Raw genomic sequence first — 56223 nt, 5'->3', positions numbered from 1 at the left:
CTTGGCCGGGTCCGGTTTGCCGGTGGCCGGTACTGGCGCGCTTGCCAGCACCTGCTCATAGAACCCCTGTGGCGTGCTGACCGCGAGTACCGGCGGGTTGTTCATGCCGGTGCGCCACACCTGGCCATCGTCGGTGCTCAGCTGAATCGCCAGGCTGCGTACCGGTATGCCGGTGTCCGGGGCGAACGGGTTGGCGCCACCGATGGCGAAACGGCCGATAACCGGCACCTGTTGCTGGCTGAAAACACGCGCCGTGGACAGGCTGGCGGCCTGGCCGCTGGGTTGGAAGTAGCCGCTGACGCACAGCCCCTTGGCATGGTTCTTACGGTAGCCTGGGTAGTGCCCGGCCTGGGCTTCGAAGGTATCGATGATGCGTTGTGGTGTCAGCTGCGGTTGGCCGAGCCAGCCTGCGGCATAGGCAAAGCCTGCACCAGCCGCCAGCATCACGGCGCCGATAGCGGCCAGGCGCAAGGCCTTGGCTGGGCCGTGCAAGGGAGAGTTCATGGTGGTGTCCCGTTCAGTGAAGGTGCCAGTACGACGCAGCAGGGAAAAACTTATTCCCTCACCGGGAATAGAATATGTTCACAGGCGTCTGCCCATTACACTGACAACCCCAGAGGCCGGGACCTAGCCATGCATGACCTGGACGACCACCAGTGGCGCGAGCTGCTTGCGCGCCTGCGCCGCTTTGCCGTGTGGCTGACGCGCGAGCCGGGTAGCGCCGACGACCTGGTGCAGGCTACGGTGGAGCGGGCGCTGAGCCGGCGCGACCAGCAACGTGACGCCGACGCGCTGCGCGCCTGGTTGTTCACCATCCTTTATCGGTTGTTCCTCGACGGTAAGCGCCGAGATCGCCTGCATGCGCGTTGGCTGTCCTGGTTCGGCCGGGCCGAGCGTGACGACGAGCCGATCGGTGACAACCTCGAAGCCATCGTTCTCGCTCAGGCAGACTTGCAGGCGTTTGCCCGGCTGACCGCCGAGCAGCGTGCCTTGCTGCTGCTGGTCAGCATCGAAGGCTTGAGCTACAAGGAGGCGGCCCAGGCCATGGGCATCCCCATCGGCACTGTGATGTCGCGCTTGTCGCGCGCGCGCAATGCCTTGCGTGAACTGACCGAGGGCACCCCCCAGCCACCGGCCTTGCGGAGACTGAAATGACGCGCCTGATCCCCAGCGAAGATGAATTGCACGCTTACGTCGACGAGCGCCTGCAGCCTGAGCGCCGTGCCGAAGTACAGGCCTGGCTGGCGGCCAATCCGCAGGCAGCGGCCCGGGTCGAGGGCTGGCGTGCCGATGCGCGGCGTTTGCGTGCGGCACTGGCCGGGTTTGGCGAAATGCCCGGCGCCGCGCGGCTGGAACTGGGCCAGTTGCGCCGGCAACTGCGCCAGCGGCGGCAGCGACGCTGGGCCGCCGCGGCAGCTGTGGTGCTGGCGCTGGGCGTGGGAGGCTTGGGCGGCTGGCAAGTGCGTGACGCAACCTTGGCGCGTGTCGACCTGCCCATGGCCGATGCCGTGCAGGCGCACCGCCTGTTTGCTGCCAGCCAGGCGCTGGATATCCAGGCCAGCGACCCAGGGCAGTTACGCGACTGGCTGGGCCGACACTTCAACCGCGTCGGCCAGTTACCGGACTTGGGCGGCTATGGCTTCAAACCAGTGGGGGCACGCCTGCTCAGCAACGAGCAAGGGCCGGCGGCGTTGCTGGTATTTGAAGATGGCAAGGGCCAGCGCATCAGCCTGTTCCTGCGCACACCGAGTGAGCAGTACCAGCGCATGCCGAACGGGCAGCGGGTCGATGGCCAGCTGGAGGCGCGTTACTGGTCGCATGGGGCGTACAACTTTGCCCTGGTCAGCGCGGCGGACGATGTGCGTGGGGCCGGGGTGGGGGAGGCGTTGCGGTTGGGCTTGTGAGTGGGGGCCCAAGGCGTGCACCGTGGGCCCTGTCGATCAGCTCAATTCCAGCCAGATTGGCGCATGGTCCGAAGGCTTTTCCATGCCACGCAGTTCATAGTCAACACCTGCGGCCTTGATCCGCGGCACCAGGTGCTGCGAGGCCATGATCAGGTCGATGCGCAGGCCGCGCTTGGGTTCGTCTTCGAAGCCACGGCTGCGGTAGTCGAACCAGCTGAAGCGGTCGGTCACGTCCGGGTACAGGTGACGGAAGCTGTCCACCAGGCCCCAACCTTTCAAACGCTCCATCCACTCACGTTCTTCCGGCAGGAAACTGCACTTGCCGGTTTTCAGCCAGCGCTTGGCATTGTCCGGGCCGATGCCGATGTCGCAATCCTGGGGCGAGATATTCATGTCCCCCATCACCAGCACGGGCTGGTCTTTGTGAAACTCGCCCTCGAGCAGTGCCTGCAGGTCTCCGTAGAAACGCTGCTTGGCCGGGAACTTGGTCGGGTGATCGCGGCTTTCGCCCTGGGGGAAATAGCCGTTCATGATGGTGATCGGGTTACCAGCGGCGTCGGCGAACGTGCCCCAGATGAAGCGGCGCTGAGCGTCTTCTTCATCACTGGCAAACCCCTTGTGCAGGCTCAGCGGCGCCTGGCGCGAGAGCAGGGCCACACCGTAATGCCCCTTCTGGCCGTGGTAGTGCACGTGGTAACCCAGTGCCTGCACGTCTGCCAGCGGGAACTGATCGTCGCTGACCTTGGTTTCCTGAAGGCCGATCACGTCTGGCTGGTGCTTGTCGATCAGCGCCGCCAACTGGTGCGGGCGAGCGCGCAGGCCGTTGATGTTGAAACAGACGATCTTCATGGAAAGATGATCCCGGTAAAAGGCGCGATGCTAGCCGACATCGCCCTTCATCACCAGCATGGCGGGTTTGCGAGCCTGCTGCTAACGTGCTGTGGGAGGTGAACGAAGCGCGGTGGGTAACCTCCAAGGCTCAGTACGCCCATTCCAGGAGGTCTGCCCGCAATGCCCGAAACCACAGCCGCCCCGGCCCGTGTTTGCCTGCTTGATGACGGTTACAGCCGTGAGGCGCGTTCGCTGCTGTACAATGCCTACCGCCATGAGCCCACCTTCGCCTACATCTTCGAGGCCCAGCGCCCCGGCTATGAGCGGCGCTTGCGAGTGATGGTGCGGGAATGGGTACGGCAACATTTCTACCTGCAATTACCCGCCATCGGCTTGCTGGTCGACGACCGCCTGATCGCCCTGGCCTTGATCGTGCCGCCCATGCGTCGGCTCGGTGTGGCTGACAGCTGGGCCTGGCGCCTGCGCATGATCCTCGGTACCGGGTTGCGCTGCACGCGGCGCTACATGGACTACCAGGCCGCCCTGGCCACCTGCCTGCCCAATGACCAGGTGCATGTGCTGCCGTTGCTGGGGGTGCACCCGCAATTCCAAGGCAAACACTACGGCGAGCAATTGTTACAAGCCGTGCACGACTGGTGTGCGGACGACCCAGGCACCCAAGGTGTGGTGCTGGACACTGGCAATGAGCACTATCTGGCCTTTTACCAGCGCCAGGGCTATGAGGAAATTGGCGAAGTTGCTGTAGGGCCTATCCGGGAAAGGGTGTTCTTCCATCCCAATCCGGTCTCTTCAAATTCCGCTTTTGCCTGAACAGGCCGCCAGACGGCTCCCTTGAGCGTCTGGCTCTGGTAGCATTCGCCGCATGACGTATTCAGGAAGATTGACCTGGGGCCTGGTTTTCTGGGCCGCCAGTTTCGCAGCATGGGGTCAGAGCGAGTTGCTGGTGAAGGTAAAACCGGCCAACAAGGCGCTCAAGGCCAATGTCGAAGGCTATATAGGCACGCTGGGCGACCGTGATGAAGAAGCACTTTTGCGCTTCAGCCGCGGGGCAGAGGAGCAGGCGCGCAAAGCCGCGCAGGCACTTGGCTACTATCTGGCGCAGATCGATGCCGAGGTCAAACCCGGCAGCGATGCCGACCATCCCCCCCAACTGATCATCACCATCAACCCCGGCGAGCCGATTCGCCTGCGCAATGTGACGGTGCGCATAGAAGGCCCGGCCAGCGAGATGAAGGCCTTTCGCGTGCCCGACAGCAAGGCGCTGCGTGCAGGCGAACAACTCAACCACGGGCATTACGAAGATGCCAAGCGGCTGATCCAGAACCAGGCCTCGCGCTACGGTTTCTTCAGCGGCCGCTTCAGTCGCCAGCGCCTGGCGGTGGACCCGCAGGCCGGTGTGGCTGATATCGAACTGGTCTACCAGAGCGGCCCGCGCTATCGCCTGGGGGCGGTCACCTTCGGTGGCGACACGCCGCTGGACGACGACCTGCTGCAACGCATGGTGTCGTTCAAACCGGGTACCCCTTATGACTCGGAGCTGATCGCCGAACTGAACAATGACCTGCAGTCGAGTGGCTACTTCGACGGGGTGCGCGTGGATGCCGCGCCAACCGCCGCCGTTGGCGAAGACGTCCCCGTAGCTGTCCGACTGGAAACCCGCAAACCCCGCACGATGGGCTTGGGCCTGGGCTACTCGACCGACGTCGGGCCGCGCGGCAAGGCCAACTGGACCCGCCACTGGGTCAACCCGCAGGGTCACAGTTACGGCTGGGAAACCGAGTTGTCGGCGCCGCGGCAGAACGTTGGCCTGTGGTACGACATCCCCCTGGACCCGCCACTGACCGACAAACTGCGCTTTGCCGGCGGCTACCAGAACGAGGAAATTGCCGGCACCGATACCCTCAGTAAACTGCTGACGGTTGGCCCCGAATGGCACAGCAAACTGCCGAGCGGCTGGCAGCGGGTGATTTCGCTCAAGTACCAGCGCGAGGAGTATCGCGTGGGCGATGATTCTGGCTTGAGCAACCTACTGATGCCCGGTGTGAGCTATGCCTTCCTGCGCAGCGACAACCGTATCGACCCGCACAATGGCTACCGCTTGCAGTTCGATGCCCAGGTGGCCAAGGAAGGTCTGGTTTCCGACACCAACCTGTTGCACGGCAACGTACTGCTCAAGGGCCTGACCACGGTTGGCCACAACCACCGCTTGCTCGGTCGCATACAGTTTGGGGGCAGCGCGACCAATGGCTTCAAGAACAACATCCCACCATCGCTGCGTTTCTTCGCCGGGGGCGACCAGAGCGTTCGCGGTTACGACTACCAGACGCTGTCACCGAAGAACAGCGACGGCGACCGCATTGGTGGCCGTTACCTGGTGGCTGGCAGTGTCGAGTACCAGTATTCGCTGACCGAAAAGTGGCGGATCGCAACCTTCGTCGACCAGGGCAACTCGTTCAACAACCTGGAACTGCCTAGCCTCAAGACCGGTGTCGGTTTCGGTGTGCGCTGGGTGTCGCCGGTAGGGCCGCTGCGCCTGGACCTGGCCAAGGCGCTGGATGACGAAGGGGGCATTCGCCTGCACTTTTCCATGGGGCCTGAGCTGTGAAACGCGTGATCAAATACATTCTGCTTGGCCTGCTGGGGGCAATTGCTGGCCTGGGCCTGGGACTTGGCCTGCTGCTGGGGACCGAAGCCGGCGGCCGCTGGGTACTGGCCAAGGTACCCGGGCTTGAGGTAACCGGCTTTCAGGGCCGACTGGCCGGCAGTTGGCAAGCCCGCCGGCTGAGCTGGGTCGACGCGGGCAGCAAGGTAGAGGTGCAAGCACCGCACCTGGCCTGGTCGCCGGCCTGCCTGCTGCGTGCCACGTTGTGCATCGATCAGCTGCGGGCGCAGCGGATCGACATGGCCTTTGCGACGAGCACCGAACCTGCCGACAGCGGCCCGTTGCAACTGCCGGCGTTGCGCTTGCCGCTGGCGATCGAGCTGGGTGAGGTGAAGGTTGGCCAGTTGCGCCTGGATGGCAGCGACCTGCTGGGAGACGTGCAATTGACGGCGCATTGGGCCCGCAATGGGATGCGGATCGACAGCCTGCATGTGCAGCGCGACGACCTGCAACTGAACCTGCAAGGCGATGTTCAGCCCGAAGGAGACTGGCCGGTAAAGCTCCAGGCGCAGCTGCAACTGCCTGCGGTAGAGGGCAAACCCTGGCAACTGGCCTTGACTGCCGACGGCGAATTGCAAAAGACCCTGAAGCTCGCAGGTACTAGCAGCGGTTATCTCGATGCCACGTTGACCGGGCAGTTGCAGGCATTGGCGGAGCACCTGCCAGCGACCTTGCAGGTTCGCTCCGAAGCATTCAAACCGGCGGGTGCGTTGCCTGATACCTTGCAGTTGAACCAGCTCACGCTCGATGCCACTGGCGATCTGCTCAAGGGCTATCAGCTGTCGGGGGCCGCCAGCCTGCCGGCTGAACAGTCACCAATCGCCCTGGCCTTGTCCGGGGTGGTCGACAGCAAAGGCGCCAGGCTCGACGCGTTGGACCTGACAGCCAGCGACAGCCAGCGGGTCAAGCTGCAGGCTACGGCTGACTGGCAGCAAGGCCTGGTTGCCGATGCACAATTGGACTGGCAGGACTTTCCGTGGCTGCGCCTGTACCCTCTGGAAACGCCGCCCGAGGTCACCCTCAAGCGTTTCAGAACCGAGGTGCACTATCGCGATGGCAATTACCGGGGCACCTTCGACGGTGATTTCGACGGCCCGGCGGGGGCTTTCAGCCTGGCCAGCCCGTTCGAAGGTGACCTGAGCCAGGTCAAGCTGCCGCAGTTGGCGCTGACCGCCGGTCAAGGCAAGGCCGCGGGCAGTGTTGCAGTCCGTTTTGCCGACACCCTGGCCTGGGATGTCGACCTGCAACTTTCCGCACTTGACCCGGCCTATTGGCTGGCCGAGCTGCCGGGTACCTTGGCTGGGCCGCTGCGTAGCAAGGGCGAGCTGAAGGACGAGCAGCTCACGCTGGATGCCCAGCTAGACCTCAAAGGCCGACTGCGCGGTCAGCCCGCGGTGCTCAAGGCCGAGGCCCAGGGCGCAGGGCAGAACTGGACCCTGGGCGCACTGGCGATCCAGCTGGGTGACAACCGCATCACCGGCAGTGGCAGTTTGCAACAGCGTCTGGCGGGGCGCATCGACCTCGACCTGCCACGCCTGGGCCAGCTGTGGCCAAGGCTGCAAGGCCAGGTCAAGGGCCGGCTGGATGTCGCCGGCACCGTGCAGGCCCCGCAAGGCACCCTGACCCTGCAGGGCCAGCGCCTGGCACAGGCCGAAAACCGCCTGCAGCAGCTGGACCTGGACGCCCGCCTGGACAACGCCCAGCGCGGCGTGATTGACCTCAAGGCGAGCGGGATCCGGCTGGGCGACACGGCATTGGGCACTTTGCAGGCCAACGGCAAGGGTGACATTCGCCAGCAGGGCCTGACCCTGGCGCTGGACGGTCCGCAACTCAAACTCGACCTCGGCCTGGATGGCCAGTTGAACAAAGGAGACTGGCGCGGGCGCCTGGCGAGCGGGCGCATCCAGGCCGGCGGCCAGGATTGGCAGTTGCAGGCGCCGGCGCGGCTGCAGCGCTTGGCCAGCGGGCAACTGGATTTCGGTGCCCATTGCTGGCGGTCCGGTCAAGCCAGCCTGTGTGGCGATGAGCAGCGTCTTGCGCCCGAGCCGCGGCTGCGTTACCACCTCAAGCAATTCCCGCTGGAAAGCCTGGCCCAATGGCTGCCGAAGGACTTTGCCTGGCAAGGCCTGCTCAATGCCGACATCAACCTGGACATCCCGGCCAGCGGCCCCAAGGGTACCGTCGTGATCGATGCCAGTGGCGGTACCCTGCGTGTACGCGACAAAGGTCGCTGGATCGATTTCCCGTACCAGGCCCTGCGCGTGGACAGCACCCTGGCGCCACGCCGTATCGACACTCGCCTGGCGTTCCGTGGTGAGCGGCTGGGTGAGCTGAGTGTCAATACCCGGCTCGACCCGCTAGGCAAGAACAAGCCGTTGTCGGGTGATTTTCGCCTGGCCGGGCTGGACCTGTCGGTGGCACGGCCGTTCGTACCGATGGTCGAGCGCCTGGTTGGGCAGCTCAACGGCAGCGGCCAGTTGTCCGGCAGCTTGCTCGCACCGCAGGTCAACGGCAACCTGCGGCTGAGCGGCGGTGAAGTCAGCGGTGCCGAGCTGCCGGCCAGCCTCGAGGACTTGTCGTTGCAGGCGCAGATTGCCGGCGAGCAGGTGCAACTTGACGGTAACTGGCGCAGTGGCGAGGCAGGGCGTGGGCAGTTGAGCGGCAACCTTACCTGGGGCCAGGCGCTGGGCATGAACGTGCGCCTGCAAGGCCAGCAACTTCCCGTCACAGTCGAACCCTATGCCACCCTGGAAGTTGCTCCGGACCTGACCTTGCGCCTGATCGACGACAAGCTGGCCGTCACCGGCAAGGTGCAGGTGCCCAAAGGCAAGATCACCGTGCGCGAACTGCCGCCGTCCACCGTCAAGGTGTCGGATGACACAGTGATCGTCGGCCACCAGACCGAAGAGGGCAAACCGCCCATGGCGATGGCCATGGATATCGACGTCGAAGTGGGCCGCGACAAGCTGTCGTTCAGTGGCTTTGGCCTCACCGCCAACTTGCTGGGCCATGTGCATATCGGTGATAACCTCGACACCCGCGGCGAGTTGAGCCTGGCTGACGGCCGCTACCGTGCCTACGGCCAGCGCCTGACCATCCGCCGGGCGCGGCTGCTGTTCGCCGGGCCGATCGACCAGCCCTACCTGGACATCGAAGCAATCCGCAAGGTTGACGATGTAATTGCCGGTATCCGCCTGAGCGGCAGCGCCGAGCAGCCAACCAGCACAGTGTTCTCGGAGCCGGCGATGAGCCAGGAGCAGGCGTTGTCTTACCTGGTACTGGGTCGTCCTCTGGGCACTTCCGGCGAAGATAACAACATGCTTGCCGAGGCAGCCTTGGGCCTGGGGCTGGCGGGGAGTGCCGGTATTACCGGCAGCCTGGCATCCAGCCTGGGTATCGACGACTTCCAGCTGGATACCGAGGGCTCGGGCAACACCACCAGCGTGGTCGCCAGCGGTAACCTCACCGAGAAGCTGAGCCTGCGTTACGGGGTAGGGGTATTCGAACCGGCCAACACCATTGCGCTGCGTTACAAGCTGAGCAAAAAGGTCTATCTGGAGGCAGCCAGCGGGCTGGCCAGCTCGCTGGACATCTTCTACGAGCGCGACTTCTAGGCCGCTGGCGAGGCTGCCGTCAACGCACCATGGCCGCCTCGATGAACTCATTGGTATCCGGTGAGGGCGTTGCGCCTGGGGCACGCACCGGGGTGATCAGATTGGTGTACTCCTCGATCAGCCGATTCAGGGCTTCGGGGGGGTCACTGGCCTGGAATTGCATACGGATCTGTACCTCGTCAGGGTCACGGCTATCACCCTGGCGACCGTGGCCACCGATGGTGACCTTGAAGCTGGCGGCCTTGCTCTCGCTTGCGCTGATCAGTGCCTGCTGTGCTTCGGTGCCTTTGACCCGCACCGACAGGTCCACCTGCATGCGCTCCAGGGCCAGGCCCTTGGGCGATACCAGGGCGAACAGCGGCACGCGCATGATGTGTTGGCCGTCCATGGCCACCTCGACCATCTTGGCTTTCATGGGCGCGCCCAGCGCTTGGGTGTCGCACTCGAAGAACTGGTCGAACAGGTTGATGTATTGCTGCGCGATCAGGCTGTTGGTGGCGCTGGCAGCTTCTTGCAGTCCGCGGGTGATCTCACGCAGGTCGATGGAGGTCATCGGGGCGGGGGACTTGTCCATGGATTCGATTCCTCAGGCCGGAAGGGCCCCCTGTCGTTGGACAGAGGGGCTGTTTCGGGAAGGCATAGCACCTCAAGCAGCGGGTGGAGTTATTCCGGCGTCAGGGCCTTTCAAGGTGTCTTTCTGGGATATTTCGTCCGGGCTCTCGAGTGTCGCAGTGTTGACGACAGTAGGCTTTGTTGCGGCGTCGGTCAGGAACTCGATTACCCGCATGATCGCTTCAGGTGGTTCCTGGCGGCGCAAGGTTGTATTGAAAGCATAACGGGCGCGGGTGTCGGTCTTACGGGTTTGCGTGGACTTGTGGCTGACACTGCCTTTCACGTTCAGCCGGAACGGACCCCAGCCCAGCGAGCCAGTCGCTTCTGCGTTCATGTCCTTGCTGGAGACATCTTCGGACATCTGGTTGATGACCAGCTCGAACTCGACGTTGCCTTCGTCGATCGAAATGTTCGGGTGGGTGATCGCTGCCAGCAGCGGCACTTTCATGGTCTTGCTGACCACGCCTTTGTATTCGCCCTGTTCGTCGACGATGGTTTCGTCATAGTCGAACTGGATGGCCACTGCCTTGCCGTCCTGTACGCAGACCTGCATCAGGAAGTCGGCATACGACTTACTGGCGGTGACCTGCGCCTGGACCATGGCCTGCAGCGGACCGGCGATCATCCGGTCCATCGGCAGGGCATTGATGACCGATCCAATGAGGCTGTTGTCTATCGACATGTTAGGTTGCTCTCTCTAGTGGGGAATTAGGCCGCCTGTGGCGGCCGAGTTGCCGGCGGGTCAGCGAGCGCACGGCTCCTGGCGCCGGATGTTGCCGATCTGACGCAGGCTCAGGCCGTACTTGTTGGCCAGCAGGCTGCGGGACAAGCCGTCGGCGCTTTCTTTCTGAATCTGTTGGTTACGCAGTTGACGCAGGAAGTGGTCCGCCTTGGGAATCTCCAGCGCGACCCCGGCAAAGCGCTTGATCAGTGCGTCGAGCGCTTCGGCCGGGAGCACGTCGGCGAGCCTGGTGCGCTCGCGGTACTTGGGGATGTACTTGGGCCTACCGCCGTAGGCACAGGTCAGTTGGTAAGCGTTTTCGATGCCGATACAGTCGATCAGGGCCTGCAATGAGTGAGGCAGCTGGCTGATATCTATCTGGCTCAAGTCTGGCAATTGCATATGGCGCTCCTTCGGGATGGGTGGAATGTGCGACCCGATCACCCGCGGCGTTATGTCGAAGGTGTGAGCTGATTCTGTGGGACAGCCGCCGCGCGTCGCTAGGCGGCATATGGCGCGGGGGTTGTAGCTTCGGTGAACAGGTTTTGCAGGCAGCGATATCCGGGTTTGTAGGAAATAGCGTTGGCACACCCTGCTAGCTGCCGGTTTCCCATTTGGTCATACCCGTTGATTACCAGTTGGGTGCTGCAACCCTCAGTCGCATGGATAGCTGGTCAGCAAGCTGGCGCTACTCAGGTAGGCCTGGGGCGTGGCGCGCATGCTCTGGGGTAAGGTGCGCCAATCAACCAGCAGGCACAGCGTATGCAGCGGTTGGCCGTCGCGCTGCCCGATGACCTGCCCGGCAAAGCTGCGCCGGTACAGGGCGTGGGTATGCTGCAACGCCTGTACCTGGTCGGCCTGGGCCAGGGTCTGGCGGGCCAGCTCCGGTAGCCTGGCGGTGGGCACGCTGAAATGCAGCGGCGCCCCGTCTGCCTGCAGGTAACCGGCCTGGCGTACGCGCTGCCACATTTGCTGCCACTGGCTGGCACCCGCATGGGCCGCCAGCTCGCGGCCAAGTTCGCGCAAGTCTTCGGCGGGTGTGTGCCGAGTGTCCAGGGCATGGAGGGAAAAGGGGGCGAGGAACAGCGTTGCGAACAGCAGGGGTTTGTACATGGTGCCTCCGGCATGGGTGCTTTGGGAGCCTCATGCTTTCAGGCTGAAGCCGCCCCACCCAGCAGGAAATCCAGCGCCGGGGGCGAGGGCCGTTGTATCATTGCCGCGGCTCGTTGCGAGCCATTTGCCCCTGATGTTGCAAGGAACCTTCGATGACACACGTGCAGCGCCTCAAATATTCCCTTTTGATCATCCTGGTGGTACTGGGCCTGATGCTGGGCCTGTCCCACCTGCAGAAGCAGGGCACGATCAGTGAGCAGACCTTCCAGATGCTGGCTATCGCCATCGCCGTAGTGGTCGTGGTGATCAACGGCATCCTGCGGCGCAAGGTCAAGCCCTGATCTGTGCGGGCCGGCCTGCATGGCCGGCCTAGGTGGTCAAATAACAGCCAGCATGCAATAGACCTTGCGCACCGGCACTTCACTGGTCCAGGCATTGGTCGCGCCAGCTGGCACCACGAGGGTCTCGCCAGCCGCAACGGTGTGCACGGAGCCATTGTTTTCAGTCAGCTCAAGCCGGCCTTCGATGATGTGCATCAATTCGCTGTACTTGGGTTGCACCTGCCGTCGTTCATAGGGCTCGCATTCCCAGACCCCGATGCGCAGTGCGCCCTGTTCAAAGCCTGCCCGGCTCCAGGCCAGCGGCGTGGGGCTTAGCAGCACCTCTGCCGCTGGCGGGTTGCAGGGCTGTAACGGCCCCTGCAGGTCGAGCTTGAACGGCTGGTGATGGCTGGCATCACCTTGAAGCCCCGGAAAACGCATGAATACGTAGCGCAGTGTGCCTTTGGGGAGCCAGCTCAAGGCCACGCCTTTGGGCACCACGAAAACATCGCCCGGCACCAGGTGCACCTCGAAGCCGTCGCCGCTCAAGTTGAGTTCACCCGCTTCAAGCACCCCCAGTAGCAGCGCATCGAATGCGTCGAATCGGCAGGCTTGGCCACCTTCGCCGCAGCCGACTTCATACCCTGGCCCATCCGAGACAGCCAAGGCTTCACCTTGGCGGTAATGTAAGACGTGCGCCATGAAACCTCCCGGTCAACGGCCAATGGCATCGAGAAACTGCTGCCAACCGGCGGCCAGGCGCACGCCAGGCGCCCGGAAGGCATGCAGTGGAATAGGGTTCAGACGCTCACCGGCCAACAGCCGCAAATCCAGCGGGCGACCTGCGGTCAGGTCGGCCAGGCGGGCACCCATGTAAGTCGACATGGCCACGCCGCCGCCGTTGTAGCCAATGGCGTAGAAGCGCCGCGGGTCCAGTTGCCCTGCGTGGGGCAGGCCGTCCAGGGTCATGTCCACCAGGCCCGACCAGCGATAGGCGATGGCCTGGTCACGCAGTTGTGGGAAGACTTCCGCCATGTTCGCCCGCAGGGCTTGGTAGGCGGCGTCGTTGCCATCATTGCCGAATGCCCCGCGACCGCCAAAGATCAGCCGGTCACCGATGACGCGGAACCAACGCAACATGCGCTTGGTATCGCCGCAGACTTGGCCGCCTGGCAGCAGGCTGGCCAGCAGCGCTGGGGGCAGGGGCTCGGTGGCGATGATCGCACTGCAAAAGGGTACGATACGCCGGTGCATGGGGGCGCTGACAGGCGTGATGTCTGAGTAGGCGTTGGTGGCATACACCAGCTGTTTGGCATGGATGCGTCCTTGGGGGGTGTCCACCACGATGCCGCCGGGGCTGCTTTGCACACGCTGGGCCGGGCTGTTGACGAACACCGTCACGCCCCGCTCAGCCAGGTGTCGTGCCATGCCTCGGGCAAAGTTGAGGGGGTGCAGGCCACCCGCTTTCGCAGTCAACATGCCGCCGGTGAAGCGTTGTGATCCGGTCATGTGTGCCACTTCCTCGGCACTGAGCATCACCGAACTACGGCCGCCCGTTTCGTGTTCAATCCACGCTGCTGTCGCTCGCAGGTTGTCCAGGGCCTTGTCGTTGTGGGCCGCTGCCAGGTGGCCATTGAGCGTTAGCCGCGCTTCGCTCAAGCCCAGGGATTCGACGGTTTCGATTACGCTGTCTACCGCCGCGTAACCCGTGCGATAAAGGTGTAGGGCGGTGTCGCGGTCATACCGCTGCATTACGCTCTGGAAGCTGACGCGGAATTTGGGCGACACCACGCCGCCGTTGCGCCCGCTGGCACCCGAGGCCAGGCTGTTGGCCTCCAGCACCAGCGGTTCACGGCCACTGTCGGCGATATGGCGGGCGGCGCTGAGGCCAGTGTAGCCGCCACCGATAATCACCACATCGCATTGCCGTTCGCCTTGCAGCGAGGGGAATGGCACGGCGGGTTCGGCGGTGGCAGCCCAGAGAGACTGGATATTCATGGGGCAATCTTCCGCAATGTCTTCGCGTTAGGGCCGCAATGCGGCCCCGTTTGACCTCAGCCCAGTTCCTTCTCTACGGCGTCGGCCAGTTGTGCCAGCGAGGTAAAGTGGTAGTGCGGCTCGGTACGCTCGGACTCCAGGGTGCCGCCGGTGCCTTTCTGCGCATGGCGGCGCTCGATCCAGCACACTTGATAGCCCAAGCGCTTGGCCACGCCGATGTCGTGATACTGGCTTTGTGCAACATGGAGAATCTGCTCGAAGACGATGCCCTGGCTAGCCAGCACGCCGCGGGTGTAGGCGAAGAACTGGGGGTCAGGTTTTTCGAAGCGCACGTCGTCCACGGTGACCCGCACATCGAAGGGCTCGCCCAAGGTACGGGCCATGTGGTTGAGTGCCCAGATGCGCGAGTTGGTGGTGGCGACCAGTTTGAAGTGCTTGCGCAAGCGCTGCAGTGCTTCTACCGAGTCCGGGAAAGCCGGGAAATTTTCCACCGACAAGGCCAGGCCACGCGCATTGTCGGCGCTGTCGGGCAGGTTCAGTTTAGTGGCGATACGGTGGTAGCAGCGCTCCAGGTCGTCAGGCCACCAGCCGGCGTCCGGTTCGGCGCGGGCTTCGCGGTAGGCCTTGAGGATATCGTCATCGCTGTAGGCTTTGGCGGCTTCGGCAACTACGCCACGGATATGGTTGAGGATGCCTGCCTCGAAATCGATCAAGGTACCGACAACATCGAAGGTCAAGGCTTTGAAGGGCTTGAAGGACATGGTGCGCTCCGCAAGGGTGGGTGACGGTGTGAACAAAGTATCGGCGCACCAGCCTGCTCCAATGTTCCGTTTTCACGGCTTGCGGCAGGCATAACCTGCCGTATTTTTCCTCACTCCCAGGCAAATGTTGCGTAGACCTCTGGCAAGCTGGGTCACTCGTCAGTAGCCCAGGAGCGAAGCACCATGACCCTGTTGTTCAAAGTCGATCAGGCACGCGGCCGCGCCTGGAGGGCCCTGTTTGCCGAACAGGCTCCGGATATCGAAGTGCGCTTGTGGCCTGACGTGGGTGAGGCTTCGGATGTACGTTATCTGGCGACGTGGCAGCCGCCTGATGGCATCGCCGAGCGCTTTCCAAACCTTCAGGTACTGTTCGCCACCTCGGCAGGGGTCGATCAGTTCGATACGGCTGCGCTGCCAGCCGGCGTGCAGGTGGTTCGAATGCTTGACCCGGGAATCGTCCAAGGGATCGTCGAGTACGCCACCATGGCCGTGCTGGCGCTGCACCGTGACCTGCCTCTTTACCTGGAGCAGCAGCGCCAGGGCCTGTGGCAGGACCACCCAATCGTGCCGGCGCACCAGCGGTGTGTAGGGGTGATGGGGCTCGGAAACCTTGGGCAGGCGGTATTGCGCTTGTTGCAAGGGTTTGGATTTGAATTGCAGGGGTGGTCACGTTCGGAGAAGCAGATCGAAGGCGTACGTTGCTTTGCCGGCGATGCGGGGTTGCAGGCGTTTCTGGCCGATTGTGAGATTCTCATCTGCCTGTTGCCACTCACACCGGATACTGCAGGCATTCTTGACGCCAGTCTGATGTCGGCCTTGCCGCGTGGCGCTTGCCTGATCAACCTTGGACGAGGCGGCCATCTGGTGGACGACGACCTGCTGGCTGCTTTGGATAGCGGTCAGGTCAGGCGGGCAATCGTCGACGTGCTTGCCAGTGAACCGCCGGGGCGGGGCCACCCGTTGATGGGTCACCCGGATGTATGGGTGACGCCTCATGTTGGCGCGATGACGCATCCTGAGTCGGCGTTTCGGGTGTTGCTGGAGAACCTGCGCAGGCACCAGCGGGGAGAACCGATGGAGGGGGTTGTGCCGCGGCAGCGGGGGTACTGAGCTCAGGCCCATGTACCGCTGCTGTCTGTTTGTTTGCCAGCATTGTCTTTGCGGTTAGACAGGCTTGGAATGGGCGGTTCACACCGCTCTGACCAGGCTGCGCAGCGGAACGGTGCTCTTGACCACGGGTGACTTGATCACGATGTAGCTGAAGTATTTTTCGATGCCGATTTCCTTCTCCAGTATCGACTCCATCAGCTCTTGGTAATGCTGGATACTGCTGCACAGGAAACGCACCAGGTAGTCATAGCCGCCACTGATCAGATGGCACTCCAGCACCTCATCAATGTTGCGGATACTCGATTCGAATTTCACGAAGTCCGCACGCTTGTGGTCCTGCAGGGTAACCTCAGTGAACACGGTGACCGAGTTGGCGAATTTGGCCAGGTTCACGTGGGCTTCGTAGCCACTGATATAACCCGCGGCCTCCAGGCGCTTGACGCGCTGCAGGCAGGGGCTGGGTGACAGCCCCACAGCCTCGGCGAGGCTGACGTTGGTCATGCGCCCGTCCTTTTGCAACTGGACAAGGATGTTGATGTCGATGCGATCAAGTTTGGTTGCCGCGTCCATCGTTGACTCCTCAGTTGATTTCGGTCCGGTCTGCCTGCTTCAGGCGCGTAATGCCCATTGATGGGCGTGGGCCATGTCGGCCAGGCTTGCGTATTCACAACGTTTGGCATCGAGTGCCGACTGCGTCAGGTTCCAGGGCTGAGCCTGTTCGCGCTGCAGCGTACAAATCGGAAAATCGACCAAGCTGTTCCATGGGTCGTCCGCTTCGCTGCTGCGCACAGGCAGCATCCCAATCCGTGGTACGTCAATCGCTTGCAGTGCGTGTGCCAAGGCTGGCCGCCAGTCGTCATCAGCCGGTTCAACGATAGCATCGAAGGCGACCGGCAGGCGCCGGGTCAGGCTTTCGATATCTATGCCGTGGCGTGGAGCGATGAGGACCAGGCGATAAAACTTGCTCAGGTACTGCACGGCGCCCGGTGCGTCCTCGTAGATCGGCCACTGCGCTGCAGCGCTACCAAATGCCACAGTGGCATCCCAGTCAGGAACGATACGCAATTGTTGCGCCAGGCGTTGGTAGAGTTGCCCGTGCAATGCTGTTGGGCTAGGCACCTGATGGGCCAGTTGCAGCGTCAGGTTGCGATAGGCCGCCAGCAGCTGCCGGTCGTCGAGCGGTTGCGCAGATTGCGCCGCAAGGGGGCGCAGGCCTTCGAGAATGCCCCGTTCGCGGTCAACCAGGGTGGCGTACGACAAACCCAGTGCCTGGTAATGCGTGATTTTCATGGGAAGTAGCTCCTGTGGTGATTCAGCGGGTCCATCCAGGGCTGTGCCAAGGGCCGCGTCAGCGGCCTTGACGATCACTCAGGCACCTGCGGCATCCAGCGCCTGGCTAAGCATCTCCAAGGCCTCGGCCAGCTGCGCCGAGGTGGTGACCAGGGGCGCCAGGAAGCGCACCACATTGCGGTGCACGCCACACTTGATCACCAACAGGCCGGCCTGACGGGCTTCGTCAATCACCCGTTGGGCCAAGGCCGCGTCCGGGCTGTTGCTGGCATCCCCGGCGACCATCTCGATCGCTTGCATGAAGCCCAAGCCGCGTACCTCGCCGATACGAGGGTGGGCTTGTTGCAGGGCCAGCAAGCCTTGGTGCAGTTGGTGCGCCAAGGCTTCCCCCTGGGCCAGCAGATCTTGGCTCTCGAACAGATCCAGAACCGCCAGTGCGGCGGCGCAGGCCACGCCGTTACCGCCATAGGTGCCGCCCAGTCCGCCCGGCGACGGGGCATCCATGATCGCCGCACGGCCAACCACACCCGACAGCGGCATGCCGCCGGCCAGGCTTTTGGCAACCGTGACCAGGTCCGGCTGGATGCCGGCATGCTGGTAGCCGAACATTTTGCCGGTGCGGCCGAAACCGGCCTGGATCTCGTCCAGGATCAAGACGATGCCATGGCGATCACAACGCTCGCGCAGGCCCTGCAGAAACACCTTAGGTGCGGCAATGAAGCCGCCGTCACCTTGCACGGGCTCAATCAGGATGGCTGCGACCCGGTCGGGCGCGACGTCTGTGGCGAACAGCTCATCGAGCCGTGCCAGGGCTTCATCACTGTCGATGCCGCGATAAGGGTTGGGGTAGCAGGCGTGGTAGATCTCGGCCGGGAATGGGCCAAAGTTCTGTTTGTAGGGCTGGCTCATGCCGGTGAGCGTCACGCCCAGCAGGGTCCGGCCATGGAAGCCGCCAGTGAAGGAAACTACGGCGGGCCGGTTGGTGTGGCCACGGGCGATCTTGATGGCGTTTTCTACCGCTTCGGCCCCGGAGGTGAACAGCGCCGTCTTGTAGTGCTCGCCGTTGCCCACTAAAGCGTTCAGGCGTGCGGCGACGGCAATGTAGGGCTCGTAAGCCACGACCTGAAAGCTGGCATGGGACAGTTGCTGAACCTGGCGTTGCACGGCCTCGACAACGTTGGGGTGGTTGTGGCCGGTGTTGAGTACGCCAATGCCGCCAACGAAATCCAGGTAGCGGCGCCCATCGACATCCCACAACTCGGCCCCGCTGGCACGGGCCGCTACCAGGGGGTGGGCGGTGGCGATACCGCGTGGCACGTTTTCGTCGCGCCAGGCGAGCAGGCGTTGGTTTTCGCTCAGGGGTGGATTCATCGTAATCTCCAAGGCAAGTCAAGGGAGTGAGGGTGAGTTTCAGGATAAAGACTGGCCGTGGTGACAAGCGCTGAAGTTGGGGCGGCCGGTGGCGAGATCGGTTGATTTGCGGGGGTGTTGCGAAATATTACGCTGGGCAGTGGTCCTGGCCGGATGGCGAGGACCACGCCACGCGCGTTCAGCGTGCCTGGGGAACCACGATGGTGTCTTGTGGATGCAGGCGCATCCACAATGGTGCGCCGATCTGCGGCAGGCTCAGGTTACCTTCATGGTGGCTGGGCTGGCGCAGGCTGACCGTCGGGCCGCCATCGAGGACGACGAACACCTTCAGGCTCTCGCCTTGGAACACGATGTCCGAAACCCGGCCGTGCAGGCGGTTCCATTCCGGGCCTGCGCTGCCGTTGTCGAGTAGCAGTTTCTCCGATTGCAGCGCGAGGAACAGCGCACCGCTGGCCGGTACCTCACGGCTGGTACGCAGGGTGGTCGAGCCCAGGCACAGACCCGCGGAGCTGCGCTGCAGGGGCACCAGCGTGCTTTCACCGATGAAGCTGGCAACGAAGTCGTTGGCCGGGTGATCGTGAAGCCTGCGTGGGGTGTCCACCTGCACCAGTTTGCCGCCGCGCATGATCGCGATGCGGTCGCTCATGGTCAGGGCTTCGCGTTGGTCGTGGGTGACGTAGATCATGGTCGCACCCAGGCGCTTGTGCAGGGCGCGCAGTTCGATCTGCATGGTTTCGCGCAGTTGCTTGTCCAGTGCAGATAGCGGCTCGTCCATCAGGATCAGTTTGGGTTCGAAGACGATTGCCCGGGCCAGCGCCACACGCTGGCGTTGGCCACCGGACAAGGCGCTGATCGCACGGTCTTCATAGCCGGCCAGTTCAACTGTGGCCAGGGCCTTGGCTACCCGCTCGCGGCTGTTGTTGGCACTGACGCCGCGGGCGCGCAGCGCAAACGCGACGTTTTGCCCCACGGTCATGTGCGGGAACAATGCGTAGTTCTGGAATACCACACCGATGTCGCGTTTGTTGGGCGGCATCAAGGTGACGTCACGTTCGCCGAACAGAATGCTGCCCGAACTCACCCGCAAAAAGCCGCCGAGAATGCTCAGCAGTGTTGTCTTGCCCGAGCCGGAAGGCCCCAGCAGCGACATGAACTCCCCAGCCTCTACTTTCAGATCGACCTGATCCAGCGCCTTGAGGTTGCCATAGTGCTTGCTTACCTGGTGAACGGTGACCGATTCGAAACCATCAGTGAAATGCATCGCGAATTCTCCTGCGCAGGGCAACGGGGCCAGAGGGCTATGTTCATCTGAGCACAGCCGGTCAGCCGGTTCGTGCTGTTTTGCTCCGGTTCAAAAGTCAGATCTGCTACGTCGGGCTCAGCCCAGGCCACCCATGTGCCAAGCTTTGATCTCGAGGAACTCGTCCAGCCCGTATTTGGAGCCTTCGCGCCCGGTGCCCGACTGTTTCATGCCGCCGAATGGCGCCACCTCCATAGAGATGATCCCGGTGTTGAGGCCGACCATGCCGAACTCCAGGCGCTCGCCGACGCGCCAGGCGCGGCGCATGTCCTGGGTAAAGTAGTAGGCGCCCAGGCCGTAGGGCGTGGCGTTGGCGATTTCCAGCGCCTCGGACTCTTCAGTGAAGCGGAACAGCGGCGCCACCGGGCCGAACGTTTCTTCGCTGGCCAACAGCATGTCGGGACTGGCGTCACGCAGCACGGTTGGTTGCACGAACAGCCCATCGCGCTGAGGCAGGCCACCCGTGATCACCGAGGCGCCTTTGGCCAGGGCGTCGTCGATGTGTCGGTGCACTTTGTCCACGGCGGCCTCGTTGATCAGCGGGCCGAGAGTGACGCCTGGGCTGAAGGCATCGCCGACCTTGAGCTTGGCCACCTCGGCGCTGAGGCGTTCGGCGAAGCGGTCATAGATGCCGTCCTGCACCAGAATCCGGTTGGCACATACGCAGGTTTGACCGGCATTGCGGAACTTGCTCAGCATCACGCCCTGGATTGCCAGTTCAAGGTCAGCATCATCAAACACGATGAAGGGCGCGTTGCCGCCCAATTCTAGGCTCAGCCGCTTGATGGTGGCCGCGCACTGGCTCATCAGCAGCTGGCCGACCTTGGTCGAGCCAGTGAATGACAGCTTGCGTACACTGGGGTTGGCCGTCAGTTCGCTGCCGACGCCGGCGGGCAGCCCGGTCAGCACGTTGAACACCCCGGCTGGAATGCCTACTCGTTCAGCCAGCACCGCCAACGCCAAGGCCGACAGCGGAGTCAGTTCCGACGGTTTGACCACGATGGTGCAGCCTGCCGCCAAGGCCGGTGCGCACTTGCGAGTGATCATGGCATTGGGGAAGTTCCACGGCGTGATGGCGGCCACCACGCCGACCGGTTGCTTGAGCACCAGGATGCGCCGGTCGCTGGTGGGGGCGGGAATCGTGTCGCCATAAACACGCCGTGCTTCCTCGGCAAACCATTTGACGAAGCTGGCGCCGTAGCCGATTTCGCCTTTGGCTTCGGCCAATGGCTTGCCTTGCTCGGCACTCATGATTACTGCCAGATCGTCCTGGTTGGCCAGGATCGCCTGGTGCCAGGCTTCCAGTACTCGGGCCCGCTCAGCGGGCGGCACTTCGCGCCAGGCCTGAAAGCTGGCTTCAGCGGCGGCGATGGCACGGCGTGTTTCGCTGGCGCCCAGGGCCGGTACCTGGGCCAGGGTCTGGCCGTTGGCGGGGTTGATGACGGCCAGGGTGGCGCCGTCGTCGGCGTGGATCCATGCACCATTGGCATAGGATTTCTCAACCAGCAGGGACGGGTCGCGTAATTGCTCTTTCAACATGGGAATACCTTTAGCTTGGTTGCCGTGACGAGCAAATTGTAAGAAGCCGGCGCCAGCGCCCGATGCCAAATTGCACCGGGCGGGCAGTCAGAGATGCTGAATTGAGGGGGGTTACAACAGGACCTGCCGCGATGCTTCGAGGCGCCGCGGCAGGGGCTTCAAGCCTGCTTGTTGCGCCCGGCGATGACGACCAGCAGCAGCGAGGCGAGGATCAGCATGGAGCTGATGGCGGCGATGGTCGGGTCGATCTCGTCGCGCAGTGCGGTGAACATGCGCTTGGTGAGGGTCTGGTTGTCGCCGCCGGAGATGAACAGGGCCACCACGGTTTCATCCAGCGAGGTGATGAAGGCGAACAACGTTGCCGACACCACGCTCGGTTTGATCTGCGGCAGGGTTACGGCCATGAATGCGCGAAAGCGATTCATGCCAAGGCTGCGTGCCACCATTTCCTGGGACATGTCGAAATTGCGCAGACCTGCCAGCAAGGCGATGATCACGTAGGGCAGGGCCAGCATGATATGCGCCAGCACGAGGCCGATCAGCGAACTGACCAGTCCGACCCGGGCATAAACGAAAAACACGCCGGCCGCGATCAGGATGATTGGCACCATCATCGGTAACAGCAGGATGATCTGCAGGGTGCGTATGATCTTGAGCGTCGAGTTGTTGATCGCGTAGGCCGCCGCCATCCCCACCGGCAGCGAGATCAGGGTCGTGGCCAGGGCGGTGATCAGGCTGACCTTGGCGGCGCTCATCCATTCGATGCTCTGGAAGAATGCCGCATACCAGTTCAGCGACCACTCCTTGGGCGGAAACTGCAGGAAGCGGGCTTCGGAGAATGACATCGGTACCACGATAAGCACCGGCACGATCAGATAGGCGAGGATCATCGCCACCAGCAGCCCGAACATAACGTTCGAGATGCGCAGGTTGGAGAACAAGGCTTTCATGTCAGCGCGCTCCCAGAACACGTTCGATCGGGATGAAGCGGTTGATGCCCCAGAAAATCAGGAACACCACCAACAGAAGGACCAGGCCTACGGCACTTGCAGCGCCCCAGGCGTGATACAGCTCGACATTGCGTTGCACCAGCATCGACACCAGGATGGTGCGCCCGCCACCCAGCAGCTCGGGGGTGATGAAGAAGCCCAGGCAGATTACGAACACCAGGATGGAGCCTGCCATGACGCCGGGGGCAGCCATCGGCAGGAACACTCGACGGAACGAATAGAACGGCGAGGCGCCCAGGCTGCTGGAGGCTTGCAGCAGGTCCTGGGGGATCTTGCGCATCACCGCGTACAAAGGCAGCACCATGAACGGCAACATCACATGCAAGGTACCTATCACGGTGCCGGTGGTGTTGTGCATCAAGTTCAATGGCTTGTCGATCAGGCCCAGGTCGAGCAGGGTCTGGTTGACCAGGCCGCGTCGCTGCAACAGCACCAGCCAGGCGTAGGAGCGCACCAGTACGCTGGTCCAGAAGGGGATGATCACGCAGACCAGAATCAAGTTGCCCCACACCCCCTGGAGCCGCGCTGCGGCGTAGGCGATGGGGAAGCCCAGCAAGATCGAAAGTAGGGTAACGATCAGGCTGATCTTGAAGGTCAGGGCGAAGGTGTCCCAGTAGATGCGCTCTTCGAAGATACGCAGGTAATTGGCCAAGGTGAAGCCATCGTCACCCTGCACCGACTGCAGGGCCAGCCAGCCCAAGGGCAGTATCAGCAACACCACGACCATCAGCAACGCCGGCAGCAGCAAGAGCAGCATGCTCGTGTGCTCCTTGCGTTCTTCACGTCGCAGTGCCTCGGGCGTGGTCATGAGGGCTGGGCCTGCGTGGGGCATCGACTGTGCGAGATAAGCCTGTGTCATGTCGGCCTCCGGTCACTGCTTCTGCACGAATGACAACCAGCGCTCTTCTGCCTTGACCCCTTCGGCTGACGCCCACCATTGGGCTGATAACAGGGCCTGGCGCTGCATGTTGTCGGGCGAGGAGGGCAGTTCGGTGGCGCGTTTGGCCGGGATGATGCCGGCCTCGAAGGCTTTGGGGTTCAGCGGGCCGTAGTCGATGATCATCGGCAAGGCGGCCTGGAGGCGGGCATCAATCAATTCGTTGACGAACTTCATCGCTGCATCACGGTGCTTGGTGCCTTTGAGCACGCACAACGAATTGGTTTCGAGGATGCCCTGGTCGTAGGTGAACGTCACCGGAGCACCGTCCGCCTGCACGGCGCTGATACGGCCGTTCCAAGCCTGGATCATGTCGACTTCGCCGTCGCTGATCAGCTGCGCCGATTGCCCGCCGGAGGTCCACCAAGTGGCGATGTGCGGTTTGATTTGCTCGAGCTTCTTGAATGCGCGGTCGACGTCCAGCGGGTAAAGTTTGTCGGGCGCTACGCCGTCTGCCAACAGGGCGATCTCCAGGGTAGGGCGTGGCAGGTTGCGCAACGACCGTTCGCCTGGATACTTGTCTGTATTCCAGAAGTCAGCCCAGGTTTTTGGCGCGTCGCCCTTGCCGAAGGCATCGGTGCGGTAGGCCAGCACGGTGGAGTAGCTGATGTAGCCGACGCTGTAGTCATCCTTGAGTGCGTCCGGCAGCTGGGCGGCATTTGGAATCATGGCGAGGTCGAGCTTCTCGAACAGGCCTTCTTCTTCGCCGCGGATGCAGTCGCCGGTGGGGAGGTCGACCACATCCCAGCTCACATTGCCGCTTTGCACCTGCGTCTTGATGATCGGATAGGCCTTGGGTGAGCTGTCCTGCTTAAGGGTCAAGCCGAGCTTCTTGGCCGCTGGCTCCAGGATCGCCTTGCTTTGTGCTTCCTGGTAGGCGCCGCCCTGTGAGACGAAGGTGATCGAGTCTGCAGCCTGGGCAAGCGATGCGCTGCCGATCAGCAGGGTGAGGGTGCAAAGCTGCCAGGTGCGTAGCGTAGACATTGTCATGTGCAAAACTCCCATTCGGATGTGGGCAGGTGCAGGATGCGAGCGGGGCGCGGTCTTATCGGGCCGCTGTGTGGTTGACCCCTCGGTGTAATGTACCGGCAGGGCCCAGGCGCAAGGGCGCACAAATGGGCGCTGCGAGAGTGCTTTATTGCAAAAACCGAGGGGTTGACGGCATATCGTGCGCAGAGGGCTCAGTCATGCCGGTTTGAAGGCCCGAGCCGGGCCAGGGTGTCGCTGATGGCGGCGCCCACCTGCTGGGTGGAAAGTGTGCCGCCCATGTCAGGTGTGACCGAACCGTCGGCAATTACCCGTTCGATGGCCTTGAGCATGTCGTCGTGGGCGCGCTGGTAACGCTCATCTCCCTGGCCCAGGAATTCCAGCATCAGCGCACCTGACCAGATCATCGCGATCGGGTTGGCGATGTTCTTGCCGAAGATGTCCGGTGCAGAACCATGCACAGGTTCGAACAGTGACGGGAAGTTGCGTTCAGGGTTTAGGTTGGCCGACGGCGCAATGCCAATGGTACCCGCGCAGGCCGGCCCCAGGTCCGACAATATGTCGCCGAACAGGTTGGACGCCACCACGACATCGAAGCGCTCTGGCTGCAACACGAAACGCGCACAGAGGATGTCGATATGCTGCTTGTCCCAGCTGACGTGCGGATAGTGAGCCGCCATTGCTTCGGTGCGCTTGTCCCAGTACGGCATGCTGATGGCCATACCGTTGGACTTGGTGGCCGAAGTCACGTGCTTGCGCTCGCGTTTCTCGGCGAGGTCGAACGCGTACTTGAGGATACGATCGACGCCACGGCGGGTGAAGATCGATTCCTGAATGACGATTTCGTTTTCAGTGTTCTCGAACATGATGCCACCGAGCGACGAGTATTCGCCTTCGGTGTTTTCCCGCACCACCACGAAATCGATGTCGCCGACCTTGCGGTTGGCCAAGGCGCACGGCACCCCTGGGAACAGGCGCACCGGGCGGATGTTCACGTACTGGTCGAACTCGCGGCGGAACTTGAGCAGAGAGCCCCACAGGGAAATGTGGTCAGGTACCTTGTCAGGCCAACCCACGGCGCCGAAGTAGATGGCGTCGTATTGCTTGAGTTGTTCGGCCCAGTCATCCGGCATCATCTTGCCGTGTTGCAAGTAGTAGTCGCAGCTGGCCCATTCGAAGGTGTCGAACTCCAGCGCCAGGCCATGCTTGAGCGCGGCGGCTTGCAATACACGGATGCCTTCTGGCATGACTTCGAGGCCGATACCGTCCCCAGGGATGGCAGCGATGCGGAAAGAATGTGCAGGCATGGCAGTTGCTCTGTTCGATGAAGGAAGCACTAGGCTAATCCTATTCGTTTCGGACACAATCAGCTTCTCTGTTGAAACTTGGTTTCTGATTCGTGAATAATTTGCCTAGCCTGCACGATCTCAAGGTATTTCTGCTGGTCGCACGCCGCTTCAGCTTCACGGCCGCCGCAGATGAACTGGGGATGTCTCCTGCGTTCGTCAGCAAGCGCATCAGAGCGCTGGAGCAAGACCTGAGCCTGCGTCTGCTGCACCGCTCAACCCGTAGCGTGACGCTGACCGACGAGGGTGAGCGGGTCAGCCGCTGGGCACAGCAGTTGCTGTATCAGGTGAGTCAACTGGGCGATGAGATCGATGCCCTACACGGCGAGCCCAAGGGTTTGTTGCGAGTGGTGAGTAGCCCCGGTCTTGGGCGGCGGATGGTTGCCCCGGCTTTGGCGGAGCTGGCTGCGCGCTACCCAGGCCTGGATATTCGTCTTGATGTTCAGGATCGCCTGGTCGATTTGGTAGAGGAGGGCGTTGACCTGGACATTCGTGTGGGTAACGACCTCCCCCCCGATGTCATCGCCAAGCCGCTGGCGCAAAATCACCGGGTGCTGTGTGCCAGCCCGCACTACCTGCGCGCCCATGGTACACCGGCTTCGTTGAGCGACCTTGGGCACCACGATTGCCTGGTGATCAAGGAGCGCGATCACCCTTTTGGCGTATGGAACCTGGCGGGCCCCAGAGGCCCGGAGACGGTGAAGGTAACCGGCAGTTTATCGACCAACAACGGTGAAATCGCTCGTCAGTGGTGCTTGGATGGGCGTGGCATATTGCTGCGTTCGATGTGGGACATCAAAGATGACTTACAGTCAGCACGGTTGGTGCAGGTGCTCGGTGAGTACTGGCAGGCCGCGGATATCTGGGCAGTGCATACATCGCCTTTGCTCAATTCGGCGAAGGTGAAAGTGACCGTGGAGTTTCTCAGTGAGTATTTTCGGGGGCGTTCTAGTTAAGTATGACTACAGCGTGGCTGCCCCTTCCTTGAAGCGAAGCATTCTTTGCTTTAAGCAAGGGGCAGTGGGTAGTGGGTACAACCCAAAGCCGGTATTCGTCCCGCATGTCCGGCGATTCGCCAGCACGCCATCTGACCCACCTCAAGTCTGGCTGAAAAATCAGACCGGTATGAGAACCTAGGGCAGGCCATGCGCTTAGCGCGAGGGTGCCTGTTCCAGGACGGCACGTGCCTGCGGATCCAGGCTGTAACACTTGTCGCTACCTAGCTGGATGACGCCTTCGGCGCATAGCCGCTTGAGTACTTCGCGAACGCTGAGAAACGACAGGGGAATGTCCAGCTGTTCCAATTGTGCATGCACGCCCCGCACGCCAATACTGCGGCCATTGCGATCGGCTGCGTGCAAGGCGTCGATCACCTTGAGGCGAATCAGGCTGGTACGCAGGCCGAAGGTGCGCAGCAGCTCACGTATCTGCTCGTTGCCGATGCGTTCGTCAGCGAAAGCGTCCTGTCCTTTGGGCGCTTTGCCTGGGACGCGCCCGGCCTGGATCGAGGGTTGCGGGTTGTACATGTGAATGCTCCTTTTCGTGGACGAACCCGAAATATGGGTGCCTCACTTAATAGGACGAATGAGAACGCGAAAACTGCAACCCACTCGGAAAAAAAATGCCTGTTTCTCATCAAGACGTTCCATCGCCCGGTAAAGCGTAAAATTTTCATCTGGCCATTCGTCTGATCGGGATGACCCCCCTGAACCTGAGGAGTGCCCGTGTTCCCACTTTCCCGTCCGATGAGTTGCGCCGGCCTGGCTGCCGTCCTGGTGGCCCTTGGCATCGGCACGCAGGCGCACGCCGCCGCGGATGCCAGTGCGCAGATTCGCCGCACCAGTTACGGCGTGCCGCATATCGTGGCCAAGGATGAGCGTGGCCTGGGCTATGGCGTCGGCTATGCCTACGCGCAAGACAACCTGTGCTTGCTGGCCAATGAAGTGCTGACCGTGAGCGGTGAGCGCTCACGTCATTTCGGTGCCAAGGGCAAAACGCTTGAGCAGCGCGACAACCTCGCCAGCGACCTGTTCTTCACCTGGCTCAACAGCCCGGCGGCGGTCGATGCGTTTTTGCAGGCGCAGCCGGCGCCGGTACAGGCATTGCTGGCCGGTTATGCCAGTGGCTACAACCGGGCGCTGGCGGAGCGCCGCAGCCAGGGCCTGCCCGCCGAGTGCGGCAACGGCGAGTGGGTGCGGCCCATCACCAGCAAAGACCTGGTCAAGCTGACCCGTCGTTTGCTGGCGGAGGGTGGCGCCGGGCAATTCGTCGAGGCACTGGTAGGGGCGCACCCGCCCGGGCAGAGCCGCGAGCAGACGGCGGCTGGCTTTGCAGCTGCGCTGGCCCGGCAAGAGCGGTTTGCCTCGGAGCGGGGCAGCAATGCCGTGGCCGTGGGTGCGCAGCGCTCGGCCAATGGTCGCGGCCTGTTGCTGGCCAACCCGCACTTCCCGTGGATGGGCGGCATGCGCTTCTACCAGATGCAGCTGACCATTCCGGGCCATCTCGATGTGATGGGCGCAGCGTTGCCGGGCCTGCCGATGATCAATATTGGTTTCAACCAGCACCTGGCCTGGACCCACACCGTCGACACCTCGAAGCATTTCACCCTCTACCGTCTGCAGCTCGACCCCAAGGACCCGACCCGTTACCTGCTCGATGGCAAGTCGCTGCCGCTGGCCCGGCAAACCCTCAGCGTGACGGTCAGGGCCGAGGATGGCAGCCTGAGCCAGGTCGAGCGGCAGGTCTACAGCTCGCAGTTCGGCCCAGTGGTGCAATGGCCAGGGCGCCTGGACTGGGATGCGCAGGCGGCCTACAGCGTGCGTGACGCCAACCTTGAGAATACGCGGGTGCTGCAGCAGTGGTACCAGATCAACCGTGCCGACAGCCTGGCGACATTGAAGGGGTCGGTCGAGCAGTTGCAGGGCATCCCTTGGGTCAACACGCTGGCCGTGGACCAGGCTGGCCGCGCGTTGTACCTGAACCAGTCGGTGGTGCCGTATGTGGATCAGCAGTTGCTGGAAACCTGCAGCAACCCGCAGGTGCAAGGGCGTCTGGTGGTGCTGGATGGTTCGCGCAGCGCCTGTCAATGGAAAGTCGATGCCCAGGCGGCGCAACCGGGCATCTTCCCGGCGCGGCTGCTACCAAGCCTTGAACGGGATGACTTCGTGCAGAACTCCAACGACCCAGCCTGGATGGCCAACCCGGCACAGCCGCTGACTGGCTACTCGCCGCTGATCAGCCGCAATGACCAACCGCTGGGCATGCGTGGTCGATTTGCCCTGCAGCGCCTGCAGGGCTCGGCGCGGTTGGGTATCGATGACCTGCAGCGAATGGTGACCGATGACGAGGTCTACCTGGCCAGCCTGGTGCTGCCAGACCTGTTGCAATGGTGCAAAGGCGCCGGGGCCGACGTGCAGGCTGTGTGCAGCAGCCTGGCCGCCTGGAACGGCAAGGCCGACCTCGACAGCGGCATTGGCCTGGTGCATTTCCAGAATCTGTTCGATGCCTTGGCCGAGCACCCGGAAAGCTGGCGAGTGGCATTCAACCCGGCTGACCCGCAGCATACGCCGCGCGGCCTGGCTGTCGAGCAGGCGGCCGTGAGCAAGCTGGTACATCAGGCAGCCCTGGCGTCGCTCAAGCAAGTCAGTGAAAGTGGCGTGGCCGGGGAGGCACGCTGGGGGCAGGTGCAACAGGCCCTGGATGGCACGCCGGTTCCAGGCGGCCCGCAGGCGCTAGGAGTTTACAACGCGATCTACAGCGTGCCGCGTGGGCAGGGCAAGCGGCTGGTGGTCAGTGGTACCAGCTACCTGCAACTGGTCAGCTTTACCGACAAGGGGCCGGAGGCGCGTGGGCTGGTGGCGTTCTCCCAGTCGAGCGAAGCGGCTTCTGCGCATGCCAGTGACCAGACCAAGGCCTTTGCGGCCAAGCAGCTGGCGGTGATTCCGTTTACAGAGGCGCAGATCAAGGCAGACCCGGCGTATCGGGAAGTGGTGATCAGTGAGCGGGACAAAGGGGCGGTGGTTCAGCAGTGAGGCCTGCTGGCCTCTTCGCGGGCAAGCCTGCGAAGAGGTCGGCCCTCCCAACCCTGTAATGTCAGGAAAACTCGAACGGCGCCAGCTGAAACCCTTGTTCATCTACCTGCAACGCCCAGCCGCGGCGGTCCCAGTCGCCCAGTACGATGCGCCGTGCCGGCTGGCCATCGACCACCAGCTTGTGAATCGCTGGCCGGTGGGTATGGCCGTGCACCAACGTGCGCACGCCATGCGCCGCCATCACCTTGGGTACTTCCTCTGGCGTGACGTCGACGATTTCAGTGGACTTCATCCGCACTTGCGTGCGGCTTTCGCTGCGCAGCTTGCGTGCCAGCTTGTAGCGGGCCGACAGCGGCAGGTGGCGGAGGATCCACAAGCTCAGCGGGTTGCGCAGCAGGCGGCGCATCTTCATGTAGCCCAGGTCGCGGGTGCACAGGGTGTCGCCATGCATCAGCAGCACCTGCTCACCACCCAGCTCGATCACGCTGGGGTCGCTCAACAATGTGCAGCCAGCGGCATCGCAGAACGCCTGGCCTATCAGGAAGTCACGGTTGCCATGCATCAGGTAGATGGCCGTGCCACTGTCGCTCAGCCGGCGCATGGCCTGGCAGATCGACTGCTGGAAGGGCGTCATGGCGTCGTCGCCAATCCACGCTTCGAAGAAATCGCCAAGGATGTACAGCGCCTTGGCGTGGCGGGCACGGCCGTCTAGCAGATCAAGAAACGCCCGGGAAATGTCCGGGCGCTCTTCTTGCAAATGCAGATCGGAGATCAGCAGTATCACTCAATGATCTCGGCTTTCTCGATGACCACGTCGTCCTTCGGTACGTCCTGGTGGCCAGCCTTGGAGCCGGTAGCCACTTTTTCGATGGCGTCAACCACTTCACGGCCTTCGATCACTTCACCAAACACCGCGTAGCCCCAGCCCTGGACGTTCTTGCCGCTGTGGTTGAGGAAGTCGTTGTCGGAGGCATTGATGAAGAACTGTGCCGAAGCAGAGTGCGGCTCCATGGTGCGAGCCATGGCGATGCTGTACTTGGTGTTCTTCAGGCCGTTGTCAGCTTCATTCTGGATGCTGGCGCGGGTTTTCTTCTGGTTCATGCCTGGCTCGAAGCCGCCGCCCTGGATCATGAAGCCCTTGATCACACGGTGGAACACCGTGTTGTCGAAGTGGCCGTCTTTGACGTATTGAACGAAGTTCTCAACAGTTTGCGGAGCTTTTTCGGCGTTCAGTTGCAGGACGATAGCGCCGTGGTTGGTGCTCAGTTTGACTTTGGACATGCTGAAACTCGCTCTTTCAAGGCAATCAGAAATTAGGGTGCGCAGGACGCGGGTTACCACCTGACGCAGGATCAGGCGATCACGACACATGGCGCGCACCGGCCATTTTGCCAGGCCGCGGCAAAAAGCGTGATAAATCACGCCAGTTTGTCCGGGCCCGACTGTCAGCAGCTTGACTGCTTCGGCTATGATAGGCCCTTTGATTCAATCGGCCTACCCAGGCCGGACACGTGCATTCAAGGATCCTATGAGCAAGCCCACTGCCGACAACGCGCCCAACGCCGCTGCCAAAGGCGCCCCCGCTGTCCCTGCGAACTTCCTGCGGCCGATCATCCAGGCCGACCTGGACTCGGGCAAGCACAGCAGTATCGTCACCCGTTTCCCGCCGGAGCCCAATGGTTATCTGCACATCGGCCACGCCAAGTCGATCTGCGTCAACTTCGGCCTGGCCAAGGAATTCGGCGGCGTCTGCCACCTGCGCTTCGACGACACCAACCCGGCCAAGGAAGACCAGGAGTACATCGACGCCATCCAGAGCGATGTGAAGTGGCTGGGCTTCGACTGGGCCGGCGACGTGCGCTATGCCTCCGACTATTTCGACCAGTTGCACGACTGGGCGGTCGAGCTGATCAAGCGCGGCAAGGCCTACGTCTGCGACCTCACCCCCGAGCAGGCCAAGGAATACCGCGGCAACCTCAAGGAGCCGGGCAAGAACAGCCCGTTCCGCGAGCGCAGCGTGGAAGAAAACCTCGACCTGTTCGCACGCATGAAGGCTGGCGAATTCCAGGACGGCGAGCGTGTGCTGCGGGCCAAGATCGACATGGCTTCGCCGAACATGAACCTGCGCGATCCGATCCTGTATCGCATCCGTCATGCCCACCACCACCAGACCGGTGACAAGTGGTGCATCTACCCCAACTACGACTTCACCCACGGCCAGTCGGATGCCATCGAGGGTATTACCCACTCGATCTGCACCCTGGAATTTGAAGGGCATCGTCCGCTGTACGACTGGTTCCTCGACCACCTGCCAGTGCCGGCCCACCCGCGCCAGTATGAGTTCAGCCGCCTGAACCTGAACTACACCATCACCTCCAAGCGCAAGCTCAAGCAGCTGGTGGACGAAAAGCACGTCGACGCCTGGGACGACCCACGCATGTCGACCCTGTCCGGCTTCCGTCGCCGCGGCTACACCCCCGCGTCTATCCGCAACTTCTGCGAAATGATCGGCACCAACCGTTCCGACGGCGTGGTGGACATGTCGATGCTGGAGTTCAGCATCCGTGACGACCTGGACCGTACTGCACCGCGCGCCATGTGCGTGCTGCGCCCGCTCAAGGTGGTCATCACCAACTACCCGGAAGGGCAGGTCGAGCAGCTGGAGCTGCCGCGTCACCCTAAAGAAGACATGGGCGTGCGCGTGCTGCCGTTCTCCCGCGAGCTGTACATCGACCGCGACGATTTCATGGAAGAGCCGCCGAAGGGCTACAAGCGCCTGGAACCGGCCGGTGAAGTGCGTCTGCGTGGCAGCTATGTGATCCGCGCCGATGAGGCGATCAAGGACGCTGACGGCAATATCGTCGAGCTGCGCTGCTCGTACGACCCGGACACCCTCGGCAAGAACCCGGAAGGCCGCAAGGTCAAAGGCGTGATCCACTGGGTTCCGGCTGAAGGCAGCGTCGAGTGCGAAGTGCGCCTGTACGACCGGCTGTTCCGCTCGCCGAACCCGGAAAAGACCGAGGAGGGCGGTAGCTTCCTCGACAACATCAACCCGGGTTCGCTGCAAGTGCTCACGGGTTGCCGCGCCGAGCCGTCGCTGGCCCAGGCGCAGCCCGAAGATCGCTTCCAGTTCGAGCGCGAAGGTTACTTCTGCGCCGACCTGAAAGACAGCCAGCCGGGCCGCCCGGTGTTCAACCGCACTGTCACCCTGCGTGACTCCTGGGGCAGCTGAGGAACCGCCGTGCTTACCATCTACAACACGCTGAGCAAAACCAAGGAAGCCTTCAAGCCGCTGGATGGCAACAAGGTGCGCATGTACGTGTGCGGCATGACCGTGTACGACTACTGCCACCTTGGTCATGGCCGCAGCATGGTGGCGTTCGACCTGGTCACCCGCTGGCTGCGCAAGAGCGGCTACGCGTTGACCTATGTGCGCAACATCACCGACATCGATGACAAAATCATCAATCGGGCCAACGAGAACGGCGAAACCTTCGACGCCCTCACTGCCCGCATGATCGACGCGATGCACGAAGACGAGCGCCGTCTGAACATCCTGCCGCCGGACCAGGAGCCGCGTGCCACCGACCATATCGCCGGTATGCACGCGATGATCCAGACCCTGATCGACAAAGGCTATGCCTACGCTCCGGGCAATGGCGACGTGTACTACCGTGTCGGCAAGTTTGTCGGCTATGGCAAGCTGTCGCGCAAGAAGATCGAAGACCTGCGTATCGGTGCCCGCATCGAGGTCGACGAAGCCAAGCAGGACCCGTTGGACTTCGTGCTATGGAAAGGCGTCAAGCCGGGTGAGCCAAGCTGGGAATCGCCATGGGGCCCGGGTCGCCCGGGCTGGCACATCGAGTGCTCGGTGATGTCCACCTGCTGCCTGGGTGACAGCTTCGACATTCACGGCGGCGGCAGCGACCTGGAATTCCCGCACCACGAGAACGAGATTGCCCAGAGCGAGGCGGCCACCGGCAAGCAGTACGCCAACGCCTGGATGCATTGCGGCATGATCCGTATCAATGGCGAGAAGATGTCCAAGTCGTTGAACAACTTCTTCACCATCCGCGACGTGCTCGAGAAGTATCACCCGGAAGTGGTGCGTTACCTGCTGGTCGCCAGCCATTACCGCAGTGCTATCAACTACTCGGAAGACAGCCTGCGCGATGCCAAGGGTGCTCTGGAGCGCTTCTACCACGCCCTGCGCGGCTTGCCACGGGTGGCGGCCAAGGGTGGCGAGGCGTTTGTCGAGCGTTTCAGCGTGGCGATGAACGACGACTTCGGCACCCCCGAAGCCTGCGCCGTGCTGTTCGATCTGGTGCGGGAGATCAACCGCCTGCGCGACAGCGACGTGGAGGCTGCTGCCGGCCTGGCCGGTCGTCTGCGTGAGCTGGGTGACGTGCTGGGTGTGCTGCAACTGGAAGCCGATGACTTCCTGCGTGCCGGTGCCGAAGGCAAGGTCGATGCGGCGGAAGTCGAAGGCTTGATCCAGGCGCGCCTGCAGGCGCGTGCGGACAAGAACTGGGCCGAGTCGGACCGCATTCGCGACCAGCTGACTGCCATGGGCGTGGTGCTGGAGGACAGCAAGGGCACGACGACCTGGCGTCTGGCTGACTAAAGCAATTGGGGCCGCAAAGCGGCCCCAATTTTTATTTAGGCAGACCCGCAAATGGGCAGTGCAGTACCAGCCTGGCCCCACCCAACTCGCTCTCGCCAATCTCCAGCACGAACCCATGCAGGTCAACGATCGCCGCAACGATCGACAGCCCCAGCCCGAACCCGGCATGGCGGTGGCCTTCATCGCTGCGATAGAACCGCTTCAGCACCGCCGTGCGTTCTTCTTCCGGAATACCCGGCCCACTGTCCTCGATGGCCACATGCACGCCGTTGTCGTTTTGGGTGGCTGTAACGCGCACCTGCCCGCCCTCGGGCGTGAACTTGATCGCGTTGCCTACCAGGTTGGCCAGCGCCTCGAACAGCAGTTCACGATCACCGTGCAAGGCCGGCAATTGCCCGGGTTGGTGCAGTTCCAGGTGGATACCGCCATCTTCGGCCAACGGCAGATAGAAGTCGTGCAGTTCGACCAGCAGGTCATGCGGGTCAAGCTGGACGAAGCCGGCCCGTCGTTGGCGGTCCTCCAGCTCGCTGATTCTTAACAGACCACGAAAACGCGCCATCAGGGTGTCGGTTTCACCGATGGCCTGGTCCAGCGCTTCGGCTTGCGCAGAATCGGCTTCGCTTTGCTGGCGAATGCGATACAGCTGGGCGCGCAGGCGGGTCAGCGGCGTGCGCAGGTCGTGGGCGATGTTGTCGCACACCCCTTTAACCTCGTGCATCAGCCGCTCTATGCGGTCGAGCATGGCATTGACGATGGCGGCCAGCATGTCCAGTTCGTCGCGTCTGGCCGACAGCGGCAGGCGATGAGTAAGATCGCCGGCGACGATCAGTTCGGCCTGTGCCTGGATGGCGCGGATCCGCTTGAGCGGTCGGCGGCGCAGCATGTACCAGCCGGCAAACCCAGGAATCAGCGTCAAGGAGATACCCCAGAGCAGGGCGTCGAGAATGATCCGGGTCACCACGAACAGGGAGCCGTTATCGCGGAACAGCACCAGCCAGCGGCCATCCTGCACCTTGATGGCCACCGCATCGCAGCTGTCGCGCGGCATGCGTGGGTCGTCGGCATCCAGGCAGCGCTTCAGTTCATGAATTTTGCCGTCCAGCCCCAGCTCCGGGGGCAGGGTGCGCACGCTGCCGCCAAGCGGATTGAGCTGAGCGTCAAACAGGCCATAGGCGTCGAAGCTGCGTTCTTCGAAGGCCTGGCTGGCGATCAGGGCATCGTCCAGCTGCTTGCCGCTCATGTGCGCGAACAGGTGCTGGCGCTGCAGCATGGAATGGCGCGTGAGCTTGTTCAGGTAGCTGGACACCTCGAAGTACAGCACCCCCATGAGGATGCTGCTCCAGGCTACGAACAGAAAGCTGTACAGCGCCAGCAAGCGGCTGGTCGAGGAGCTCCAGCCTTTAGACGGGTTCAGCAATGGCATAGCCGGAGCCCCGTACCGTACGGATCAACGGCGACTGGCCGGGGGAGTCGATTTTCTTGCGCAGGCGGCCGATGTGCACGTCGATCAGGTTGGTACCTGGGTCGAAGTGGTAGCCCCAGACTTCCTCGAAGATCATCATCCGTGTGATGACCTGGCCGCTGTGGCGCATCAGGTACTCCAGCAGTTTGTACTCGGTGGGCAGCAGGTTGAGGGTATTGTCACCGCGGCGCGCCTCGTGGCTGATCAGGTCCAGTTGCAAGTCGGCGACCTGCAGGCGGGTCTGGGTCATGGGCACGCTGTTGCGCCGCAGCAGGACCTCGACGCGGGCGGCCATCTCGTCCGAGGCGAACGGTTTGGTCAGGTAGTCGTCACCGCCGGCCCGCAGACCACGCACCCGCTCGTCGACATCGGAGAGGGCGCTGATCATCAGGATCGGCGTGGCGATCTTGAGGCTGCGTAGGGTGGTGACGATGGTCAGGCCATCGACCTCGGGCAGCATGCGGTCGAGGGTAATCAGGTCGTAACCGCCGGCAATGGCTTTGGCCAGGCCTTCACGGCCATTGTCGGCCCAATCCACCTCCAGGCCGTGGCTGGAGAGTTCGGCGACGATTTCCTGGCCGGTGACGGCGTCGTCTTCGATGGTCAGTACGCGAGGCATGCTGGTTCCCGGGCATCTAAATAGAGATTTGATTGTGCCAAAGAATAGACAACCGGCGATTTAAGAAAAATTCATCTAGCTGCCTTGCCCCGACTCAGCCGCCGGCATGCATGATCTGCGCAATGATCGGCACGGGGGTCATCAGGTGCGAGCGCATCATCGCACTGGCACGCTTGGCGTCGCGTGCGAGGATCACTTCGACCAGCGCCGCATGCTCCTGGCGCTTGAGCTCTAGCGCCTGTTCGGAAAACACCGTTTGCGTCAGCCATAGATGGCGGTAGCGCTCGGCCTGGTCGAACAGGTAGGTGCGCGCCTGCAGCAGGTGCTTGGAGCCGCAGCCCGAGGCAATCGCGGTATGGAACGCCTTGTGCCGCTCGTCCCAAACATCCAGGCGCTGCTCGCGGGTTTTCACTTCCACTACCTTGGCCAAGGTGTGCGAATGGGCCAGTACCGAGGCCTCCCAGGCGTCGTCCCCGCGTTCGATGGCCAAAGCGATGATCATGGCTTCCAGGTTGGCCCGGGCATCGTAGATGTCGTTCATCTCGTCCAGCGACATCGGCGCTACCCGATAACCTTTCTGGCTGATCGCATTGACCAGATGTTCGGCCACCAGTTGCGACAGGGCCTCGCGCAGCGGACCCACGCCGAGGTCATAGCGTTCCTTCAGGGCACTCATCAGCAGCTTTTCGCCGGGCTTGAACACGCCGCGGATGATGTCCTTCTTGAGCCTCTCATACCCGCTGAATGCTGAGTTTTGTCGGGGGGCGAGCGCTTCCAAGATCCTGTTCCTCAAAACGTTTAGCCGATCATACCGAAACCCTCGGCATCCGAAAAACAATGGATAAATCTGGTTAATGTCGCCGAAAAATAAAAATGTAGACATTATTCATTCGTGGCGATATTTTTGTTTCGCCCGCACTGCCCCCAGGTCACTACTGGACAGTGCTACCCAGATTTCTACCCAGGACACTGCCATGAACGCCTTTACGCAGATCGACGAACTTGTGATGCCGCTGCCGCTCGAGCCGCGTGGTTACACCATCGCCCCCTCGGCGCAGTCACCGCGCCTGCTGGAGCTGACCTTTGCCCGCGAGACCGTCGAGGCGTTCGTCCAGGCGGTTGCCCAGTGGCCGGTTCAGGCGCTGGAGTACAAGTCGTTCCTGCGTTTTCGCGTAGGCGAAATTCTGGATGAGCTGTGCCAGGGCACCCTGCGCCCGGTGCTGCTCAACACCATCCTGGACCGCGCCAGCGGTGGCATGCTTATTACCCCGGTGGGCCTGGACGACGTGAGTCAGGCCGAAGACATGGTCAAGTTCACCACGGCTTGCGCGCACCTGATCGGTCGCTCCAACTATGACGCCATGAGTGGCCAGTTCTATGCGCGTTTCGTGGTGGTTAACAGCGACAACTCCGACAGCTACCTGCGCCAGCCGCATCGGGTCATGGAACTGCACAACGATGGCACCTTCGTCAACCAGATCACCGACTACGTGCTGATGCTGAAAATCGACGAAAAGAACATGGAAGGCGGCAACTCACTGCTGTTGCACCTGGATGACTGGGAGGAGTGCGAGGCGTTCTTCCGTCATCCGATGGCGCGTCGGGAAATGCGCTGGACCGCACCGCCGAGCAAGAAGGTTGCCGAGGATGTCTTCCACTCGGTCTTCGATACCGATGGCGAAGGCCGGCCGACCATGCGCTACATTGACCAGTTCGTGCAGCCGGAAAACTACGAGGAAGGTATCTGGCTGAACGCGCTGTCCGAGTCGCTGGAGGGCAGCGGGAAGAAGGTTTCTGTGCCGGTCGCTGTCGGCAGCTTCCTGCTGATCAACAACCTGTTCTGGCTGCATGGCCGTGACCGCTTCACCCCGCACGCGGGCCTGCGTCGCGAGCTGATGCGCCAGCGTGGTTACGTCGCCTTCCCCAAACCCTTGTATCAGCGCGGGCAATAATGACAGGACGCGCGGCGGGCGCCCGCCCATGCGTCTTTGCACAAAACGATGCCACCAGGGCCCGCGCGGGCCTTGGTGCGCTTGCCAGGCAATGCCTGCGTGTGAGGTAAGGCTGTGTACGATTTCATCATTATTGGCGGTGGCATTGTGGGCATGTCCACGGCCATGCACCTGATCAAGGTTTACCCGGACGCAAAGATTCTCCTGCTGGAGAAGGAGCCCGGCCCGGCTCGCCACCAGACGGGCCACAACAGCGGCGTGATTCACGCCGGCGTGTATTACACCCCCGGCAGCCTCAAGGCCCGCTTCTGCCTGGAAGGCAACAAGGCCACCAAGGCCTTCTGCACCGAGCACGGCATCCGCTTCGATGAGTGCGGCAAGCTGCTGGTGGCCACCAACGATCTGGAAATGCAGCGCATGAAGGCGTTGTGGGAGCGCACCGAGGCCAATGGCCTGGAGCGCTACTGGTTGTCGGCAGACGAACTGCGCGAGCGCGAGCCCAACATCGTTGGCATGGGCGGCATCTTCGTGCCGTCCAGCGGTATCGTCAATTACGCGCAGGTGACCACAGCCATGGCTGCCGAATTCCAGCGTGCCGGTGGCGAGATTCGCTATGGTGCCGAGGTGGTCGGCCTGCAGGAGCAGCCCAGCGAGGTCATTGTGCGCACGCAGCGTGACGAGTTCCACAGCCGTTTCCTGGTCACCTGCTCGGGGCTGATGGCCGACCGTGTGGTGAGCATGCTGGGCCTGCGCACCGAGTTCGTCATCTGCCCGTTCCGTGGCGAGTACTATCTGCTGCCCAAACAGCACAATCAGATCGTCAATCACCTGATCTACCCGATCCCAGACCCGTCGATGCCGTTTCTGGGCGTGCACCTGACCCGCATGATCGATGGCACTGTCACCGTCGGCCCTAACGCCGTGCTGGCGATGAAGCGCGAGGGCTACCGCAAGACCGATGTCAGCCCCAGCGACCTGTTCCAGACCCTGACCACCCCCGGGATCCTCAAGGTACTGGCGAAAAACTTCCGCCCGGGCCTGATAGAGATGAAGAACTCATTGTTCAAGGGCGGCTACCTCAAACAGGTGCAGAAGTACTGCCCGAGCATCAGCAAGGCCGACCTGATGCCATACCCGGCGGGCGTACGTGCCCAGGCGGTATCGCGCGACGGCAAGCTGATCGACGACTTCCTGTTCGTCAACACCGCCCGCAGCGTCAACGTGTGCAACGCGCCTTCACCCGCTGCCACCTCGGCCATTCCGATCGGCGCCTATATCGTCGACAAGGTGTGTGAGCAGGTCAGCCTGCAAGGGGGCCATTTCCCCAAAGCTGATCGTCCCGCCAGGCAGCGGGCATGACACCCCGGCCTGTTCGTCAGCCCTGATAGCGCCATCGCGTACCAGCGAAGACAGACGAGCAAGTCGCATCAGGCTGTGAGAGGATGTCCACCACCCCAGCCAGGACCCTGAACACAGCCTGATGAAGACACCCAAAAGAATCGAACCCCTGATCGAAGACGGCCTGGTCGACGAAGTACTGCGGCCATTGATGAGTGGCAAGGAAGCCGCCGTGTATGTGGTGCGTTGCGGCAGCCAAGTGCGCTGCGCCAAAGTCTATAAAGAGGCCAACAAGCGCAGTTTCCGCCAGGCCGCCGAGTACCAGGAAGGCCGCAAGGTGCGTAATAGCCGCCAGGCCAGGGCCATGGCCAAGGGCAGCAAGTACGGCCGGAAAGAAGCCGAAGATGCCTGGCAGAACGCCGAAGTGGCGGCGTTGTTCCGTCTGGCCGCCGCTGGTGTCCGAGTGCCGAAGCCCTACGACTTCCAGGATGGCGTGCTGCTGATGGAGCTGGTGACAGATGCCGATGGCGATGCCGCCCCGCGCCTGAACGATGTGCACCTCGAAGCCGGGGAGGCCCGGGATTATCATGCATTCGTCATTCGCCAGATCGTGCTGATGCTATGCGCCGGGCTGGTTCACGGCGACCTGTCCGAGTTCAACGTGCTGCTAGGTCCGGACGGGCCGGTGATCATCGATTTGCCGCAGGCGGTTGATGCAGCCGCCAACAACCATGCTTTCAGCATGTTGCAGCGCGACGTGGACAACATGGCCCACTATTTCGGTCGCTTTGCACCAGAGCTGAACGGCACCCGGTATGCGCAGGAAATGTGGGCGTTGTACGAGGCTGGCAAATTGCTCCCTGACACCGCATTGACCGGGGTGTTCGAGGACGACGAGCATGAAGCTGACGTAAGCGGGGTGATGCGCGAGATCGATGCCGCCCGGCTGGATGACGCCCGCCGTCGCGCTGCGCGAGCCGACGCCGAGCACGGCCCGGCCCGGGCTGAGGAACCGACGCCGCCCTGGCTGCAGTAATATCCTGTCTGCGCGGGCACTGCCCGCGGCAGAGCCGTGCAGGCTCATTGCTATTGACGCAAGACACTATCTCGTCATTTGGCCTTTTCACTGGCCCGTGACAGGCATAAGGTATACGCCGTTCAAATTCCCTGGAGCTGTCATGTCCAACCAATTCCCGTCCGTTCGTCCCCGCCGCCTGCGCCAGAACGATTCCCTGCGCACGATCTTCCAGGAAACCGAGTTCCGCCTTGAAGACCTGATCCTGCCGATTTTCGTCGAAGAAGGCATTGATGATTTCGTGCCCATCACCAGTATGCCCGGGGTCAACCGTATTCCGGAAAAACTGCTGGCCCAGGAAATCGAGCGCTATGCACGCGCCGGTATCAAGTCGGTCATGACCTTTGGCGTGTCGCACAACCTGGACGCCACCGGCAGCGACACCTGGAACGAAAACGGCCTGGTGGCGCGCATGTCGCGCATCTGCAAGGACACCGTGCCGGAAATGGTGGTGATGTCCGATACCTGCTTCTGCGAGTACACCAGCCACGGCCACTGCGGCGTGCTGCATGACCACGGCGTGGACAACGACGCCACCCTGGCCAACCTCGGCAAGCAGGCAGTGATCGCGGCCGCTGCCGGCGCCGACTTCATCGCCCCGTCGGCAGCGATGGACGGCCAGGTCCAGGCGATCCGCAGTGCGTTGGACGGTGCGGGCTTCCACGACACCGCGATCATGGCGTACTCCACCAAGTTCGCCTCCTCGCTGTATGGCCCGTTCCGTGAGGCCGGTGGCACCGCGCTGAAGGGCGACCGCAAGAGTTACCAGATGAACCCGATGAACCGCCGCGAAGCGGTGCGCGAGTCGCTGCTCGACGAGCAGGAAGGGGCGGACGTGCTGATGGTCAAGCCGGCCGGTGCGTACCTGGACGTGATCGCGGACATCCGCGCCGCCTCACGCCTGCCATTGGCGGCGTATCAGGTCAGCGGCGAGTACGCGATGATCAAGTTCGGCGGCCTGGCGGGCGCCATTGATGAAGGCCGAGTGGTGCGCGAAAGCATTGGTGCAATCAAGCGTGCCGGTGCCGACCTGATCCTGACGTACTTCGCCATGGACCTGGCCCGCGAAGGCATCTGATTCAAAGCGCGCCGCGTTAGCGGCGCATCTCATCGAGGCGGCGCTGCCTGCAGGCTCATCGACCTGCTCTGCGGCGCTAGCCCCCGTAACACAGTCAGCCACCACGACACAAAAATTCCGTAAGCGCTGAATTATTTAGTGTCCCGTTGTATCTGATCCCTTAGAGCATTCAGCGACAGGGATACGGGCATGAAATCTCGCAAGAAAAGCGTCAAGCCAATCGGCCTCAAAGACATCACCATCGTCGACGACGCCAAGATGAAAAAGGCGATCACCGCCGCCGCCTTGGGTAACGCCATGGAGTGGTTCGACTTTGGTGTCTATGGCTTCGTCGCCTATGCATTGGGCAAGGTGTTCTTCCCCAATGCCGACCCCAGCGTGCAGATGATCGCCGCGCTGGCCACGTTCTCGGTACCGTTCCTGATCCGCCCGCTGGGCGGGCTGTTCTTTGGTGCCCTGGGCGACAGGTTCGGCCGGCAGAAGATCCTCGCCGCAACCATCGTCATCATGTCGCTGAGCACTTTCGCCATCGGCCTGATACCGTCCTACGCCAGCATCGGCATCTGGGCACCGATCCTGTTGCTGCTGGCGAAAATGGCACAGGGCTTCTCAGTCGGTGGCGAGTACACCGGTGCATCGATCTTCGTCGCCGAATACGCTCCCGACCGCAAGCGGGGCTTTCTCGGCAGCTGGTTGGACTTCGGTTCGATCGCAGGCTTTGTGCTTGGCGCGGGCGTGGTGGTGTTGATTTCCACCATTCTCGGTGAAGAAAAGTTCCTTGAGTGGGGCTGGCGCCTGCCGTTCTTCCTGGCCTTGCCCTTGGGCATCATTGGCCTCTACCTGCGCAACGCGCTGGAAGAAACCCCCGCGTTCCAGCAGCATGTCGACAAGATGGAGCAGGGTGACCGAGAAGGCCTGGCCTCGGGGCCCAAAGTGTCGTTCAAAGAAGTGGCCACCCAGCACTGGCGCAGCCTGGTGACTTGCATCGGCGTGGTGATCGCCACCAACGTCACCTACTACATGCTGCTCACCTACATGCCCAGCTACCTGTCGCATAACTTGCACTACAGCGAAGACCATGGCGTGCTGATCATCATCGCGATCATGGTCGGCATGCTGTTCGTGCAACCTGTCATCGGGATGTTGAGCGACAAGTATGGCCGTCGCCCGTTCATCGTGGTCGGCAGCGTTGGCCTGTTCGCACTGGCGATTCCGGCGTTCATGCTGATCAACAGCGGTGCGCTTGGGCTGATCTTCTCCGGGCTGCTGATCATTGCCGTGCTGCTGAACTTCTTCATCGGGGTCATGGCTTCGACCTTGCCGGCGATGTTCCCCACCCATATCCGCTACAGTGCGCTGGCCAGTGCCTTCAACATTTCGGTGCTGATCGCTGGCCTCACCCCAACGATCGCCGCCTGGCTGGTTGAAAGCAGCGGCAACCTCTACATGCCGGCTTATTACCTGATGGTGATCGCCGCAGTAGGCCTGATCACCGGCCTTACCATGAAGGAAACTGCCAACAAACCGTTGCGCGGTGCTGCACCGGCTGCGTCGGACATCGAGGAAGCACGCGAGCTGCTGCAGGAGCACCACGACAATATCGAGCAGAAGATCGAAGACATCGATGAGCAGATCGCCGAGCTGGAGGCCAAGCGCAAGCTGTTGGTGCAGCAGCATCCGCGCATCGAGTGATCAACGTGCCAGCTGGCCATGGGCTGCCTCTGCAGGCCTCAGGCCAGCTTTACACGGGCCAGCGTGCCCATGAGGGTACGCTCCACCACATCCACGAGCACCATGGTCTGGTGGTCGACCTCGATATTCAGCAGCTCGCCGGCTTTGTAGCTGGCGAAGGTGGTCTGGCGCAGGGTTTCCGGGATCAGGTTGATGGTGACGAGGTTGTCCTCCACGTCAGCGACGGTCAGGCTGCAGCCATTGACCCCGATGAAACCACGCGGGAACACGTACTTGCCCCATTCCGGCGGCATGCGGAAGGTGATGAAGGCGCCGGTGTCCTTGATCGACAGCTCAACGATTTCGGCAGTGGTGGCGATGTGGCCGGCCATCAGGTGGCCGCCGATTTCGGCGTTCATCTTCGCCGAGCGTTCGATGTTCACGCCTTGGCCGGCCTTGAAATGGCGCAGGTTGGTGCGTTCGAGGGTGGCGGTCATGGCGTCGAACCTGACCTGGCTGCCGTTGATCTCGGTGACCGACAGGCAGGTGCCCTCGACACTGACGCTGGCGCCGATCTTCAGCTCGTCGAGCAGGTCCGGGGTCAGGTCGATGGTGAACTGGTTGTGGCCCGGGTAGCGGGTCACATCAAGCAGTGGGCGAACGGCCTGGACGATGCCGGTGTACATGGTGTTGCTCCTGGGCACAGAAAAGAAATCACCCGAACGCTATGCCCGTGGCGCGGCAAAAGCAAGGCCGCGCCCAGAATGTGAAAAAAGTCATGGCCGGACGGCCGTCCCAGGACGGCGCGGGGCATCCTCGAATGGGAGTAAACCTAGGTATGAAACCGGTTTCAAAACATTTCTGAACACGCTAGATTATCCGGCTGTCTTCTTGATGACCTATCAAGATCACCCTTTGAAAAGCAGATGGCGCATATCGAGGCCACCGCACAGCCGATGAGGATTCACAATGCCTGAGCACGCTCCAGATAACCCGCGCAGGGATTTTTTGCGCAAGACCCTGACCTTGATCCCCGTGGTCACCGTGGCCAGCACCGGCCTCGGCGCGGGTGCCAGCCAACTGTTGGCAGCCCCGGTCCCGGTACATGAGCCCAAGGTTCCGTCCACACCCCCAGCGAGCGACTATCAGCCAACGTTCTTCAGTGCCGAGGAGTGGGCTTTCGTCCAGGCCGCTGTGTCTCGCATTATCCCGGCCGACGAGCTCGGGCCTGGTGCGCTTGAAGCTGGTGCCGCCGAATTCATCGACCGGCAAATGAACACCCCCTACGCAACAGGTGCCCAGTGGTACATGCAAGGCCCGTTCAACGCTGACGCCGCGCCCGAGCTGGGCTACCAGTTGCAGCTCTCGCCGCAACAGATCTACCGCCTGGGTATCGCCGCCGTGGACGGGTGGTGCAAAGCCAACAGCGGGCAGGTTTTTGCTGCGCAAGATAGCGCTACCCGAGACCGTATCCTCAGCAAAGTAGAGGCAGGGGAGCTGGTTTTCGACACGGTCCCGGCCAAGGTGTTCTTCAGTTTGCTGGTGCAGAACACGCGCGAAGGCTTCTTCTGCGACCCGATCCATGGTGGCAACAGAGGCATGGTCGGGTGGACCCAGATCGGCTTCCCCGGCGCCCGCGCCGATTTCATGGATTGGGTCGAACGTAACGAGCCTTACCCGTTCCCGGCTGTATCGATCCGCGGCGAGAGGGCCTGAGGCATGGCGACTGTGTTGAACAAAGTGGATGCAGTCATCGTCGGCTTCGGTTGGGCCGGCGCGATCATGGCCAAGGAGCTGACTGAAGCCGGCCTGCATGTGGTGGCGCTGGAACGTGGACCGATGCAGGACACGTACCCCGAAGGCAGCTACCCGCAGGTGATCGACGAACTGACCTACAGCGTGCGCAAGAAGCTGTTCGTCGACGTGTCAAAAGAAACCGTCACTATCCGCCACAGCATGCATGACGTGGCACTGCCCAACCGCCAGCTGGGCGCCTTTCTGCCGGGCAAAGGCGTGGGCGGCGCTGGCCTGCACTGGTCGGGGGTGCACTTTCGGGTCGACCCCGTCGAGTTGCGCTTGCGCAGCCACTACGAGGAGCGCTACGGGCGCAAGTTCATCCCCGAAGGCATGACCATCCAGGATTTCGGCGTCAGTTACGAAGAGCTGGAACCGCACTTCGACTTTGCCGAGAAAGTCTTTGGCACCTCGGGCCAGGCCTGGACCGTCAACGGCCAGCTGGTCGGTGAAGGGCAGGGTGGCAACCCCTACGCACCAGACCGTTCCAACCCGTTCCCGCTACCCGCGCAGAAGAACGTTGTATCGGCCAGGTTATTCGAAAAGGCCGCCAGCAGCCTGGGCTACAAGCCTTACAATTTGCCTTCGGCCAACACCTCGGGGCCTTACACCAACCCCTACGGGGCGCAGATGGGGCCGTGCAACTTCTGTGGTTTCTGCAGCGGCTACGTGTGCTACATGTACTCCAAGGCGTCGCCCAACGTAAACATCCTGCCCGCGCTGCGTCAGGTGCCCAACTTCGAGTTGCGGCCCAACGCCCATGTACTGCGGGTGAACCTGGACGACAGCAAGCGCAAAGCCACTGGCGTCACCTATATCGATGCCCAGGGGCGCGAGGTAGAGCAGCCGGCAGAGCTGGTGATCCTGGCGGCATTCCAGTTCAACAATGTGCGCCTGATGCTGCTTTCAGGCATTGGCAAGCCCTACGACCCGGTGAGCAACGAGGGTGTGGTCGGGCGTAACTTCGCCTACCAGAACATGGGCACGGTCAAGGCCTTCTTCGACAAGGACACCTACACCAACAACTTCATCGGCGCCGGTGGCAACGGTATTGCCATCGACGACTTCAATGCCGACAACTTCGACCACGGCCCCCACGGCTTCGTCGGTGGCTCGCCCATGTGGGTGAACCAGGCCGGCAGTCGGCCGATTGCTGGCACCGCCAACCCGCCGGGCACGCCGGCCTGGGGCAGCGCGTGGAAGAAGGCCACGGCCGACTACTACACCCATCAGGTGTCGATGGATGCCCACGGCGCCCACCAGTCCTACCGTGGCAACTATCTGGACCTCGACCCCACCTACCGTGACGCCTACGGCCAGCCGCTGTTGCGCATGACCTTCGACTGGCAGGAAAACGACATCAAGATGAACCAGTTCATGGTCGCCAAGCTGAGCAAGATTGCCCAGGCGATGAACCCCAAAGCCATTGCCGTGCTGGGCAAGCAGGTCAAGGACCACTTCAACACTGCCAGCTACCAGACCACCCACCTGAACGGCGGTGCGGTCATGGGCACCGACCCGAAGACCAGTGCGCTGAACCGCTACCTGCAAAGCTGGGATGTGCACAATGTGTTTGTCCCTGGCGCTTCGGCGTTCCCGCAGGGCCTGGGTTACAACCCGACCGGGCTGGTGGCGGCGCTGACCTACTGGTCGGCCCGCGCCATCCGCGAGCAGTACCTGAAAAACCCCGGCCCGCTGGTCCAGGCTTGAGGAGCGATGCGCATGAAGAAAATGTTGATCGCGACCCTCCTGCTGGGTGCCGGCGGGGCTGCACAGGCGGCTGTCAATGATGACGCGCAGGTGCGCCAGGGCCAGTACCTGGCCCGCGCCGGCGACTGTGTGGCCTGCCATACCGCCAAGGGCGGCAAGCCCTTTGCTGGTGGACTGCCGATGGAGACCCCCATCGGCACGGTGTACTCCACCAATATCACCCCGGCTGCCAGCGGCATCGGTCATTACAGTTTCGAAGACTTCGACCGGGCCGTGCGCGAAGGCATCGGCAAGAACGGCAGCACCCTGTACCCGGCTATGCCATACCCCTCGTACGCGCGGGTAAGCGAGCCGGACATGCAGGCGCTGTACGCCTACTTCATGAAGGGGGTGGAACCGGTGGAGCAGGCCAACAAGGCCACCGACATTCCCTGGCCGCTGAGCATGCGCTGGCCGCTCTCGATCTGGCGTGGCCTTTTCGCACCAGAGGCCAAACCCTGGCAGGCTTCGGCGGCAGCCGACCCGGTGGTGAACCGTGGTGCGTATCTGGTCGAAGGCTTGGGGCATTGTGGCGCCTGCCATACGCCGCGGGCATTGACCATGCAGGAAAAGGCCCTGAGCCCGGCGGACGGTGAGCAGTTCCTGGCCGGCAGTGCACCGCTGGAAGGCTGGATTGCCAAGAACCTGCGTGGCGACCACAAGGATGGCCTGGGTAGCTGGAGCGAAGCGCAGCTGGTGCAGTTCCTGAAGACCGGACGTAGCGATCGCAGTGCCGTTTTTGGTGGCATGAGCGATGTGGTCGAGCACAGCATGCAGCACATGACCGATGCCGACCTGACCGCGATTGCCCGCTACCTGAAGACCCTGCCGCCGAGCAACCCGGATGACCAGCCACATGTCTACGACAAACAGGTGGCGGATGCGCTGTGGAAGGGCGACGACAGCAAGCCTGGCGCCGCCGTGTACATCGACAATTGCGCAGCCTGCCACCGTACCGATGGCCAGGGCTACACCCGTGTATTTCCGGCGCTTGCCGGTAACCCGGTGGTGCAGACGGCGGACGCCACCTCGCTGATCCACGTGGTACTGGCGGGGGGTACGGTACCCGCGACGCATACAGCGCCGTCGAACTTCACCATGCCAGCGTTCGGCTGGCGCCTGAGTGACCAGGAAGTTGCCGAAGTGGTGAACTTCGTCAGGAGCAGTTGGGGTAACCACGGTGACGCGGTCACTGCGGCTGATGTGAAAGCCCTGCGCTGACCCGCGTCACCTGGCGTATGCCTTGAGGTTTCTGGCCCCTGTGCGTTCGAGCGCCGCGCCCGCGGCGCTCGAACCATGGCTCGACGGAAACCCCGCGCTAGCCACCTCCCGCTTGACAGCTGTTGACGAATGGCCTTGGTTCTGCTGTATTGAAACCGGTTTCATCGTCATCACAACAATCATAAGGACACCCCATGACCGACGCGCCTGCCCATGCCCGCGAACGGGTCACCATCAGCGAAGTAGCGCGTGTCGCTGGCGTTTCCAAGGCCACCGTCTCCCGTTATATCGGTGGTGAGCGCCAGTTGTTGGCCGAAGCCACGGCCAAGCGCCTGGAGGAGGTCATCCAACGCCTCGGCTACCGCCCCAACCAGATGGCCCGCGGCCTCAAACGCGGCCAGACACGGCTGATCGGCATGCTGGTGGCCGATATTCTCAACCCCTATTCAGTCGCCGTGATGCAGGGTGTTGAAACCGCCTGCCGCCAGCATGGCTACAGCCTGGTGGTGTGCAACACCAACCGTGACGACGAACAGGAACGCCACCACCTGGTGGCCCTGCAAAGCTACAACGTCGAAGGCCTGATCGTGAACACCCTCGGCCACCACCCACGCGAACTGCTCAACCTGCAGCGTGACATCCCCATGGTGCTGGTCGACCGCCAATTGCCAGAGCTGAATGCCGACCTGGTCGGCCTGGACAATGCCGACGCCGTGGAGCAGGCCCTGGACCACCTGCAGGCCCAAGGCTACCGCGACGTGCTCGCAGTCTGCGAACCGCTCGATGGCACCAGCTCGCGCCTGGAGCGGGTGCAGGCATTTGGCGCATCGATCAGCCGGCGCCCTGGCATGCGCCAGCAGGTACTGGAAACCAGCGCCGGCCTGGCGGGCCAGCTGGACGCGTTCCTGGCCAGCCGGGGCCACGGCCCGCAAGCCATCTTCACCTTCAACGGCGTCGCCACCCTGGCGGTCAGCCGGGCGCTGCACGATGCCGGGCGCAACCTGTTCGCCGAAGTCGGCCTGATCGCCCTCGACGACCTCGACTGGTATCCGCTGGTCGGCAATGGCATTACCGCGCTGGCGCAGCCCACCGAGCGCATCGGTGTGGCGGCATTCGAGAGCCTGCTCGGTCGCCTGCGTGGCGACAGCAGTGCAGCGCGGCGCATCGACTTCAAGGCCAACTTGGTCATCCGCGGTTCAACCCAACCCCAGTAAGCGACGGCAGGCGTGTGCCTGTCGCTGCTGACTGAAAATGAAACCGGTTTCATGAGGATAAAAACAATGTGCCCGAACCCCGTTTCCATCAGCCTCTCCAGTTATGGCGCCGACTTTGTCCGGCAACGTGGCCAGGAGCAGTTTCTTGATCTGTTAGCCGCCGCGGGTGTCAGCTGGGTGGAATTGCGCGAAGAATTGTTTGCCAGTGCTCCCGACGCCGCTGCGCTGGGGTCGCTCATTGCGGTGCTCGGCATGGAATGCCTGTATTCGACTCCCCTGGAACTGTGGACGGCGCAAGGCGTGCCCGACCCGTTGCTGGCGCAAAAGCTGGAAATCGCCCGTGCGCTTGGCGCGGTTGCGCTAAAAGTTTCCTTGGGGCACTTCAATGAACGCTGCGATGTGGCGGCTTTGAAGACGCTGCTGCCTGCCGACGGCCCGCTGCTGCTGGTGGAAAACGACCAGACCCTGCAAGGCGGCAGAATCCAGCCGCTGTTGCAGTTCTTCCAGGATGCTGACCGGCTGGGGCTGAACCTGGGGATGACCTTCGATGTGGGTAACTGGCAGTGGCAGGGGGAGCCTGCATCGCAAGCGGCACGGCAACTCGGCCGCTGGGTGCGCTATGTGCATTGCAAGGCGGTGCAGCGCAGGGCCGATGGGCGCCTGGTGGCGATACCGCCACAAGCGTCGGACCTGGAAGCGTGGGCTGGGCTGATGGCCGAATTCGTCCCCGGGGTGGTGCGCGCCGTCGAGTACCCCTTGGTCGGGGAAGACTTGCTGATGCTGACCCGAGCCCAGGTGCGCAGCCTTTCTGTGCTGGGCGCGGGCGAGGAGGTGGCCCATGCATGACCATGACGTGCTGTGCTTTGGCGAAACCATGGCCATGTTCGTCGCCGAGCATGTTGGCGACCTGGCCAGTGTCGGCCAATTTGCCAAACGCATCGCCGGCGCGGACAGCAACGTGGCCATAGGCCTGGCGCGCCTGGGTTTCAAGGTGCGCTGGCTGAGCCGGGTGGGTGACGACTCGCTGGGCCGTTTCGTTCTCGACAGCCTGCGCCGCGAGGGCCTGGACTGTTCCGCTGTCGAAGTGGATTGCAATTTCCCCACAGGCTTTCAGCTCAAGGCCCGCTGCGATGACGGCAGCGACCCCACTGTGGAGTACTTTCGCCGTGGGTCGGCAGCCAGCTGGCTGTCGCCAACGATGATCCAGCCAGGTTTGCTGCAGTCCCGCCACCTGCACGCCACGGGCATTCCGCCCGCACTTTCGCAGGGTTGCCGGGCGCTGTCGCATGAACTGCTCGACGCCATGCGCGCCGCTGGGCGCAGCATTTCGTTCGACCCTAACTTGCGCCCATCGCTATGGCCTGACCAAGGCAGCATGGTGCGCGAAATCAATGCGCTGGCGTTCAAGGCCGACTGGGTGCTACCCGGTCTGGAAGAGGGCCGGCTGCTGACGGGCCAGCATAGCCCGGCTGACATCGCTGCGTTTTACCTCGACCAGGGCGTAGAGCTGGTGGTGATCAAGCTGGGCGAGGCCGGCGCCTATTTCCGCAGTGCCAAAGGCGAGGGCCAGGTCGACCCTGTGCCCGTCAGCCGTGTGGTGGACACCGTCGGCGCCGGTGATGCCTTTGCCGTTGGCGTGCTCAGCGCATTGCTGGAGGGGTGCCCGGTGGCCCAAGCGGTGGCGCGCGGCAACTGGTGCGGCAGCCGTGCCGTGCAGTCGCGAGGCGACATGGAAGGGCTGCCGCTGCGCCATGAACTGGAGGCCTACGACCTGCGCAGAAGCGCGTGAAGGCCCCAACCCCAATCACCTGTTGCAACAAAAAAAACAAGCTCAGGAGCAACAAACCATGCAAAGCCCACGCCTGGCACCGCGCCGCTGGTGGTACATCATCCCGATCGTGTTCTTCACCTACAGCCTGGCCTACCTGGACCGCGCCAATTACGGCTTCGCCGCCGCCTCCGGCATGGCCGAAGACCTGCACATCACCCCCGTGCTTTCGTCATTGCTGGGGGCGTTGTTCTTCCTCGGCTACTTCTTCTTCCAGGTACCTGGGGCCATTTACGCCGAAAAGCGCAGTGTGAAGAAGCTGATCTTCGTCTGTCTGATTCTCTGGGGCGGCCTTGCCACGCTCACCGGCATGGTCAGCAATGTCTACATGCTGATCGGTATCCGCTTTCTGCTCGGTGTGGTCGAGGCCGCAGTGATGCCCGCCATGCTGGTGTACCTGTGCCACTGGTTCACCCGCGCCGAGCGCTCGCGTGCCAATACATTCCTGATGCTCGGCAACCCGGTGACCATCCTGTGGATGTCGGTGGTGTCGGGGTACCTGATCAAGCACTACGACTGGCGCTGGATGTTCATCATCGAAGGCTTGCCGGCGGTGATCTGGGCGTTCTTCTGGTGGCGCCTGGTAGACGACCGCCCGGCCCAGGTCAGCTGGCTTAGTGCGCAGGAAAAAGCCGACCTGCAGGAGGCATTGGCCGCTGAGCAGCAGGGCATCAAGCCGGTGAAGAACTACCGCGAGGCATTCCGCTCGCCGCAGGTGATCATCCTGGCGCTGCAGTACTTCTGCTGGAGTATCGGGGTGTATGGCTTTGTGCTGTGGTTGCCGTCGATCCTCAAACAAGCAGCGAATGTCGATATCGTCCAGGCTGGCTGGCTGGCCTCGGTGCCGTACCTGGCGGCTGTGCTGGGCATGGTGGGCGTGTCCTGGGCCTCCGACCGCCTGCAAAAGCGCAAGCGCTTCGTCTGGCCGCCTTTGTTGATCGCAGCCGTGGCGTTCTATGGCTCTTATGCCTTGGGCAGCGAACATTTCTGGCTGTCGTATGCGCTGCTGGTGCTTGCTGGCGCTTGCATGTACGCGCCCTACGGCCCGTTCTTTGCCATCGTGCCCGAGATCTTGCCGGCCAACGTTGCCGGTGGGGCCATGGCACTGATCAACAGCATGGGCGCGCTGGGTTCGTTCGGCGGCTCGTGGTTGGTGGGTTATCTCAATGGCGCCACGGGCGGGCCTGGTGCCTCTTACCTGTTCATGTGCGGCGCGCTGCTGACCGCCGTGGCACTCACGGCCGCGCTCAATACTTCCCAGACCTCTGGCCGGGCCAAGCGTAATGGCTCGCGCCTGGCGATGAACCCTTAGGAAAACCTGCGATGAAAAAACGAATCGTCCTGTACAAGCGTCTGTCCGACGACTTGATGGCCCGCCTGCAAGCGCAGGTTGATGTGACGTGGGTGGATACTGCCCAGCCTGATGGCCTGGCCCGCCTGCGCGATGCCTTGCCAGGGGCCCACGGGTTGCTGGGGGCCAGCCTGCGCCTGGATGCCGGCTTGCTCGAGCTGGCGCCGCAGCTGCAAGTCGTGTCCAGCGTTTCAGTGGGCGTGGACAACTACGACATTGCTGAACTCAGCCGGCGTGGCGTGATGCTGACCAACACCCCGGACGTATTGACCGAAACCACCGCCGACACCGGCTTTGCCTTGATCCTGGCCACCGCCAGGCGGGTGGTGGAGCTGGCGAACTGGGTGCGTGACGGCCACTGGCAGGCCAACCTGGGGGCGGCGCATTTTGGCTGTGATGTACATGGCAAGACGCTGGGGATCGTTGGCATGGGGCGGATAGGCGAGGCACTGGCCCGCCGCGCGGTGGCTGGTTTCGGCATGCGCGTGCTCTACCACAGCCCGCGCGCCAAGCCCGAGGTGGAGGCGCGCTATGGTGCACGGCAGTGCGACCTGGACGGGTTGTTGCAGCAGGCCGATTTCGTTTGCCTGACGGTGCCGCTGAGTGCCAGCACTGAAGGCCTGATTGGCGCACGGGAACTGGGGTTGATGAAACCCGAGGCAATCCTGGTGAACATCGCGCGCGGGCGCGTGGTGGATGAGCCGGCGTTGATTGAAGCATTGCGGGCCAAGCGCATACGCGGTGCGGGGCTGGATGTGTTCGTGCAGGAGCCGTTGCCGGTGGACTCGCCACTGCTGCAGCTCAGCAATGTAGTGGCGACCCCGCATATCGGCTCGGCGACCGAAGAAACCCGCCAGGCCATGGCGCGGTGTGCAGTAGACAATCTGCTCAGCGCGCTGGCCGGGGAGCGGCCGGCGAATCTGGTGAATGAGGTGTGCAGGCCTTGAGCACCAAGGGCCGCTGAGCGGCCCCGTGGTGCTGTAGCGTCAGCGGCAGTTACCGGCCTTGCGATAGCCCGCTGCCTGCGCCTCACCTTCGGTGGCAAAGCTGACCTGGTTTTTCGCCGCCACCTGGTTGTAGCCCGGGCAGCCTACCGACAGGTGATACACATGGCTATTACGGTTGCCAAGCACCGCCCCCACCGACGCGGAACTGGCCAGGCTCGGCTTGGCCTCTGCCTTGGCAGGCTTGGTTGGCAGCGCTTGCACGATGCCACTGCCTGTCGGCTTGTAACCAGCGGTCCACTTGCGCTCACCGCTCACGAACGGGTTGGCATGGCCCATGATCGCGGCGATGCGCCGGTCGCGCTCTTTCTCCCAGGCAGACACCGGGTGCTGCTTGTCCCAAGCCATCAGCAACTGTTGCTGCTGGCGCGACATGCTCAGCTGGTAGCGGTCGAACATGTAGAACGTGGTACGTGCTACCAGGCCTTTCACCTCGTCACGCGGCTCGGCGGCGCGCTGGACGAAATCCACCTTGGTGGTGCACTGGCCGTATTCGCCGGTATTGCCAGCGACCATGCCGTAGTTGAAGTTGCTGCGGTCGCCGTTGACCTCACCCACGGCCGGGTACAGGTTGAACAGGTCGGCCTCCATGGCGCGGAACACCGGGTCGTTGTCCACGCAGTGCTCGCGGCCGCCGTTTTTCCAGCACTGGCGCTGGTTGCCAAAGGTGTAGGCGGGCACGATGTGTTCCCACTCGGTGCGCTCGGCGCGGTTCTGTTGCTTGCGCGTCTGGTAACCGCACGAAGCGGCATCGATACGCCCGCCGGACTTGCCCACCCAGGTCCATTTGCACCCGCAGTACAGGTCGCCCATGGCGCTGCTGGCCTGGTCCAGGTACACCTTCTGCTTGGCCACCACCTTGGCCTCGGTGAAGGTCGCTGGAGGGTTGGCCAAGGCTGGCAGATTAAAGCAAAACAGTAAGCTTACGGCGTAAAGCAGTGATTTCATGAGGAAAACATATTTCAGATTGGGGCGTGCATTGTAATGCTTTCCCCGGGGCTGGCCAGCTCACTCAGCCACACCAGTGGTCGGTTCGGATCATTACTGCCCATGCGGGTGAAAGTGGCTGAGTCGAGCATTTTCCGCACCTGGCCTGCCAGGCGTAGCAGGTATTCGATAAAGCCGCTGCCGACGTCGCCGGTGTCTACCATGGAAACGCCGCTCTGGTTGTGCTCGATAGCCAGGTGGTAGTGGCTGACGCCTTCGCCGTTACCGCTGCCACCCAGTGTCACGGTGAACTGAGGGCCGAGCAGGTTGGCCAGGCGCTGCTGGACAAGGTCCAATAGTGCGAGGGGTACTTCATCGGAGCGCAACGTGGTGGGGAAGCATGGCGTGAACGGGGGCATGAGCGAGTCCTGCTGGGCGGGGTACGAGTGCTGGCCAGCTTAGGCAAGGTGACTGTCAACTTGGGTTAAGCGGGGGTAAAAGCGGGTAATACTCACAGCCGACTTGGTAAGGTCCTTACCGGCGTGGCGTTGTGCTGCGAAGCACCCCGCCAAAGCGATGAACATGCATCGGCTTGACTGGGCGCTTCGCAGTCGAAGGGTGGTCCTGCAGGGGGCACTTCCGCTCAGGCGTCGATTGCAGGCATCAGAACGTCTGCCCCAGGGAGAACTGGAAGATCTGGGTTTCGGCGTTATCCGGCTTCTTCAGCGGTGCCGCCAGGCTAAAGCTCAGCGGCCCCATCGGGCTGTACCAGGTCACGCCAACCCCCAGCGATACGGCCAGTTGCGTCAGGTCGACGCTGCCGCAGCCCTGGGTGGTGGAGAGGTAGCAGGTGTCGGCATACACGTTGCCGGCATCGACGAATACCGAGCTGCGCAGCTGGCTTTGGTCCTTCACGAAGGGCAGTGGGAACAGATACTCGGCACCGCCGGTAATCAGGATATTTCCCCCCAGCACATCGGTGTCGCGGTCGGAATAGTAAGCCTGGCCAGCGCTGGAATAGGTCCCGGTAGCTGGTGTGCTGCGCGGGCCGAGGGTGCCGTCCTTGAACCCGCGTACCGAGCCTTGCCCACCGGCGGTGTAGCTTTCATAGAATGGCAAGCCGTCGGTTGAACCATAGCCGTTGCCGTAGCCCAGGTTGGTGTGCAGGCGCAGTGTGGTGTTGCTGGTGACTGGCAGGAAAGCCTGGCCGTTGTAGTCGAGTTTGTAGAACGACAGGTCGCTACCAGGGGTGGTAGCCATCAGCGTCAGGCTCTGCGAGTGGCCCCGGGTGGCCAGTACGCCCTTGTTCAGGGTCGACTCGGACCAACCGATCGATGCCTTGAGGTTGTTGAAGCGCTCGCCTTCGCGGGAAATGAAGTCGTAAATCTCGTCGGCGCTGTAGGTGCCGGGCGAAATGTCGTCGTGCTGCAGGGTCAGGCCGTAGGTCAGGCGTGAGGTTTCGTTGATCGGGTAGCCGAAGTTGACCCCGGCACCGTAGCTGTTGATTGCATAGTACGAAACCCCATCGTCGTAGTAATCGCTGTAGTCGGTGGTGTTGTAGAACAGGTTGTAACCCAGGCTGACGCCGTCTGCGGTGAAGTAGGGGTTGACGAAGCCGAAGTTGTACTTGGTCTGGTATTCCGAACGGGTCAGCCCGATGGACACCTTGTTACCGGTACCGAGGAAGTTGCTCTGGCTGATCGAACCACCGAGGATCAGGCCCGCACTCTGGGCGAAGCCGACGCTGGCGGTGATCGAACCGGAAGCCTGCTCTTCGACGCTGTAGTTGACGTCGACCTGGTCGTCGGTGCCGGGCACCGGTGGGGTCTCGACGTTGA

52 protein-coding genes (1 of these 52 only partly in view) are annotated in these 56223 nt (G+C 62.6%); 24 read left to right on the top strand and 28 right to left on the bottom strand.

Going from position 1 to position 56223, the window contains the following annotated elements; translation table 11 throughout:
* Window positions 1-504, bottom strand: partial view of a catalase family peroxidase gene (locus DMX11_RS09640; RefSeq protein ID WP_110744319.1) — the start only. It extends 543 nt beyond the left edge of the window; the window shows 504 of its 1047 coding nt (coding positions 1-504); it begins with the start codon at window positions 502-504; its stop codon lies beyond the left edge, outside the window.
* 129 nt (window positions 505-633) lie between these two features.
* Between DMX11_RS09640 and DMX11_RS09635 the strand changes: the two genes are divergently transcribed.
* A complete protein-coding gene (locus DMX11_RS09635) occupies window positions 634-1155 on the top strand; it encodes a sigma-70 family RNA polymerase sigma factor (protein ID WP_110744318.1) in 522 nt (173 codons plus the stop codon).
* A complete protein-coding gene (locus DMX11_RS09630) occupies window positions 1152-1904 on the top strand; it encodes an anti-sigma factor (RefSeq protein WP_110744317.1) in 753 nt (250 codons plus the stop codon). Before DMX11_RS09635 ends, DMX11_RS09630 begins: the two co-directional genes overlap by 4 nt.
* 36 nt (window positions 1905-1940) lie before the next feature.
* On the opposite strand, the gene xthA is transcribed toward DMX11_RS09630, so the two are convergent.
* Window positions 1941-2753 carry an exodeoxyribonuclease III gene (gene xthA, locus DMX11_RS09625; RefSeq protein WP_110744316.1) on the bottom strand — a complete coding sequence of 271 codons (813 nt, stop codon included), beginning with the start codon at window positions 2751-2753 and terminating at the stop codon, window positions 1941-1943.
* 162 nt (window positions 2754-2915) lie between these two features.
* Here xthA and DMX11_RS09620 point away from each other — a divergent pair, with 162 nt between their 5' ends.
* The 3 genes from DMX11_RS09620 to DMX11_RS09610 are packed head-to-tail and all read left to right on the top strand — an operon-like array spanning window position 2916 to window position 9032.
* Window positions 2916-3566, top strand: a complete 651-nt coding sequence (locus DMX11_RS09620) for an N-acetyltransferase (protein WP_110744315.1) — start codon at window positions 2916-2918, stop codon at window positions 3564-3566.
* A 52-nt stretch (window positions 3567-3618) separates the two neighbouring features.
* A complete protein-coding gene (locus DMX11_RS09615) occupies window positions 3619-5361 on the top strand; it encodes an autotransporter assembly complex family protein (protein ID WP_110744314.1) in 1743 nt (580 codons plus the stop codon).
* A complete protein-coding gene (locus DMX11_RS09610; protein ID WP_110744313.1) occupies window positions 5358-9032 on the top strand; it encodes a translocation/assembly module TamB domain-containing protein in 3675 nt (1224 codons plus the stop codon). The genes DMX11_RS09615 and DMX11_RS09610 overlap by 4 nt, the downstream gene beginning before the upstream one ends.
* Before the next feature lie 19 nt (window positions 9033-9051).
* Here DMX11_RS09610 and DMX11_RS09605 read toward each other — a convergent pair whose 3' ends face one another.
* From DMX11_RS09605 to DMX11_RS09590, 4 genes are all read right to left on the bottom strand, one after another.
* Window positions 9052-9606 (bottom strand): DUF2589 domain-containing protein, encoded by a 555-nt coding sequence (locus DMX11_RS09605; protein ID WP_110744312.1) that lies wholly within the window; start codon window positions 9604-9606, stop codon window positions 9052-9054.
* A 72-nt stretch (window positions 9607-9678) separates the two neighbouring features.
* Window positions 9679-10326 (bottom strand): DUF2589 domain-containing protein, encoded by a 648-nt coding sequence (locus DMX11_RS09600; RefSeq protein WP_110744311.1) that lies wholly within the window; start codon window positions 10324-10326, stop codon window positions 9679-9681.
* A 60-nt stretch (window positions 10327-10386) separates the two neighbouring features.
* Window positions 10387-10767, bottom strand: coding sequence for a Mor transcription activator family protein (locus DMX11_RS09595; RefSeq protein ID WP_110744310.1), 381 nt, complete (start codon window positions 10765-10767; stop codon window positions 10387-10389).
* 252 nt (window positions 10768-11019) lie between these two features.
* Complete coding sequence (locus tag DMX11_RS09590) at window positions 11020-11478, bottom strand: hypothetical protein (RefSeq protein ID WP_110744309.1); 459 nt, start codon at window positions 11476-11478, stop codon at window positions 11020-11022.
* A 152-nt stretch (window positions 11479-11630) separates the two neighbouring features.
* On the opposite strand from DMX11_RS09590, the gene DMX11_RS09585 reads away from it, so the two are divergent.
* Window positions 11631-11819 (top strand): hypothetical protein, encoded by a 189-nt coding sequence (locus DMX11_RS09585; protein WP_003248064.1) that lies wholly within the window; start codon window positions 11631-11633, stop codon window positions 11817-11819.
* Between the two features lie 36 nt (window positions 11820-11855).
* Here the strand turns inward: DMX11_RS09585 and DMX11_RS09580 are convergent, their stop codons facing one another.
* Genes DMX11_RS09580 through DMX11_RS09570 form a run of 3 tightly spaced genes read right to left on the bottom strand, consistent with a single transcriptional unit; the run spans window position 11856 to window position 14557 of the window.
* Complete coding sequence (locus tag DMX11_RS09580; RefSeq protein WP_110744308.1) at window positions 11856-12500, bottom strand: cupin domain-containing protein; 645 nt, start codon at window positions 12498-12500, stop codon at window positions 11856-11858.
* 12 nt (window positions 12501-12512) lie between these two features.
* Window positions 12513-13796: an FAD-binding oxidoreductase gene (locus DMX11_RS09575; RefSeq protein ID WP_177410724.1), complete on the bottom strand. Its 1284-nt coding sequence runs from the start codon at window positions 13794-13796 to the stop codon at window positions 12513-12515.
* Window positions 13797-13852: 56 nt separating this feature from the next.
* Window positions 13853-14557, bottom strand: coding sequence for an HAD-IA family hydrolase (locus DMX11_RS09570; protein ID WP_110744307.1), 705 nt, complete (start codon window positions 14555-14557; stop codon window positions 13853-13855).
* Between the two features lie 183 nt (window positions 14558-14740).
* Between DMX11_RS09570 and DMX11_RS09565 the strand changes: the two genes are divergently transcribed.
* On the top strand, window positions 14741-15667 hold the full coding sequence (locus DMX11_RS09565) for a glyoxylate/hydroxypyruvate reductase A (RefSeq protein WP_110744306.1): 927 nt from the start codon (window positions 14741-14743) through the stop codon (window positions 15665-15667).
* A gap of 78 nt (window positions 15668-15745) precedes the next feature.
* On the opposite strand, the gene DMX11_RS09560 is transcribed toward DMX11_RS09565, so the two are convergent.
* From DMX11_RS09560 to DMX11_RS09520, 9 genes are all read right to left on the bottom strand, one after another.
* On the bottom strand, window positions 15746-16237 hold the full coding sequence (locus tag DMX11_RS09560) for an Lrp/AsnC family transcriptional regulator (RefSeq protein ID WP_110744305.1): 492 nt from the start codon (window positions 16235-16237) through the stop codon (window positions 15746-15748).
* Window positions 16238-16276: 39 nt separating this feature from the next.
* Window positions 16277-16957, bottom strand: coding sequence for a haloacid dehalogenase (locus DMX11_RS09555; protein WP_110744304.1), 681 nt, complete (start codon window positions 16955-16957; stop codon window positions 16277-16279).
* Between the two features lie 78 nt (window positions 16958-17035).
* A complete protein-coding gene (gene gabT / locus DMX11_RS09550; RefSeq protein WP_110744303.1) occupies window positions 17036-18328 on the bottom strand; it encodes a 4-aminobutyrate--2-oxoglutarate transaminase in 1293 nt (430 codons plus the stop codon).
* 178 nt (window positions 18329-18506) lie between these two features.
* Window positions 18507-19589: an ABC transporter ATP-binding protein gene (locus tag DMX11_RS09545; protein WP_110744302.1), complete on the bottom strand. Its 1083-nt coding sequence runs from the start codon at window positions 19587-19589 to the stop codon at window positions 18507-18509.
* 117 nt (window positions 19590-19706) lie between these two features.
* A complete protein-coding gene (locus DMX11_RS09540) occupies window positions 19707-21167 on the bottom strand; it encodes an NAD-dependent succinate-semialdehyde dehydrogenase (RefSeq protein ID WP_110744301.1) in 1461 nt (486 codons plus the stop codon).
* A 158-nt stretch (window positions 21168-21325) separates the two neighbouring features.
* Window positions 21326-22117: an ABC transporter permease gene (locus tag DMX11_RS09535; protein WP_110744300.1), complete on the bottom strand. Its 792-nt coding sequence runs from the start codon at window positions 22115-22117 to the stop codon at window positions 21326-21328.
* Between the two features lies 1 nt (window position 22118).
* Window positions 22119-22934, bottom strand: coding sequence for an ABC transporter permease (locus tag DMX11_RS09530; protein ID WP_256590560.1), 816 nt, complete (start codon window positions 22932-22934; stop codon window positions 22119-22121).
* 114 nt (window positions 22935-23048) lie between these two features.
* Window positions 23049-24104 carry an ABC transporter substrate-binding protein gene (locus tag DMX11_RS09525; protein ID WP_256590559.1) on the bottom strand — a complete coding sequence of 352 codons (1056 nt, stop codon included), beginning with the start codon at window positions 24102-24104 and terminating at the stop codon, window positions 23049-23051.
* A 191-nt stretch (window positions 24105-24295) separates the two neighbouring features.
* Window positions 24296-25408: a tartrate dehydrogenase gene (locus DMX11_RS09520; protein WP_110744298.1), complete on the bottom strand. Its 1113-nt coding sequence runs from the start codon at window positions 25406-25408 to the stop codon at window positions 24296-24298.
* A 92-nt stretch (window positions 25409-25500) separates the two neighbouring features.
* Between DMX11_RS09520 and DMX11_RS09515 the strand changes: the two genes are divergently transcribed.
* A complete protein-coding gene (locus DMX11_RS09515; protein WP_110744297.1) occupies window positions 25501-26403 on the top strand; it encodes a LysR substrate-binding domain-containing protein in 903 nt (300 codons plus the stop codon).
* Window positions 26404-26598: 195 nt separating this feature from the next.
* On the opposite strand, the gene DMX11_RS09510 is transcribed toward DMX11_RS09515, so the two are convergent.
* On the bottom strand, window positions 26599-26973 hold the full coding sequence (locus DMX11_RS09510; RefSeq protein WP_110744296.1) for a fe2+ zn2+ uptake regulation protein: 375 nt from the start codon (window positions 26971-26973) through the stop codon (window positions 26599-26601).
* A 198-nt stretch (window positions 26974-27171) separates the two neighbouring features.
* Here DMX11_RS09510 and DMX11_RS09505 point away from each other — a divergent pair, with 198 nt between their 5' ends.
* Complete coding sequence (locus tag DMX11_RS09505; RefSeq protein ID WP_110744295.1) at window positions 27172-29478, top strand: acylase; 2307 nt, start codon at window positions 27172-27174, stop codon at window positions 29476-29478.
* 61 nt (window positions 29479-29539) lie between these two features.
* On the opposite strand, the gene DMX11_RS09500 is transcribed toward DMX11_RS09505, so the two are convergent.
* Window positions 29540-30262: a UDP-2,3-diacylglucosamine diphosphatase gene (locus DMX11_RS09500; protein WP_012052537.1), complete on the bottom strand. Its 723-nt coding sequence runs from the start codon at window positions 30260-30262 to the stop codon at window positions 29540-29542.
* A complete protein-coding gene (locus tag DMX11_RS09495) occupies window positions 30259-30759 on the bottom strand; it encodes a peptidylprolyl isomerase (protein ID WP_110744294.1) in 501 nt (166 codons plus the stop codon). Before DMX11_RS09495 ends, DMX11_RS09500 begins: the two co-directional genes overlap by 4 nt.
* 247 nt (window positions 30760-31006) lie before the next feature.
* On the opposite strand from DMX11_RS09495, the gene DMX11_RS09490 reads away from it, so the two are divergent.
* A complete protein-coding gene (locus DMX11_RS09490; RefSeq protein ID WP_110744293.1) occupies window positions 31007-32710 on the top strand; it encodes a glutamine--tRNA ligase/YqeY domain fusion protein in 1704 nt (567 codons plus the stop codon).
* Between the two features lie 9 nt (window positions 32711-32719).
* Window positions 32720-34102 (top strand): cysteine--tRNA ligase, encoded by a 1383-nt coding sequence (gene cysS, locus DMX11_RS09485; RefSeq protein WP_110744292.1) that lies wholly within the window; start codon window positions 32720-32722, stop codon window positions 34100-34102.
* A gap of 31 nt (window positions 34103-34133) precedes the next feature.
* Here cysS and DMX11_RS09480 read toward each other — a convergent pair whose 3' ends face one another.
* From DMX11_RS09480 to csiR, 3 genes are all read right to left on the bottom strand, one after another.
* Window positions 34134-35525, bottom strand: coding sequence for a HAMP domain-containing sensor histidine kinase (locus DMX11_RS09480; RefSeq protein ID WP_110744291.1), 1392 nt, complete (start codon window positions 35523-35525; stop codon window positions 34134-34136).
* Entirely contained in the window at window positions 35503-36183 is a 681-nt protein-coding gene (locus DMX11_RS09475) for a response regulator transcription factor (RefSeq protein WP_110744290.1), read from the bottom strand. The genes DMX11_RS09480 and DMX11_RS09475 overlap by 23 nt, the downstream gene beginning before the upstream one ends.
* 94 nt (window positions 36184-36277) lie before the next feature.
* Window positions 36278-36961, bottom strand: a complete 684-nt coding sequence (gene csiR, locus DMX11_RS09470; protein ID WP_110744289.1) for a DNA-binding transcriptional regulator CsiR — start codon at window positions 36959-36961, stop codon at window positions 36278-36280.
* A gap of 196 nt (window positions 36962-37157) precedes the next feature.
* Here csiR and glaH point away from each other — a divergent pair, with 196 nt between their 5' ends.
* The 5 genes from glaH to proP all read left to right on the top strand — a co-directional run bounded on the left by glaH (window position 37158) and on the right by proP (window position 43318).
* Window positions 37158-38135, top strand: coding sequence for a glutarate dioxygenase GlaH (gene glaH / locus DMX11_RS09465; protein WP_110744288.1), 978 nt, complete (start codon window positions 37158-37160; stop codon window positions 38133-38135).
* Between the two features lie 114 nt (window positions 38136-38249).
* A complete protein-coding gene (gene lhgO / locus DMX11_RS09460) occupies window positions 38250-39494 on the top strand; it encodes an L-2-hydroxyglutarate oxidase (RefSeq protein ID WP_110744287.1) in 1245 nt (414 codons plus the stop codon).
* Window positions 39495-39615: 121 nt separating this feature from the next.
* The gene (locus tag DMX11_RS09455) at window positions 39616-40509 is read left to right on the top strand and encodes a PA4780 family RIO1-like protein kinase (RefSeq protein WP_110744286.1); all 894 of its coding nucleotides are present in this window, start codon (window positions 39616-39618) and stop codon (window positions 40507-40509) included.
* Between the two features lie 142 nt (window positions 40510-40651).
* A complete protein-coding gene (gene hemB, locus DMX11_RS09450) occupies window positions 40652-41626 on the top strand; it encodes a porphobilinogen synthase (RefSeq protein ID WP_110744285.1) in 975 nt (324 codons plus the stop codon).
* A 189-nt stretch (window positions 41627-41815) separates the two neighbouring features.
* A complete protein-coding gene (gene proP, locus DMX11_RS09445) occupies window positions 41816-43318 on the top strand; it encodes a glycine betaine/L-proline transporter ProP (RefSeq protein WP_110744284.1) in 1503 nt (500 codons plus the stop codon).
* Window positions 43319-43356: 38 nt separating this feature from the next.
* Here proP and DMX11_RS09440 read toward each other — a convergent pair whose 3' ends face one another.
* On the bottom strand, window positions 43357-43983 hold the full coding sequence (locus DMX11_RS09440) for a riboflavin synthase subunit alpha (protein WP_110744283.1): 627 nt from the start codon (window positions 43981-43983) through the stop codon (window positions 43357-43359).
* Between the two features lie 283 nt (window positions 43984-44266).
* Here DMX11_RS09440 and DMX11_RS09435 point away from each other — a divergent pair, with 283 nt between their 5' ends.
* From DMX11_RS09435 to DMX11_RS09400, 8 genes are all read left to right on the top strand, one after another.
* On the top strand, window positions 44267-45013 hold the full coding sequence (locus DMX11_RS09435; RefSeq protein WP_110744282.1) for a gluconate 2-dehydrogenase subunit 3 family protein: 747 nt from the start codon (window positions 44267-44269) through the stop codon (window positions 45011-45013).
* Window positions 45014-45016: 3 nt separating this feature from the next.
* Window positions 45017-46801, top strand: coding sequence for a GMC family oxidoreductase (locus DMX11_RS09430; RefSeq protein WP_110744281.1), 1785 nt, complete (start codon window positions 45017-45019; stop codon window positions 46799-46801).
* Between the two features lie 12 nt (window positions 46802-46813).
* The gene (locus DMX11_RS09425; RefSeq protein ID WP_110744280.1) at window positions 46814-48061 is read left to right on the top strand and encodes a cytochrome c; all 1248 of its coding nucleotides are present in this window, start codon (window positions 46814-46816) and stop codon (window positions 48059-48061) included.
* A 194-nt stretch (window positions 48062-48255) separates the two neighbouring features.
* Complete coding sequence (locus tag DMX11_RS09420) at window positions 48256-49275, top strand: LacI family DNA-binding transcriptional regulator (RefSeq protein WP_110744279.1); 1020 nt, start codon at window positions 48256-48258, stop codon at window positions 49273-49275.
* Window positions 49276-49341: 66 nt separating this feature from the next.
* Window positions 49342-50121, top strand: coding sequence for a sugar phosphate isomerase/epimerase (locus DMX11_RS09415; RefSeq protein WP_110744278.1), 780 nt, complete (start codon window positions 49342-49344; stop codon window positions 50119-50121).
* Entirely contained in the window at window positions 50114-51064 is a 951-nt protein-coding gene (locus tag DMX11_RS09410; protein ID WP_110744277.1) for a sugar kinase, read from the top strand. Before DMX11_RS09415 ends, DMX11_RS09410 begins: the two co-directional genes overlap by 8 nt.
* A gap of 58 nt (window positions 51065-51122) precedes the next feature.
* Entirely contained in the window at window positions 51123-52415 is a 1293-nt protein-coding gene (locus DMX11_RS09405) for an MFS transporter (RefSeq protein ID WP_110744276.1), read from the top strand.
* A gap of 11 nt (window positions 52416-52426) precedes the next feature.
* Complete coding sequence (locus DMX11_RS09400) at window positions 52427-53401, top strand: D-glycerate dehydrogenase (RefSeq protein ID WP_110744275.1); 975 nt, start codon at window positions 52427-52429, stop codon at window positions 53399-53401.
* Between the two features lie 39 nt (window positions 53402-53440).
* On the opposite strand, the gene DMX11_RS09395 is transcribed toward DMX11_RS09400, so the two are convergent.
* The 3 genes from DMX11_RS09395 to bamA all read right to left on the bottom strand — a co-directional run.
* Complete coding sequence (locus DMX11_RS09395) at window positions 53441-54406, bottom strand: endonuclease (protein ID WP_110744274.1); 966 nt, start codon at window positions 54404-54406, stop codon at window positions 53441-53443.
* A gap of 14 nt (window positions 54407-54420) precedes the next feature.
* Window positions 54421-54804 (bottom strand): hypothetical protein, encoded by a 384-nt coding sequence (locus DMX11_RS09390; protein WP_110744273.1) that lies wholly within the window; start codon window positions 54802-54804, stop codon window positions 54421-54423.
* A gap of 244 nt (window positions 54805-55048) precedes the next feature.
* On the bottom strand, window positions 55049-56223 hold a 1175-nt coding region (gene bamA / locus DMX11_RS09385; protein WP_110744272.1), incomplete at its 5' end, for an outer membrane protein assembly factor BamA.

The sequence above is a fragment of the Pseudomonas sp. LB-090624 genome (assembly GCF_003205205.1).
In the GTDB taxonomy this organism is placed as follows: domain Bacteria; phylum Pseudomonadota; class Gammaproteobacteria; order Pseudomonadales; family Pseudomonadaceae; genus Aquipseudomonas.
This window is presented reverse-complemented; position numbering and strand designations above follow the sequence as displayed.

Bases quoted from the DNA above. Each gene is read 5' to 3' on its own strand.
- DMX11_RS09440 (WP_110744283.1), bottom strand. From the start codon at position 43,983: ATGTACACCGGCATCGTCCAGGCCGTTCGCCCACTGCTTGATGTGACC.
- DMX11_RS09570 (WP_110744307.1), bottom strand. From the start codon at position 14,557: ATGTCCTTCAAGCCCTTCAAAGCCTTGACCTTCGATGTTGTCGGTACC.
- DMX11_RS09410 (WP_110744277.1), top strand. From the start codon at position 50,114: ATGCATGACCATGACGTGCTGTGCTTTGGCGAAACCATGGCCATGTTC.
- DMX11_RS09455 (WP_110744286.1), top strand. From the start codon at position 39,616: ATGAAGACACCCAAAAGAATCGAACCCCTGATCGAAGACGGCCTGGTC.
- DMX11_RS09530 (WP_256590560.1), bottom strand. From the start codon at position 22,934: ATGCTGCTCTTGCTGCTGCCGGCGTTGCTGATGGTCGTGGTGTTGCTG.
- DMX11_RS09480 (WP_110744291.1), bottom strand. From the start codon at position 35,525: ATGCCATTGCTGAACCCGTCTAAAGGCTGGAGCTCCTCGACCAGCCGC.
- glaH (WP_110744288.1), top strand. From the start codon at position 37,158: ATGAACGCCTTTACGCAGATCGACGAACTTGTGATGCCGCTGCCGCTC.
- gabT (WP_110744303.1), bottom strand. From the start codon at position 18,328: ATGAATCCACCCCTGAGCGAAAACCAACGCCTGCTCGCCTGGCGCGAC.
- DMX11_RS09475 (WP_110744290.1), bottom strand. From the start codon at position 36,183: ATGCCTCGCGTACTGACCATCGAAGACGACGCCGTCACCGGCCAGGAA.
- DMX11_RS09400 (WP_110744275.1), top strand. From the start codon at position 52,427: ATGAAAAAACGAATCGTCCTGTACAAGCGTCTGTCCGACGACTTGATG.
- DMX11_RS09430 (WP_110744281.1), top strand. From the start codon at position 45,017: ATGGCGACTGTGTTGAACAAAGTGGATGCAGTCATCGTCGGCTTCGGT.
- DMX11_RS09435 (WP_110744282.1), top strand. From the start codon at position 44,267: ATGCCTGAGCACGCTCCAGATAACCCGCGCAGGGATTTTTTGCGCAAG.
- DMX11_RS09390 (WP_110744273.1), bottom strand. From the start codon at position 54,804: ATGCCCCCGTTCACGCCATGCTTCCCCACCACGTTGCGCTCCGATGAA.
- DMX11_RS09520 (WP_110744298.1), bottom strand. From the start codon at position 25,408: ATGCCTGCACATTCTTTCCGCATCGCTGCCATCCCTGGGGACGGTATC.
- proP (WP_110744284.1), top strand. From the start codon at position 41,816: ATGAAATCTCGCAAGAAAAGCGTCAAGCCAATCGGCCTCAAAGACATC.
- DMX11_RS09615 (WP_110744314.1), top strand. From the start codon at position 3,619: ATGACGTATTCAGGAAGATTGACCTGGGGCCTGGTTTTCTGGGCCGCC.
- DMX11_RS09595 (WP_110744310.1), bottom strand. From the start codon at position 10,767: ATGCAATTGCCAGACTTGAGCCAGATAGATATCAGCCAGCTGCCTCAC.
- DMX11_RS09420 (WP_110744279.1), top strand. From the start codon at position 48,256: ATGACCGACGCGCCTGCCCATGCCCGCGAACGGGTCACCATCAGCGAA.
- DMX11_RS09405 (WP_110744276.1), top strand. From the start codon at position 51,123: ATGCAAAGCCCACGCCTGGCACCGCGCCGCTGGTGGTACATCATCCCG.
- DMX11_RS09560 (WP_110744305.1), bottom strand. From the start codon at position 16,237: ATGGACGCGGCAACCAAACTTGATCGCATCGACATCAACATCCTTGTC.
- DMX11_RS09590 (WP_110744309.1), bottom strand. From the start codon at position 11,478: ATGTACAAACCCCTGCTGTTCGCAACGCTGTTCCTCGCCCCCTTTTCC.
- DMX11_RS09490 (WP_110744293.1), top strand. From the start codon at position 31,007: ATGAGCAAGCCCACTGCCGACAACGCGCCCAACGCCGCTGCCAAAGGC.
- xthA (WP_110744316.1), bottom strand. From the start codon at position 2,753: ATGAAGATCGTCTGTTTCAACATCAACGGCCTGCGCGCTCGCCCGCAC.
- DMX11_RS09425 (WP_110744280.1), top strand. From the start codon at position 46,814: ATGAAGAAAATGTTGATCGCGACCCTCCTGCTGGGTGCCGGCGGGGCT.
- DMX11_RS09580 (WP_110744308.1), bottom strand. From the start codon at position 12,500: ATGGCGCACGTCTTACATTACCGCCAAGGTGAAGCCTTGGCTGTCTCG.
- DMX11_RS09600 (WP_110744311.1), bottom strand. From the start codon at position 10,326: ATGTCGATAGACAACAGCCTCATTGGATCGGTCATCAATGCCCTGCCG.
- DMX11_RS09585 (WP_003248064.1), top strand. From the start codon at position 11,631: ATGACACACGTGCAGCGCCTCAAATATTCCCTTTTGATCATCCTGGTG.
- DMX11_RS09630 (WP_110744317.1), top strand. From the start codon at position 1,152: ATGACGCGCCTGATCCCCAGCGAAGATGAATTGCACGCTTACGTCGAC.
- DMX11_RS09535 (WP_110744300.1), bottom strand. From the start codon at position 22,117: ATGAAAGCCTTGTTCTCCAACCTGCGCATCTCGAACGTTATGTTCGGG.
- DMX11_RS09635 (WP_110744318.1), top strand. From the start codon at position 634: ATGCATGACCTGGACGACCACCAGTGGCGCGAGCTGCTTGCGCGCCTG.
- DMX11_RS09540 (WP_110744301.1), bottom strand. From the start codon at position 21,167: ATGTTGAAAGAGCAATTACGCGACCCGTCCCTGCTGGTTGAGAAATCC.
- DMX11_RS09545 (WP_110744302.1), bottom strand. From the start codon at position 19,589: ATGCATTTCACTGATGGTTTCGAATCGGTCACCGTTCACCAGGTAAGC.
- DMX11_RS09495 (WP_110744294.1), bottom strand. From the start codon at position 30,759: ATGTCCAAAGTCAAACTGAGCACCAACCACGGCGCTATCGTCCTGCAA.
- DMX11_RS09575 (WP_177410724.1), bottom strand. From the start codon at position 13,796: ATGAATATCCAGTCTCTCTGGGCTGCCACCGCCGAACCCGCCGTGCCA.
- hemB (WP_110744285.1), top strand. From the start codon at position 40,652: ATGTCCAACCAATTCCCGTCCGTTCGTCCCCGCCGCCTGCGCCAGAAC.
- DMX11_RS09525 (WP_256590559.1), bottom strand. From the start codon at position 24,104: ATGACAATGTCTACGCTACGCACCTGGCAGCTTTGCACCCTCACCCTG.
- DMX11_RS09395 (WP_110744274.1), bottom strand. From the start codon at position 54,406: ATGAAATCACTGCTTTACGCCGTAAGCTTACTGTTTTGCTTTAATCTG.
- DMX11_RS09555 (WP_110744304.1), bottom strand. From the start codon at position 16,957: ATGAAAATCACGCATTACCAGGCACTGGGTTTGTCGTACGCCACCCTG.
- DMX11_RS09415 (WP_110744278.1), top strand. From the start codon at position 49,342: ATGTGCCCGAACCCCGTTTCCATCAGCCTCTCCAGTTATGGCGCCGAC.
- DMX11_RS09565 (WP_110744306.1), top strand. From the start codon at position 14,741: ATGACCCTGTTGTTCAAAGTCGATCAGGCACGCGGCCGCGCCTGGAGG.
- DMX11_RS09510 (WP_110744296.1), bottom strand. From the start codon at position 26,973: ATGTACAACCCGCAACCCTCGATCCAGGCCGGGCGCGTCCCAGGCAAA.
- DMX11_RS09620 (WP_110744315.1), top strand. From the start codon at position 2,916: ATGCCCGAAACCACAGCCGCCCCGGCCCGTGTTTGCCTGCTTGATGAC.
- DMX11_RS09605 (WP_110744312.1), bottom strand. From the start codon at position 9,606: ATGGACAAGTCCCCCGCCCCGATGACCTCCATCGACCTGCGTGAGATC.